Source organism: Mesorhizobium sp. WSM3864 (assembly GCF_002294955.1).
Lineage (GTDB): Bacteria > Pseudomonadota > Alphaproteobacteria > Rhizobiales > Rhizobiaceae > Mesorhizobium.
In genome coordinates, this window is sequence record NZ_NSGD01000026.1 from 1 (window position 1) to 52,681 (window position 52,681).

The following is a 52,681-nucleotide window of genomic DNA, read 5'->3' on the forward strand; positions in this document are numbered from 1 at the left end:
TCGCTTCACCCGCCCAGCAGGGCACAACCCAGGCCGGAAACGAACTCAAAACTGGATAGAAACTGGGGGCAACGTCAGTTGCCTCTGGAAGAAGAAGACGACCGCCGAGCGGGGCGGGGGACCAGGGTGTGTTCGACGGTCGTCGGAGGACGGGGGCCATAGAGTCAGCAAACTGCGTTGCCATCGGCCCTAGCTTACTATGCCATTGATTCCACCCGGATAAAATAGCAAATGTTGTGGTCGAATCACGGCGGTCGACGACGCCTTCTCGCGAGGCGCCGGTTTCTCAAGAGCCGGCGTTGAATTGAGCGCCGCCCCTCTCACACGGCTCCACCAGACATAACTTCAACCCTGAGGCGCTTCATTCCCTACCGACCTTAGAGGGGATCTTCTCGCACCTTTTCTCGCGAGTGACTGCAATATCTAAGCGCCGCTATAAAGGCCGCGGCTGCCACGTCGCATTTGTGCTTGGAAGGACCATTGCTCTGAATCACAATTTCGGCCTGCCTGGTTGTCAGACCGTGCTTTGCCGCAAACTCGTCTACGTCGGCTCCCGTCCAGCGCGACCGCTTCAAAACTTGCATTTCGTCTCCTGGTTCGAAATCTGAGGAGCCAACGCGGGGCGGTTGATAAGGTTTCAGATGAACGGCTGAAGCCTCAACTCGGCTGGGCACCAAAGCCGTCTTTCTCGTCGCCGGCTTTTAGGGGCGTCGCCACGCTCTTGGTCTCTTTTCGTTCTGCACTCTCGAACGGCGGGCAACTTAAATAGCCAGGGCTATGGCCTCGGCTAGAACCCTGCCGCGCTCACGCCTGGAGGCTGTAGAACGGCCCGGCAGCCATCTTGCTTCGGGGGGAAGTGGTAACGCACCGCCGGGCCGAGGTGGTCCGGGAGTGGGTAGCCGAAAACCCCGGACGGCGTTAACCATAGCGTCACGACGGGCGAGGGCAATTGTTGTTTTGGGTCACGCCGCGAAGGCGTGACCGATCGCGAAACCGATGCCGATGGCAATGCCCGTAAAGAACTTGCCAGCAGCATCTAGGGCAATGACGCGGACCTTGGCCCAAACCGTCTACGCGGGGCTCTCGAGGGCAGTGGCGATATCATCGAAGATCGCGGCCATAGCAAAGATCCTAGATCGAAACGGATTCGCTGTGAATCCTCCCGTCCTCTGGTGCGAAGACAACAGTTCTTAGCGAATGCTGAAAGAAAGATCGCCGGGCGAGGAACCTCAAATCCTCAAGCCCGGCGCACTCATCCTGATCCCCATCAGGAGTCCGGTAGAGGAACCGGCAATTTCTTTGATGCAACGCGGATGCCAGGGTTTTGGTCCCGAAGTGAGACAGGCAAGTGCCACGCTACTAGGAGTCTGTTTCTAGCGGTTCGTGGCCCGGCTGTTCATGCCAGACCACTTGCCGCAGATCGCGCCAGTCGACGGCCTGTCCGCAGACCGGGCACTTGTTGAAATGGTCGCATTCGTTGACGTATTCCTTGCTGTGGCGGCGGCCGATGATTGGCGGCCCGAGGTCGGACAGCTTGGTCACGTCGCCTTGTCCACAAGCGGCGTCTTCCTTGTCGGCGGTTTGTAAGGGGTCACCACTCTGACCCTATCGGCATTCACCGTGACAGGCACGCCTAAGTTGATGGTCACTTTGCCTTCATCTACGCGGGTGACATCGCCTCGCAGCTCGATCTCCTGGCCCTGCTTAAACCTTGGAGATCCGATCAACGATGGAATGGGGCTGCCCGTAACACGGGATCGACACGCTCACCCGGTCCTCAGTGACCCCCCTGCGTACCTTGGCTGTGATCGCGACCTCGTCGCCAATATTGATGCTGCCCTTCGCCATGAGATTGAGTCTGGCGCGGCGACTGGCTTCGTCAAGCTTGAGCTAATATCTAACAAAGGACATGGAACAAAGATGACCCCCAGAAGTCATGTTTCTGCTTCTGGGTCCGAGATAGTCCGCCGCCAAGCCTCCCAGCGGCGGGCTTATTGGTGCAGCCGCGCGGTGGCAACTTAAAAAGCCCGTCGCTTACGCTCATATCCCCACGGGTGGGAACCAAACCGGTCAAGTCGCGTTGCGGACCACTGGGGACTTTTCCTATGGCCGAAATCGGGCAAGAGCTTAGCGACCGCGCGCGGGCACATAAGCAATTGATCGTGCAGTTCCTAACTCGGGAAACCGGCATCACCGAAACCCAAGCGCGCGAACTCGTAGACATGATCGGCTATGCCCCGGCTTCGCTCCTTCGAGAGGCGCGGTTGCTGAAAAGCTTTAGCGCGTTTAACCCAAATCAGCGGAGGAACACAGGGAAGCCTACCGGTGTCCCGGTTGAGTCTCGCGGCGTGTGTCTCCGGCACGAGGCTCACCGCCGGGCTGGGGCCCCCGGGAGCCTGTTCGACCCTCTCAGGCGAGCGGGCTCTTGTTTGCAAACGGATATAGGGCAATGAAGGACGGCGACGGCAAGCCGCTGGATCGCTCACCGGACAAAAACATCCACCTTTTGGCAGCGCGGTTGGCTAAAGAGACGAGTCTATCCGAGGAGGAGGCGCGCGGCCTGATCAAGTTGATCGGCACAGATTCGAATTCGCTGTTGCGGGAAGCTAAATTCCTCAAGAACCGCCATTGAGCACGCGCGGCACGAACTTCCTGCATCAATGGCTCGCCAACAACCAGGCGGGCATGATCAGCGCGGACGTCCTGTCGATCGCCGAGTTCATCCAGGAGCTGTTTGCCGACGCGAAGTCGCTTGAGATCAGCAGCACTGAACTCGAGGAAGACGCCGGCAGCATCTATCAGGCGATCCCGGACGCCATCGTTCATCACGAAGGCGGGGCACCGGAATGGCCAGGCAGGGAACGGCGGGCATCTAGCTCTTTTCTCCTGCCGACGCGGCTTACGGTTTGGCTATCCATTCGTGGCAATCAACAGGCTGGCCAGCCATTCCCTTTCGGCGGCGTCCGCATTTGCCGGTAATAGCTTCTCGAGTACCCTTTCAAGCATCGTTATGTCCTCGGGTTCGAGAACACTCTTTGGCAGAGAATGCATCGGGCACCCCCCCAATAGGAACCTCTGCGGCCCGGCCCGCTTAATCTAGGTGACACAGGATATCGCGGGTCGGGCCACCCCACCGCTTGAAGGTGGGGAGCTTTAATTCTGCATCCATATTAGCGGACTCGCAACTTTCGCTATTTGCGACTGAAGTCCGATGTTCCCGTGCATAAGTCGGGTCAGCCGCCCGACTGGAACATCGTGGCGGGCAAGCGGTTATAGATTGGACGGCACGGTTGGTGTCCCAGTTCTATCCGAGCCGTCCCATAGGCAAGCAAGGGAGCCCACTCGACCCTCCCTCACGAGTGGGCTCCAGCCGTTCTGGCGATCTGGATCATCTCTGCCTACATCGCCGCCATGAGTGCCGGCTGGACCATTCAAGAACTGATCGACGCGGGTATGTCCGTCGCGGGCGGCTGCCTCGACTGCCATCGTCATCAGAAGCTCGATCTGTCGGCGCTCCGCGATCGCTTCGGCCCAGATGCTCCGGCTATGGAGTGGGACTTGAGGCCGAGGATGAAATTCGCGGCCTGCGGCGGCAAGCGGATCACCTTGACATATTCGCCAGACACCGGCCCGAAAGACCTCTTAAGCGACAAGCGGGGCGGAACTAACTCCCCGGAACCTATTGCCCTTATCGCAGTTCCGTGGCTAGGCGGCGCTGTAAAGCGACGCGTCGGGCTGGCGTTTCGGCCCCCATTCGGGAGAATTGGAGTGGGCTGATCCCAGAGGAGGCCCGACAAAAGAGCCCGTTCCGCACTGGGCGGGCTCTTTCAATGTGTTGACGGCGCTTAATGAAGAGCATTTCAAATGAACATCTATACCGTTGAAACCATGTCGGGGATGGACGTGGTCTCTGTTGCCTACGCGAAAACGACCTCACCGAAAGCAGCCGCTGAATGGGTGACCGGCCGGAACGTACGGGACAGGCGAGACGAGTCTGACTGGGTTCGCGTCACCGACGAGACCAATCGAGCGGTCTACAAATTTTCCTTCATATAGGAAAAGGACCGCCGCCGATACCGAGCCTGACAGCAGGTTGGGCGCTCTGTGGTCCCGAGCCATAATTTTCGGGTCGACGGAGCGCTGGAAGGCCGTTCACGTTATAAGTCTACGGAAACCCCACCTCCAGACGCTCCCGTCGAGAACATCGCCCGCGCGTGCTGAAGGGCGGGACGATCATCACGGGTTTCCAAAACTCGGAAATCAGCTGCTCTCTACGCAATCAGCACTCCCAAGGAGCCGAACTGAGGTTGGCCGCAGACATTCAGATTCCAGCACGCTTTCTGCTCTACGTTCCCGTCGGCGGGATCGCTTACAGGGCTGTTGTTCGTTGGCGAAAGAATGACCGCGTCGGCGTCGAATTTGAGGGTACCGAGCCAAAGCCGAAGTTCCATTACGGTTGAATGCCGAAGGCAGCACCTAATGGATAGAGACTAGAGCGGGCAACCAACGGAGAGGAGTGAACGTCCGAAGTGATGGTTGGACGGCGGAGCAGGCGTTACCTTCGACCGCGCTCTCGTCGTCCAGCGCGTAGGGCACCGGCAGGTAGGCGTTGGCCATCAGCCATTCACCGACGATCGTTCTGACCAGCTCCGGCGTGGACAGCCCCATTTCCGCGGCCAGGCCTGCCAACGCTTCCTCGACCTTCGGATCGAGCACGAGCCCCGTCCCATTCCTCAGCATCAAGGCGGCCCTGCGGAGCATCACCTGAAGGTCGGCTCTCGAGATCTCTGCAATCTGGTCGGCTGCTCCTTCGAGGTCCTTTGCTATGATCTCACGTATCATGATGTGCCCTCCGCTACAGGTAGCGCTCTCCCTCCCCGCGGTGCTGAAAGCAGAACCAGTGTGATGGCTGCCGGGGGGAGCAAAGCCCCAGCCCGCATCTTTCCCGCACCCCTCGTGCTCGCAGGCGTGACCGAGGGATCCGCGCTCGCGCGTTTGCAAAGGCTCGCCAGGTCGTGCCGGTTCGTCGCTCATGCCAAAAAGATTCCATAGGCCGGCTTGACGTTCAAGAGTTTTGTTCTTTCTTTGTTCTCATGGCGCACGAGATGATCGACACGCTGGGCAAAGCGACCCGGCACAACATGCTTTTGAAGGTGGAGTGCGCCTGCGGGAACGTGCGCTACTGCCGGCCGGCTGACCTCATGATGGTTTACGGGGGGCGCCAATCCCTTCCGCCTGAGGTTCGACCGCAGCCCGTGCAAGCCGGAGATCAAGGTGACGCTCGTCGAGGTTCACCCCGAGCATCTACTTCCCCCTCTTCGCTTTACCCCGACACTGCACAGGCGGCACACCGCCAGGGCCGTCAAAGATCGATTGAAACATTGCCTTGCGCCCGGCTGCAACAGGCCAGCACATAACCCGCAGACTTCTCTTCGGAAGTGAGCCCGCCAAGATCACACATCGACACTTCGCCGGAGAGCTTGGCTATTCGGCAAGTGCCGCAAACTCCTTGCTGGCACGCGGTGGGGACATAGACGCCACATTTGCGCGCTGCATCCAGCAGGGTCTCTCCGGGCGCGCAGCAATGCTCTATTCCAGACTTGGTGAAGTGGACAAAAAACGAAATGGCAGAGGCTTCATCCGGAGCAGCACCGCCAGCGTAGCCTCCGAAGCTCTCCTCGTAATAGGCCAGCGGTTCAATACCAACTTCATCAAAACTGGCTCGTATTGCCTTCATGTAGAGTTCGGGACCGCAAGTGTAGACTGTACGATTGGCAAGATCGGGAACAAGGCGCAGGAGCAGGGGGCCATTTAACCGGCCACTCGGTCCTGCCCACGAGGAATCTCCCTTGGAACAAAGCAATGTCACCTCGACGTTGGGAAATCGGGCAGCGAGTGCATCGAGTTCCGATTTAAAGATGATATCGCGTGCCGAGCGCACGCTGAAGATGAGCCGAAGGTCCAGATCGGATGCTCGATCCGTCAACATTCGCAGCATCGACATAAGAGGCGTGATCCCGCTGCCGCCCGCAAGAAAGAGAGGCTTTTCGCTGGCAGCGCCCTCGAGTTTGAACGAACCAACGGGGCCTTCAATCTTGATTTCGTCACCGGACCGCAGATTGTCATGGAGCCAATTGGAAACGAACCCGCCAGGTGTCCGCTTTACCGTGATGTGCAAGTCAAGTGGACGAGTCGGTGGAGAGGAGACGGAGTAGGCTCGCGTCACTTTGAGCCCATCAATGCTGAGGTGAAGAAGCACATATTGCCCCGCATTGAAGCAGAACATGCGGTCTGACGCAGCCGAAAAGACAAACGTTTTCACGTCGTGCGTCTCTTCGATCACCCGACGGCAGACCATTGCCTGCGGCGATGAGTCGGCCCATTGCCGCTGCCGCATCGCAGCAACAAATTCGGAAGCCGGAAACGAGGTGTGTGCGTTCATTTGGGCTCTCAGTGACGCGCCAACATGCCAGCCGAAGCCTTCGCGGAACAGCGAGTTGAGCCTTACTTTTTGATCGGGTATTTCGATCTATGTTTCGAGCGACATCACCGCGAGCTGGAGCGCACGAAGGCCCTTGCGGATGATCGGCTCATGCTTGCGCCGGGCGAGCATGGCCGTATGGACGGGCTGGTAAAGCGTCGGGGCGCCCTCGACCAGGAACGATGGGACCTCGGCCGTGAACCTGCGGGCATCGTCGTTGCGCATGTAACAACTCCCCCCGGTTCGTCGCAGCATTGCCTCGGCCAAGCTTTCGGATCCCATGGATAGCCTGGAAATTGCCAGGGCAGGCATCAGCTCCGAATGGGTTTTCTCGAGTACGACGGTGTACCCCGGGCGAATGTAGCTGTCAGGATTCACCTCCGATAGCGTCCTCGCAACGGTGGAGACCATCACATATTCCTCGACCATGAGGTGCTCATAAGTAATTTCGGGAAGATAGCGGGGTGCATAGAGCACGGCTATGTCGAGATTTCCCATGCTGAGATCGGTCACCATCTGATTGGAATAGTCGGACTCTACATGAATCGAGGCCTTTGGAAGAACCTGGCAGAGCGCCTCCACCCACCCAGGCAGCACCGAGCGTGTCATGCCAACCTGTGCGGCCACACGTAGCGTCCCTTCGAACCGGTTGAATGCGCGCACGTCATGGCGCGCTTGCGACCAGGTCGAAAGCATCGCTCGCGCGTAGGCTTCGAAACGTCGCCCCGCCGCGGTCGGCTCAGCGCCAGCACGACCACGATGGAAAAGCTCTGACCCCACCGCACTTTCCAGACCCTTGATCCGAGAACTCACCGTAGACTGAGTAATGTTCAGCCGGTCCGCAGTCCGGTTGAAGTTGCGCGATTCGATAATGTCGAGGAAGGTCTCGATGTGGTCCAACTGCATGCATCATACCTTAATCGAAAAAGCCGATCATTAGCCAGAGATCATTGGCTTGATCCGGCAATTGTCAAGGCGGAAGGTGGAGGCAGTAAACGGCTAGGCGCGGCTAAGCCAGACAGGGAGCGAAAGCTAAAGTGTTTATCGTCGACTGCGATTGTCACAACTACTGGTCAAGCGCCACGGTTTTGGAGCCGTATCTTTCGGGCATCTGGAAGGACATGTTCATCGAGGGCGAGAAGACTGGCCCCAAAGGATCTTTCCCACACGGCCATCGCCCCTGGTTTCATCCGCAGGATTTCTCCCGAAAAGATGTGCGGCCCGAGACCGAGGCGGACAACTACCGGATCATGAAGGAAAAACATCTCGACAAGTATAATGTCGGGGTGGCAGTCCTGACCGGCGACGAGCCCATTGAAGCCTCGACCTTGGCAAACCCGTATTACGCTAGTGCCCTGGTCAGTGCCTACAATGACTATCAGATCGCGGAGTGGTTGCCGAAGGACAATCGCTTCATGGGTTCAATCGTCATTGCGCCCCAGGATCCAAAGCTGGCGGCCGCTGAAATCCGTCGGCTGGGCAATCATCCTCGCATGGTCCAGGTTCTAGCCTCCCAAGGCTCAGTGAAGCCGTATGGTGATCCCTTCTACCACCCGATCTATGAAGCCTGCGCGGAAATGGGATTGCCGTTCGCGATTCACCTCGGCGGGCACGGAGGCGTCAACTGGAACGCTGTCGCGCCTGCCCCCACTACTTTCTTCTGGGAAACGCACGCCATCCTGCACATGTCGGCGATCAGCCATGTCGCCAGCATGATCGCTCACGGCGTCTTTGAGAAATGGCCAGAACTCTATTTCGTCGTGATCGAATGCGGCGTCGCATGGGTGCCGACGGTGCTGTGGCGCCTCGATGCTGACTACAAGGCGCTGCGTAAAGAAACGCCATGGCTCAAGATGCTGCCATCGGAATATTGCCGCCGTAATATCCGCTTCTCAACACAGCCGCTGGAGCAGCCAGCCAACGTGCAGCATCTGTGGTCCATTCTGGAAGCGATGGATGGCGAGAACACGCTGATGTTTGCGTCAGACTATCCGCACTGGGACTATGACGACGCCAATACGCTCCACATTCCGCCTTCCTGGAAAGCGAAGGTGATGGGGCAGAATGCGCTCGAGGTCTACAAGCGCATTCCTGCCATTCTGACCGCGAACGCTGCCTGACGGAGCAGAATATGGGCGAGAAAACCTTCGTCTGCCGCGTTGACGAGATCGAAGCCGGGACACCTGTCATTGCCAAAGTCCGGAGCCTTTCGGTGGGTGTGTTCCGCATCGGAGAGAGCTTCCATGCGCTGCTCAACATCTGTCCGCATCGCGGTGCGCCCCTCTGTGAAGGGCCGCAATGCGGGACGACCGCGCCGGTCGAGGATGCGCGGTTCATCTATCATCGAGAAAACGAGATCGTGCGCTGCGCCTGGCACGGCTGGGAGTTCGACATCAAGACGGGTTCCGCACTCGTCGACCCAACTGTGCGTGCGCGAACATTCCCGGTCACAGTTGAGGACGGCAACATTTATGTGACGGCGTGAGGGTCAAAAGGATCAGCAGCCCGGTGCAGGGAGACGGAACCAACGGAAAAAGGCCTGACCGGCTGACTTGAATGGGTTCAAAAAAATAGCGGAAAATCCGCAAATGGGAGAACGGAAATGTCTGAATCTGAGTACAAATTTCGCGTCGCGCAAAGTCTGATCGGGCGCGGCAAGGTTTCCCGCCGCGACTTCATCCATTTGGGACTAGCGGCGGGCCTAACCGTCGCTGCCTCGGATCAGATCTTCGTCACCGTAGCACGGGCACAACCGCAGCAAGGCGGCTTCGCCAAACTTGGCATGGCGCATGGCGCGACAACAGATTCCATCGATCCGGCCGGCTATCCGGACACTTTCACGCAGACGGCCTTTTCAGGCGCTATGTCCAACGGCCTCACGGAGGTCGACGCCAAGGGTGGCATACAGCCGGACTTGGCCGAGAGCTTCGAATCTTCCAACGGGGCGAAGACTTGGGTTTTCAAGCTGCGCAAGGGCGTGACCTTCCACAACGGCAAGAAAGTGACGGCCGAAGATGTCGTGACCTCGATGCGGTATCACATGGGTGCCGATACCAAATCGGCGGCGAAGTCTCTGCTTGAATCCGTTTCCGACATCAAGGCGGATGGCCCGGAAACGGTGGTCTTCACCCTCAACAGCGGCAACGCCGATTTCCCTTATATAATGAGCGACTATCATTTCGTCATCATGCCGAGCGTGGACGGGAAGGCGGATTGGGCATCAGGAACACGAACCGGCGCATTCGTGCTCGAGAATTTCCAGCCTGGGGTTTCGGCCAAGCTCAAGCGCAATCCGAACTATTTCAAGAACGGCAAGCCTTACTTGGATGAGGTGGAGTTCATCGCCATTACTGATTTGGCGGCACGCATGGCTGCCCTCTCCACCGGGGAAGTGGATTACATTGGCCGCGCCGATCTGAAGACACTCGGCATGCTGAAACGCAATCCAAAAATCGAGATCATCGAAGTCACCGGCTACGGCCACTATACCTTGCCGATGAACGTCACTATCGCACCCTTCGACAATCCGGACGTCCGCATGGCAATGAAGTGGGCGATCGACCGTCAAGAGATCGCTGACAAAATCTTCCTCGGACATGCCACCGTTGCCAATGACAGTCCGATCGCGCCGGCGATCAAGTTTTACAAGAACCCGGAGCCGCAACACCGTTTCGATCCTGAAAAAGCCCGCCATTATTTGAAGAAGGCGGGAATGGAAAAGCTAAAGGTTGATCTCTCGGTTGCCGATGCCGCTTTCGCAGGTGCGGTGGACGCGGGGGCGCTCATTCGCGAGACTGCCGCACAGTGCGGCATCGACGTCAATGTGGTGCGCGAGGCGGAGGACGCCTATTGGGACAATGTCTGGCTCAAGAAACCGTGGTGCGCTTCCTATTGGAGCGGTCGCGCGACAGCCGACTGGATGTTCACACAAGCCTTCGCAGCGGAATCCAGCTGGAACGAGTCATTCTGGAAAAATCCTCGTTTCAACGAATTGCTTGTCCAAGCACGAGCCGAGACGGATGAAGCCAAGCGCGCCGCTATGTATGGCGAGATGCAACAGCTGACCCACGACGATAGCGGTAGCATCGTGCTGGTGTTTAACAACTTCGTCAGCGCCCAATCCAAGAAACTAGGCCATGGCGATGTGGCGCCGAATTGGGAAAATGACGGACTGAAGATGGCAGAGCGCTGGTGGATGGCGGAGGCGTAGGGGGTGTTTGCCAGCTGCGTCGCTCGCCCTGCGGACGGCGCAATCCTGGGAATGCGCGCATGCGTTTGAATCCGGTCGCAAAGACGGTTCTACAACGGTTAGGCCTCGGCCTAATTACCCTGTTCGTCGTCTCGATCATCATTTTTTCGGCGATTGCAATGCTCCCCGGCGACTTCGCCAAGGCGACACTCGGTCAATCTGCCACCCCGGAAACGGTCGCGGCCCTTCAACACGAGATCGGCCTCGATCGCCCCCCAGTTGAGCGTTACTTCAGCTGGATCGGTAAGATGGCAAAGGGTGACTTTGGATCCTCTTTTGCCAGTCGAACCGGCTACCGGCGGACGGTCGCCGAGATCATCGCACCTCGCCTTTACAACACCATGTTCCTGGCGGTCATGACCGCTCTCATCGCGGTGCCGCTGGCGCTGGGGCTGGGCATTGTCGCGGCCCTGTATCGCAACAGCTGGTTCGATCGGGTTGTAAACACGGTAACACTTACGACCATTTCGTTCCCGGAATTCTTCGTAGCCTACATGCTCGCCTTCCTGATTATCTCGCGCGATACCTTTGCGGGCACCGAATTCGCACAGTCTTTACCCGTCTGGCTGGCGATTTCGATAAACTGGACCCTGAACGTCGTGCCGAAGTTCCCGACGCTGGCCAATATCAACGACCAGACCCCTTTTTGGGACCATGTCTGGCGCGCCGCTCTGCCGTCGATCACGCTCACGCTTGTCATCGTTGCTCACATGATGCGGATGACGCGCGCAGCGATTCTCAACATGCTTTCGAGCCCCTATATCGACATGGCCCGGTTGAAGGGAATGAGGCCAATGGTGGTCGTGCTTCGGCACGCGTTGCCAAACGCCTGGGCCCCGATTGTGACGGTTGTGGCCTTCAATCTCGCTTATCTCATCGTAGGCGTCGTGGTTGTCGAGGTGGTGTTCGTCTACCCCGGCGTCGGCCAACTGATGGTCGATGCCGTGAGATCGAGAGACGTACCGGTTGTTCAAGCCTGCGCGCTGGTGTTCGCCGCTACCTACATCCTGCTCAACCTGATCGCCGACATCATTTCGATCGCAACCAACCCGAGACTTTTGCACCCACGATGACAAGTGCAGAGCCCGTGATCCAGACCACCAGGGCGCCAAGGGTAAGGCGGACGCGCCGATCTCGCATCAGAATAGCCCTGAAGAAGGCCCCGCTCAGCGCCTGGTTCGGTATGGGCGTGATGCTCTGCTACGCTGTTGTCGCCTTGTTTGCGCCTCTGATCGCTCCATATCGAGAAACACAGGTCTTTAGCGAGGCATTCGCGCCCTGGAGCCACGAGTTTGCGTTCGGGACTGACCAACTCGGTCGCGACATGCTTACACGACTGATCTACGGCGCCCGCAACACGATCGGCATTGCCTTCATCACAACTATCTTGTCCTTTGCAGCGGGTGTGACGCTCGGCCTTCTCGCTGCAACGTACCGGGGCTGGCTAGACCAACTATTGTCACGCGCCGTGGACGTATTGATGTCGATCCCGAGCCTGATTTTCGCGCTGATGTTGCTTTCGATATTCGGCTCTTCAATAACCAGCCTGATCTTGGTCATAGCGCTGCTCGATTCGACGCGCGTGTTCCGTCTGGCCCGAGCAGTTGGCCTGAACGTGGTGGTGATGGAATATGTCGAGGTCGCACAGCTGCGGGGCGAAGGCCCCGCATGGATTCTCCGCAAGGAAATCTTGCCCAACATTCTGCCGCCGCTCATCGCAGAGTTTGGTCTGCGATTCTGTTTTGTTTTTTTGACCATTGCAGCATTGTCGTTCCTGGGCGTCGGCATACAGCCGCCATCCGCCGATTGGGGATCGATGGTGAGGGAAAACGCGACGCTGATTACCTATGGCGATGTCACGCCGCTTCTGCCGGCGGGCGCCATTGCCCTCCTCACAGTAGCGGTGAACTTCGTCGTGGACTGGTTTCTGCATTCAACGAGCGGGCTGCGTGATGAAAAGTAGCAGTGTCATCGCGCGCGAAAGGGGGACAGATCTTCTCACGGTCCGCGACCTTCACGTTGAAGGATTCTCCGACGAGCGCTGGCACCCGATCGTGCGCGGTGTGGATTTCTCGCTCAAGCGGGGAGAAGTGTTGGGACTGATTGGCGAATCCGGAGCCGGGAAGTCCACTATCGGCCTTGCTGCAATGGGATATGCCAAGCCGGGATGCCGAATTACCCAAGGCTCGGTGCTGTTCGATGGGGTCGATCTTTTGTCGATGAGCGAAGCACGCCGTCGGCGGCTCCGAGGCTCCCGCATTGCCTATGTGGCGCAAAGCGCGGCTGCCTGGTTCAACCCGGCTCACCGGCTCCTTGATCAGACCGTGGAAACGGCGGTTGCGCACGGGATCGCCAGCCGAGGTGAGGCCAATCGTGATGCTGTGGAGCTTTATAGACGCCTCCACCTTCCAGAGCCTGAGACCATAGGCTTCCGGTATCCGCATCAGGTATCCGGCGGTCAGTTGCAGCGAGCTATGACCGCTATGGCCATGGCTTGCCGGCCCGACCTGATTGTGTTCGATGAGCCGACAACTGCGCTCGATGTGACAACGCAAGTCGAGGTCTTGGCGTCGATCCGCAGGGTCGTTGAAGATTTTAACACTGCAGCGATATACGTGACACACGATCTGGCGGTAGTGGCGCAGATGGCGGACCGGATCATGGTTCTACGCCACGGACAAACTGTCGAGGAAGCGGGTACACGGCAGATGCTCACAGCCCCTGCTCAGGAATACACTCGGACGCTCTGGGCTGTGCGCAAACTTGCCAAGCCGGAGATTGAGGCCCGGGACCACATACTTACCATCGACAATGTCACCGCCGCATATGCCGGAAGGGTCAAGGTGCTGTCGGACGTGTCCATCAGGGTTCCGCGTGGCCGAACAGTCGCGTTGGTGGGTGAATCAGGGTCCGGGAAATCGACACTTGCCCGTGTCGTGACCGGTTTGCTGCCTGCTATGTCCGGTTCGATCTCATTTGACGCCCAGCCGCTTCCCCTGTCTTTAAAGCAACGCTCGAAAGACCTGCTGCGGCGTATCCAAATGATCTATCAATCGCCGGACAGCGCGCTTAACCCTCGCCAGACTGTCGAGGAGGTAATCGCGCGTCCGCTCGAGTTCTATTTAGGCTTAAAAGGGGAGCAGCGCGACCGCCGGATCGGCGAACTCATGCATATGATCGAGATGGACGAAAGTTTCCTCGACAGGCTGCCCGGTGAATTGTCCGGAGGCCAGAAACAGCGGATCTGCATTGCGCGCGCGCTCGCCGCGAATCCCGAGCTCATCATCTGTGACGAGGTCACTTCGGCTCTGGATCAAATTGTGCAAGAAGAAATCTTGAAGCTTCTGATACGCCTACAGCGCGAACTCGGCGTCAGCTACATCTTTATCACCCATGATATCGCGACAGTAAGAGCAATCGCGGACGAGGTCGTCGTCATGCACCGAGGGAAAGTTGTGGAGCAGGGTTCAAAAACCGAGATACTGACGTCACCCCACGCTGCCTACACCGAACTGCTACTCTCCTCCGTCCCGGCAATGGATCCGGATTGGCTGACGGGACTTCTAGCAAAACGGAAGAACCAAGGCATTCTGGGCGCGGCTGGCTGAACGAGCCCTGCGCATCGGATCAGCACTTCTCGAATTCTTATTCCCCAGGATTGATGGGGCTTCCAACTCGGAAATGCCCCGACGGCAGCTCTGCGCCACCATCCGGCCATTGGAGCTAGCTTGCCCGCCGTCCGTAAGCAGACTTCGCTGCTCAAAAGGCGAGAACGATGCACAGAGACGAAGTTAAGGGCGCGATGTCGCTGCAGACAGGTCAAAGGATGTCGCTAGGTCAAACCCCTCACGGGCATTCTACACAAGTTCGAACGACGACCGCTGGCTGGTCGTCAAGGTCGGCGAGCGGGACGAGATTTTCGTGAGGCATGAGCCGAACCGGGCCTCGGGCGGTCTCATTGGGACGTATCGGGACATTGCGCGATAGCGCCCCATTGATCTGTTGACTTTTTCTTCGTCTAGGAGGGGCTGGTAGAGGAACATGAACCGGGAACTGGAGCGAAAGCGGTCAGTGGTCAATTCTGATCGGCTCGAGGGATGTATCGCGCTTCGCCGGATGGAACCTTAGCACCAAACTGAAGCGTGAACAGCAGTCGACTATCGTCATCTGTCACATGCATGTTCCAAGGGGTCATGTGTTCCCAGAACGATTGCTGCGAATCGTCTATCATTTGGCCGGCCGCTCGAACGGCCTCTCGCCGCGCGGCGTTTAAGTCGGGCAAATCGATTCCTGCCTGGTCTGGAATGAACTCACCGTTATCGACATGGAAAAAGTAACGCGGCATGCGGTAGTCTCCCAGCAACCTACTTCTTAACGACAACAGTCCGAATTTGTTTCCGAAAGCGGCTGAGCAGCTCCGCAAGAGCCGCTGAGTCGACCCGTTAGCCCGCGTGTCCCCCCGGACGTGCGGGCTTTATCGGACGAGCCGGAAGAGGCTGGTTCCCTGACAGATCGTTCCGCACACCCGGTCCCACATACAATCCGCACTAAATGCCCGGAACGGATCGACGCGTGATTCGCAGCATCAGAGCTGGTCGGCTTCGGTCGGCGGGTTTTTTGTGTCATCAAGCAATGCGGCGAGGAGCTCGGGCCGAGCTTCGACGCCGACGAAGCTGCGAACAAGGTCATAGGCATGCCTTTCCCACTCTTGTCGCGGAAGACAATCGTCTAGTACGGAACGCCGGAAGGCTTCTCGGATGTTATTTGGGGGTCATGAGCACACATCGGCCCAAGTTCCTCGCCGGGGGGCCGGCCAACCCCAGTCGGATCTGATCAGCAGCGATGTATGTCCATTCGCGAAGCAATCCAGGAGCTATTCCGGCGCCAAGGCCCTCGGCATCAGCAGCATCCAGATCGACGAAGAGCGGCAGCCGCTATCGGGCGACATGCTGGATGTGATCCTTCATGAGGAGCGCATAGCAGATTAGGTCAGCTCCGGGTTTGGCGGCAGAAAACCAAAGTCGGGAATGTCCAGAATGAGATAAGAGGCTTGCGTTGGCGGTAAATCAAGCCTATATATCTGCAATCGATGTTTGCTGTTGAACTTGTTTCTGCGCTCCGGCGCCCGACGATCTTCCTCTCAAATCTCGACTAATATGACGTTTGGCGTGTCGCCAGACGCGAATTTCTATGCCGATTTGAAAGGAAATCGCTATGAACACTGGAACCGTAAAGTTCTTCAATTCGACCAAGGGCTTCGGCTTTATTGCTCCTGAAACGGGCGGCGCGGACGTGTTTGTCCATATCACGGCTGTTGAGCGTGCCGGTATGGGCACAATCGTAGAAGGTCAGAAGCTGAGCTTCGATGTGGTGCAGGACCGCCGCAATGGCAAGAGCGCGGCCGAGAATCTTCGGGCCGCCTAAAGGATACCGCTTCTGGCCCTTGACCACGGATGTACTGGCACTGGCCGTCGAGGCGTTTTGGAAAGGTCGGGCCCGCCCGGCCTTTTTTCGTTTAAGGAACTTATGATGCGCAATGCAATTGCGGAAGCCGTGTTCAAGCCGAAGCCGACAGCTAGGGAGAGCAAGGGCGACGCGACCACACAAGCCGCACGAGAGATCATGGACAAAGAAACCGCAGATCGCGAGTCAAAGACGCAGCGGCTCAGACTGGCTCGGCTGGCCAAAGAAGCTGCCGCCCCCGCCGGTTTGCCAAAGGCTAAACGTGCATCGGCAAAGCGGCGCGTTGCAGCCTGACCGCAGGGAAGCACGCGGCTGGCAAGAAGGCTCTCTGGCCGAGCATAGTGGAACATCCGACGGGGACGGCGACGAACCCAATCCTCAATCACGACCGGCGGTGACCGATGGTGGAAAAATATTCAAACGCGCGAGGGCATTTCTTCGCAGCCGTAAGGGCACTGGCCGCGTCGTCGGATGGCATTCAAACGCGGCTGATCGAAGCGAACGAGAGCATCCTCAACGTGACCCTCGACGAGTTCGCGGGCGACCTGGAGCTGAAGCTCAAGTTTGCACGCATTTTGGACCTCCTGGCCGTTGATCAGGACGACTTGGTCACGGCCGCGGTTGAGACAGCGGCACACATGACCGATTTTGAAGCGGTAAAAGTTGCGGACCTGATCTGCGATTTCTGTTTTGAGCTCACTTGGCCGACTGCGACCAACTCTTGATGGATCGCGACCGCCGTAATAGCGAAATCAGCCCACTTTCCGAATGGCGCCTGCGCTCATTGCCTCTGCAGCGCATCAGCTCCCATCAGCTCTCCAGCAGGTGCCGCTCGCGCCGGTTTGCCGGGGTCGGGTGCGCCCGCCAGCACGTTGCCACCGACCGCTCCGGCTTGTCATAGGCGCTAGCCACCGCCCGCGCCCCCTGACCAGTTCACCCCGAAAGTTCATATCGAGATCGAACCTGATGCGTTCGGTCTCAAGCAGCACAAGCGCTCCCTAACGGTCGGGCAGGGGCACAATCACCCTGCCAGCCGCGACCGTTGCGATCAGCGCGCTATGCGCATCGCTTTGGCGCCCGTCGTCAGGCACGTGAAGCCTGTCGGGCATCACTGCAAGAAGCTCTCCGACCTGGCCCAGAGGCCCCACGCCTGACCAGCCACCCAGCGCCTCATGCGGACGTCGCGACAGACGCTGGCACACCCGAGACACAAAACCTCATAGCTCGCCGCCTGCTGCCCCGCGGGTTCTTGCATGAGAGGCTTTCGTAGGCCTGACGGCAGCCGAAACCCTTCAGCATGTCGGTCATACAAGGCTCTGATCTCGCCCAAAGCAGGCGAAGGCTGACTTCACGAGGAACCTCGCGAACTCGGCCAGGCAGCAACTCGTTGTTCTGATCGCATACGCGGAGCGCTCCTAACTCATCCGCGTCTCTTTGCTTGCCAAGGTGCGAGATCGGAGCAATTCGCAGGCTCATGCGTTGGATTTCAACCCCGCTCGAGAGGATCTCATCATTGGACCCCACCACCGAGCTAGCCAAGTTGCGCCGACATGTCCGCATTCTCGTGGACCTTGGCCGCGTAGCGGGCGAGCAAACTCCGCTCGGCCGCTTCCTCGATCAGGCCTGTGTGCAGGTAGCCCGGGCTGTTGAGATAAACCACGCAAAGATCCTTCGCTACCGCCCGCGCACCGCGGACCTGTTCATGGAGGCCGGCTTCGGGTGGAAGGAAGGGACTGTGCGGAACGCTGTTTTTTCGGCGGATCTGCGATCGCCGCCCGGCCGAACTTATCAGACAGCCGAGCCTTTAGTGATTGTCGATGGCGCGGCCGCTGAGCAGCGTGGAGAATACGTCTTTTCCGATGTGCTGAAAGAGCATGGCATCACATCGCTGGCGAATGTGCCGATCCTCATCAAGGGTGCGGCCTGGGGCGTGCTGGAGGTGGATTCCTCGGTGACACGCGACTTCAGCGAAGATACCGTCGACTTCATGACGGCTGCTGCTGCCCTCATTGCTTCAGCAATGCGGCGGCCAGAGGTGGACCGAAGCAACCTGGAGTCCACCACGGCTCTAGTCCAGGCGCAACAACGCGAGGTGCTGCTGCGGGAGATGCAGCACCGCGTAAAGAACAACTTTCAGCTGATCCTGGCCTCGATAGCCATCCAGAAGCGCCGCCTTGAAAGGCCGGAAGTGCACCGGGCCCTGGAACACGTCGCTAACCGAGTTAATGCCATTTCGCTTGCTCATGACCAACTGGCACCGGGGCAGGACCTCCGAACGGTGGATGTCGCCGGTTACCTGCGGGCGCTCTGCGCTTCGCTGCAGACGCAGGTGGAAATTGCAACGATCGAGATCGCGGCCGACGAGGTCGAGCTCTCGATTGAACGCGCGGTGCCGCTCGGTCTTATCTTGAATGAAGCCGCGATGAACTCAGTCAAGCATGCGTTCGGGGCGGGGGGCGGGCGTATCGTTGTCAAGCTTGAGTCCGGGGTAGGCTACGGCGAGGCACGCCTGACCGTTGCCGACAACGGTCGTGGCATTCAGAATCCCCGGCCTGGCGGGTCGGGACAGAAATTGATCCAGGCGCTCGCCCGGCAGGTGGGCGGTAACCTCCAGCAAGAGAGCTCCGCCGCGGGCACCACAATAACCGTGATCTTCCCTGTCATTGCATAACGCTCGCTCCTGTCGCGTACATTGGCTTCGCAGGCGCACACACCGATCTAGGCAGCAGCCAATGCACTCTCTCCAGATCCCGCCAAGGCTAGGGACCCGGGGCGCCTCGCCTGTCAGTGTTCCAGCAATTTCGCCAACACGATTAAGAGACGCGCCTCTGCGGTTGGCTTTCCGACATTAGGCGCATCCCCCAGAACTGCCCCGCCGACAAGCTCTGGCCTGTCGTAGGCGCTCGCCAGCGCGAACGGGACATTGAGGCTGCTCAACTCTTCAGCCAGCGGGTGACCAGATCGCTGCCCAGATTTACGTCGAGCAGTGCAACGGACGGCAATTCAACTTCCAAGAGGCTGGATGCTTCTGCGACGGTGGCAACCGGGCCAATAACGCGCCACCCACGACGCTCAAGCATAAATTTGAGGTCCATCGCGATCGGGTATTCATCTTCCACGATCAGGACCGTCTTTTCCACCGGCCTTCAATCTTTGTTGCCTTGTCCCCGTGAGCGGAATGGCCATCTCCACCTTGAAACCCGTCCTCGCATAGGTTGGTTCCACCTTGCCTCCCAGATCGTATGCGACAGCGAACTGGATGAGTTGACTTCCGTAGCCCGTGGAGACGGGCGGGCTCACGCCGGGGCCACCGCTTTCCGACCAGGTGAGCCGCAGCAGCCGGCCACCCGCTTCCTCGACGACAGCGCACGTGGACCTGTCCGCTCGCCTTCGACAGGGCCCCATATTTGAGAGCGTTTGTCGCCAGCTCATGCAAGGCAAGCCCAAGGGACATCAGTTGCTTGGGGTCCAAATGAACTGGCGGTCCGGGATCGACCATTATGGCGTCGGGGCTTGCTGCAAACGGTTCCAGCGTTCGCACCACCAGCTTCTCAAGGTTGCCATCACCACCGCCTATGAACCCCTGCTCATTGGCGTCGATAATGGCGGTCAACCTGCCTAGAAAGGCATCGCGATACTCCTTCCCCGAGACGCCTTCAGCCTTGGTCTGGTTAGCGAGCGCCCGTACCAGACCAAGCAAATTCTTCATTCGGTGCCGAAGCTCGCCGAAGCGAACTTCAAACTCGGCCTCTCTGTGAGTGCTCTCCGTGGCGTCGACGAACGACAGCAACATAGTGGTGCTGACATCGTCGGGGCTGAACACGGTGTGGGCGGTGACCAGCATAGTCCGCGACCCGACGCCGGGGAAATCGTGCTCCACCTTGTAATCAACAATCGCCCTGGTTTTCGGGATCACGTCGGTGAGCAGGAGACGCAGTTCGGGAATATCCCACTGACCATCTCCCAGATCGTAGATGTGCTTGCCTATGGTTTCATAGCGCTCGACTTTGAAGGTTCGGAAGAAGGCACGGTTGGCGCTCTGGATGCAAAGCGCGCTGTCCAGGACCAGCAGAGGAACAGGGACAGTATCCACAATCCCCTGCGCTTGCACGTGCCCGGTCCTCAAGATCCGGTAGAGGTCTTCCAAGTTCAGCATAGCGTGGTCCCACGAAAGTGATCTTGTTGCCTGCAATCTCAGGCCAACCATGTCGTGGGTCAAGAGCAGGGGCGGCTGGCGGCCGCGTTGCTGTTGTCCGCGGGCAGAAGCTTGTGCAGATCGGCTGTGGATATGCCGCCTGATACACGATCGCTGACCGTGCCCGAACAGGTTACGGTCTCTCCTGCCTCACCGTATCTACCCCAAGCGACCCCGTTGGAAGCGACCGCAGCAGCTCACCTTCCGGCTTTGTTAGGTTGAGCCAGGCGAGCCAGTTCTCTGGCTCAAGGACCACGACCTGACGGTTGTGATAGGGCGCACTCCGGACTAGGATCAGTCGTCAGCATCGTAAAGCTCGGCAGTTTGTTGCCGGCCGCTTCGCGCCAAAGCCCCGCGATCGCCATGAACGGGGCCTCCTTGAGCGTAAAGCGGTGCTTCGCCTTCGGGTACTTCGTTCCGGTGAACTCGAAGAAGGCCGATGCCGGCACAAGACAGCGCCTGCTGTTTGCGAACTGTCGCCCCTCAGACCGAAAATTGAACACCGGCCCGCCTTTGGGACCGGACGGCGGGAAGCCGAAGGTCATCGAGGCTAGCTCGATTGCATCGTCGGCAGCGCGCATGATGGGAGCCGGGTCATTGATGCGGATGTCGTCAGCTTGCGGCAGATCGAGCTCGGTCTGATGGGTCGGGATATTTAAAGCCAGCGCCTCCATCATTCGGCAGTACTCAGCCCAAGCGATATGCTGCTCGTAGTCGTTGCACATGGGTATGACCTTAGTTGTTGTCTGCCTCTCGACAGACGACGCGCCTCTCGAGGCCCTCTGGTAGCAGAATAATTCATAGGTGCACTTTTAGGTTGAACATTGACTGACGAAGATGTTCAAATGACTTGGCGGCTAGGATGAACAGGGGGGCTGATGAACAATAAACCGTGGGAGCGGTGGGCGTTCGAACGGCGACCGCTGCCCGACTTCCGGCGCGAAAGCATGATAATCGCTTCCAAGCATCCGTGCGCCTCCCTCGCTTGATACGGAAAGATTGTTAAGGTTGGACGCCGGCTATGGCTTCTTTAGGAGGCGGGCCTCGCGAATGAGCGAATTAGGCTCATTGCCGATCATGTCGATGAGGTCGCGGGCTTGGGCTTCGGTGATGCCCGTTTCTCGCGTGAGAAAGTGCACCCTGAATTCCTTCTGTGCGCGCGCGCGCTCGCCAAGCTCTTGCATGTTTTCGGCCAAAAGGAAAAGTCCCCGGTAGCTAGCAACGCGATGGTCGGAGTTTGGTTCCAACGGAAGAAATCCCGTCGCAGCTAATGAGGCTATGCAGGCTTTTTGGTTGCCACTAAGGCGCTCTCGGAACGACCGCCTCTCGCAGAACTCACGAACGCGTGATCTAGTTCCAATTTTAGCAATTGCAGGATTGCTGAAGCGCGCGGATTCTCGTTTCGACTCGGAGCTTTTCAGCCCGGTTCAGTGCGTCGGTGATGTGGTCGCCGGTCGGTTTCATAGGAATCAACGGCATGCAGCGTTAGGCTAAGCGCTTTTTGTAAGGACCCGCGCTTGCCAGCTTCGGCGCGACGGCGCCCACTCGGTGGGCAATTCTAGTTTTCCGCATGACTAAAGACGACGGCACCGTTATCCTTGCGGACTTCAACGGATATGACCCCGTCATCACCCTTTCGGGTCTGGAACATTGAAATTGCATGATCCCTGGCCGTCTTTTCGGCGTCGAAGGTCACCTTGTCGATGATGCCTTTTCGCCCATACCAGATAACAGTGTAGGCCATTGGGGCTCTCCCACGCTTTACGCTAAGCATAGAGGAGTTCGATGCGTGGCGCGACGGTCTGTCGGGGGCGGATAGCAGCCGCTCAAATTTCAATGACACACTACCTGCAAGCGAGCTCTCTCGTCGGGATCAGCAGTTCGACAGGCCCGGCTAGACCGTCTCTGCAGGAGAGGGGAACTGCGCTAAGCCCAGTGCAGCCGGCCGGGAATGTTCCAGCCGACAATGTCGTTGCTTGATAAAGCGAGCTTCACGCAGCAATGGCGCCCAGTTAAGGCCGACCAGCCTGATCAGGCTCCGGGCTTGTTCCTCCGTTACGCTCTTGGTCTCTTTTCGTTCTGCACTCTCGAATGGCGGGCAACTTAGATAGCCAGGGCTATGGCTCGGCTAAACCCTGCCGGCTTCACGCTCCTGGAGGCTGTAGAACGGCCCGGCAGCGATATTGCTTCGGGGGAAGGTGGTGACGCGCCGCCGGGCCTAGGTGGTCCGGGACTGGTAGCCAAAACGGCGTTAACCATAGCGTCGCGGCGGGCGATGGCAATTGTTGTTTTGGGTCAGCCCGCGAAGGCGTGACCGATCGCGAAACCGATGCCGATGAAAAATGCCCGACAAAGAACTTGCCGGCAGCATGCAGGGCAACGCCGACCTTGGCCCAAAACGTCTACGCGGGGCTCTCTGGGGGGCAGTGGCGATATCATCGAAGATCGTGTCCATAGGCCGGCGTTTTCGCCCAGTGTTTAGCGACTGCTGAAAGAGATCGCCGGGCGAGGAACCCCAAATCCTCAAGCCCGGCGCACTCATCCTGATCCCCATCAGGAGTCCGGTAGAGGAACCGGCCATTTCTTTGATGCAAGGCCGGTGCCAGCATTCTTGTGCGGAAATGAGACAGGCGAGCACGACGCTTCTATGCGTCTGTCTCTAGCGGTTCGTGGCCCGGCTGTTCATGCCACTTGTCGCAGATCGCGCCAGTCGACCGCCTGTCCGCAGACCGGGCACTTGTGGAAATGCTCGCGTTCGTTGACGTATTCCTTGCTGTGGCGGCGGCCCATGATTGGCGGCCCGAGATCGGACAGCTTCGTCACGTCGGCTTGTCCACCAGCGGCGTCTTCCTTGTCGGTGTTTTGTAAGGGGTCACCACTCTGACCGTATCGGCATTCACCGTGACAGGAACGCCTAAGTTGATGGTCACTTTGCCTTCGTCTACGCGGGTGACATCGCCTCGGAGCTCGATCTCCTGGCCCTGCTTAACCTTCAAGATCCGATCAACGATCGAATGAGGCTGGCCGTAGGATGGGATTGACACGCTGACCCGGTCCTCCGTTACGCGACGGCGCACTTTCGCCGTGATCGCGACCTCGTCGCCGATGTTGATGCCCTTTGCCATGTCGATACAACTCCGACGCGGCCAGTAGGTTCGTCAAGCAGATGCTAACGTTCGACAGGGCACAAAGACTGCCCTAGTCAAGACGATGCCCGTCATCCCAGGCAACGGGATGGCGGGCATTGATCTAGCTGCTGCCGACGAGGAAGGTGACGCATTTCCTCACCGGCTCCATGCAATGCTGTAGCAAGCATTTGGTTTCGCCGCACGGACCAAAGCGTCAGACCATCCGACTTCGGTCGCATCGGGCGGAAGGGAACATTCCTACAGTGTCCCGGTTAAGTGTCGCGGCGTGTGCCTCCGGCACGAGGCTCACCGCCGCGCTGGGGCGCTCCCCCTGGGAGCCCGTTTCGACCCTCAGGCGAGCGGGAGGCGCGGGGCCTGATCAAGTTGATCGGCACAGATTGGAATTCGCTGGTACGCGAAGCGAAATTCCTCAAGCTGCGCCATTTGAGACGCGCCCGGCAGGGAGACGCAGGTTACGGTTTGGCTTTCCTATCCATCGTGGCGACCAGCGCCGCCTCGTCTGTCGTCCCGTTCTGGAAGGCCGCGATCAACAGGCTACCCAGCCATTCCCTTTCGGCGGTGTTTGCACTTTCTGGGAGGAGCTTCTGGAGCACTCTTTCGAGCATCGCCATGTCGTCGGGTCCGAGAACACTGTTAGGCTGAGAACGCATCGGCCACCCCCAGGAACCTCTGCGGCCCGGCCCGCTTAATGTAGGTGACACAGGATGTCGCGGGTCGGGCCACCCACCGCTTGAAGGTGGGGTGCATTGATCCTGCATCCATATGAGCGGACTCGCAACTAACAGTTTTGCGACTGAAGTCCAACGTTCGGCCGGCATTAGAACCATTGATGGTGCAGTGGCTTCAAGAAACCACGGCCGTTTAGGATCGCGCTATCATGCTAACGCATCAAACCCGCCGCTCGTAGGGCATCTTCGATGACTGCCTGTATGCCATGCGGGTCCGACTCGGGTCGAGGCGCGGATATGTTGCGGGCTGACGGAATGGGAAATTTTGCCAGCGCCTGTTCCGCGGTCGGCGACGACGAGCGGGAGGACGGCCTTTCGGCCTCCATATTAAGATTCGATCGCATCGAACCATTCGTCTGCGTCGCATCGATATCCCAGAAACGCGCGATCTCGCGCGTGGACGAGATGCCGACATCGAGCATGAAAGGGCCTGGACTGCCCAGGCCATCGCGGATCGGCGTACCGTGTCCCATTCCGGCAATCATGTTGATCTCAATCATTGCCTCACCCCCGACATTCCGCCAGACCCGCTTCGCAAGCCTGCCGGCCGTTTCAGAATGCGTCGGCATCTTCTTGTCGAATCCATGAACGCCCAGCCATTGTGCCGCGACGGCGTCCGCGTTGGATGGCGCGACTGTTTGGTCGGCCGTGCCCTGCCAGATCGAAATCCTCGGCCACGGTACCCTATGGTCAGAAGCATGACGAAGGATCCGTTGCAGTTCCTTTCCCGACGGACCGCCACGGCCGCGCATGCGCTCGAACGCCTGCGGGATCGTCGTCGCGCTGCCGTAGGGTATGCCGGCAATGATGGCGCCACCTGCAAACACTTCCGGGTAGGTCGCCAGCATGGCCGCCGCCATCGCGCCGCCGGCCGAGAGGCCGGTGACGAAGATGCGCTTTCGATCGATCCCCTTGGCGAGGACCATCGCCTCGATCATCTGGCGTATCGAAAGCGCCTCGCCCGTACCGCGCTGGGTGTCGGCAGGCTCGAACCAGTTGAAGCAAAGGTTCGGATTGTTGGCACGTTGCTGCTCGGGAAAAAGCAGGGCAAAGCCGGCCTCGTCGGCAAGCTCTGACCATCCGGAATGATGGTCGTATGTGGCGGGATCCTGAGTGCAGCCGTGGAGGACGACAACGAGTGGCGCATTCGTCGGCAAGTCGAGCGGAAGGTGGAATCTGCCTTTCAACGCTCCCGGATTGGAACCGAAGTCGGTCAAAGCCTGGAGACGGTCTTGTCCTCTAGGGCCTGGGACATGAGTGGGGCGTTGCGCGCGCAACGCGCTCAGGCGCGCGATTGTATCGGAGATTTTTCGCAATATGGCTGTCCCTGTTTGGCGCCCGGAATTGCACGGGATCGTAGGCAACGCACTTGCAGCAATATCGTTGCTGCACTGCACAATAATAGAGACGGCTTGGACTGCCAAATGAAAGATCGGCACGTGGCCCGGTCGTTTCCGTGCGCTACGCGACGCCCGGTAAGGTAGAGCGCTGCACGCCGTCCAAGGCGGTCGCAGCGCTGGGCAGGAAGGGTTCCGCTCTTTCACGCTACATAACCGCTCGTCCGAGAATACCTGTCACCCGGTCGGTCCCGGCACTTCATAAGTCCAGACCGAACCCCTTCAGGACATGCGGACCGAACGAATTGATCAACGGGATGTCTGCCGCGTCGCGGCTACGCGCAACAACGATCCTGCCAATCCGCCGCGTGTTGTTGCGCGGATCGAAGGTATGCCACTGGCCATCGAGGAAGACCTCGATCCAGGCGCTGAAATCCATCGGATCGACGACCGGGACGCCGATGTCGCCTAGATGGCCGTTCACGTAGCGGGCGGGGATATTGAGACAGCGGCAGAACGTGACGGCAAGGTGCGCGAAATCGCGACAGACGCCGACACGCTCGTGAGGCCTCGAAGGCCGTTCGCGTCGAGCGGGCCTGCATATAGTCGAATCGGATGTGATTGTGGACGAAGTCGCAGATCGCCTGCACGCGGCCCCATCCCGGAGCAACGGCGCCGAAAATATCCCAAGCAATTTGGCTGAGGCGGTCGTCTCGCAATAGCGGCTGCCCAGGAGGTAAACGAGGCTGTCGTCCGGCAGGTCCGGCACCGGCACGATTGACGGAGCCGTCGAGCCGGTAACCGAAGAGAGGGAACTGGTTGCGCCTTCGCGAGAAGCGGACTTCGACCCGTCTGATGGCGGTGGTATGGCTGACGAAAGCAGGATCACTCCACATCGCTGCCGAATGAGGCAAAGCCGAAGCCGGTTTGACGGCAACGGCACCTCCTCGATCCGATCGACTAAATTTTTCGGCCGCGCTGATGAGCGCTGCCGAGACCTCGAAAGCACGATACCTGCAATATCGAGGCACGCCCACTTTGACTTGTCGCCGTTGACGAAAGACTGGACTGATTACGTGAGGCTATCGCCGACAGCCCTTTGTCTTGCAGGAACGTCAGCCGTTGTTCACAGTATCCTTGAGGGCCTTGGCGGGCTGAAACACCAGCTTTTTCGATGCGGCGATCTTGATTGTGGCCCCGGTCGACGGGTTGCGTCCCTCGCGCGCCGGCTTGTTCTGCACCTTGAATTTGCCGAAGCCGTTCAGAGACACTTCCTCGTCCTTGGCGGCAGCTTCGGTAATTCCTTTCAGCACATCCTCAACTACAGTCTTAGCCTGCGCCTTCGACAGGCCGTGCCCCGTAGCAAGACGCTCCGCCAGGTCATTGGTGTTTACTGCCATGTATGCCATCCCCTCTTGCGTTGATTGGAACGCTCGCCTTATTGCACAGCTTTAGGGGAATCAGGAATACCGCTCTCGCGCGTTATTTTTGACTTCGGCACTCGGAGATCGTGCCTTGAATCCAGAGACGGCGCAAACCGTGGTTCTCACCCACGTCGCTTGAGCCCATGGTTCCCGGCGACTGCGGCCCCCGACCTTCCGCCAAGCCCCTGAAGCACTGTCGCCGAGGGGGCTGCCGAGGGCGACAATGACAAGGGTCCGTACTACCGCATCCTCGCCAGCGCCACCGAGTTCGGTGCGGCATGCAAGAAGACGTCGCGCGAAGGCCGCGACTACCACTCCGTCAAGCTCGATGATCCAAGCCTCCCCGCTCCGATCTACGCGAGGCCTGGTAGACCGAAGCTGAGGGCGAGTTTTCGCTCATCCGGTCTCGCCCGCGCAGCCGAGTGAGGTCGGCCCAATACAGAGAAGCCCCGTCCGCCGGAAGGGGGCCTCTCTCTGCTCACGTCCGCCCCAGCGCTGAACAGTAAACTGCGGGACCCTTCTAGGCCTTGGCGGCAACTTTGCGCGTTTTCTTAACCGGAGATGTTGCCGTCGCTGCAGCCGTTGCAGCCGCGGCGGCGCGGGGCGCCCGCGTTGGTTTCGCCGCCAGAGCCGGCTGCTTTGCGCGCGGACGCCCAAGTCCAGACGCCTTCGCCAAGGCAGAGCGGGTGGCGGCATAGTTCGGCGCGACCATCGGATAATCGGCTGGCAGGTTCCACTTCTGCCGATATTCTTCTGGGCTCAGATTATAATGTGTTCTGAGATGCCGCTTCAACGATTTGAACTTCTTGCCGTCTTCCAGGCAGATGATGAAGTCGGGCGTCACAGATCTCCTGATCGAGACAGCCGGCTCCTGTTTGGCCAAAGGTTCTGCTGCAGCCATGCCAAGCCCACGAAGGGCCGCATGGGTGTCGCCGATCAGCTTTGGCAGTTCTGCCACCGGCACCGAATTGTTCGACACATAGGCGGAAACGATATCAGCTGCGAGTGACACAAGATCGGCATTATCGTGAGGCTCATCGGACATGGTGTTGGTGTTTTCCCTCTTGATTGATTGGTGGATGGACCTGCTATTTGTGCAGATTGACCGATAGATCAAGCGAATAATGGATTGTTTGCTTTCCCGCACGAATATTTGAGCGATTAGCTTCCTTCTCCGACTCTAATTGCCATTCTCCTTTTTGAGCCGAATGCGACAGGCTCCTCAGGACGCGAACGGCAGCTTTGCGCCTCATCTCGGCCGCAACGATGTTGACTGCAGTTGCCTATAAGCCGACATCTGATTGGAGGTCGCGCTAGACAATCCACGGTGGCGCCACGACGTGCAAGTGATCCTGATACCATACTCGGTAGGCCTGCGACTTGGACGATATCTGCCGCAGCCCGATTAAGGCAGGCGCTCGCCATTTCGCGACGCGGCGAAGCTTCTGGTCCGCGATACCCTCCGATCCAGCTATTCGTACCGACCGTTTTCGCCGGAACAACGTTGTTCGAAACATATGCGGAAATCACGTCTGCCATGAGTTCCAAAATTGCATCTTTCGAGGCGTCGTCGGTCATTTCTCTCTCCTCTGATTGACCGTGCATCTTGTTCACTGCGCCACGGCTCTTGACGCGAAGCGTGGCCCAGTCGTGACATCGATGATCTCTGGTATCGTGCTGTCGACGCCGCCGTCCCAGCCGCCGCCGAGCGCCTTGTTCAATGCTATATAGTCGGTGGCGATCGACACTCGGCTTTGGAGCAGAGTGTCATCGGCTGAGTAGGCCGATCGCTCGGCATCCAGCACATCGAGAAGGCTCGTCTCGCCCGCCTTGTAGAGCGTCCTTTCCAGCCGCGCGGCTTCGCCATAGGATTTCGCGGAAGAGGCGAGCCTGCCGTTTCTGATGCGCTCCTGCGATAGTGAAACCGTTGAGTTCTCCACGTCTTCCAGCGCGGTCAGCACGGCGGCCTTGTATGCGATGAAGTACTGGTCGCGCTGGGCTTTGGCGACGTCGACGGCCGCCCGCAACTGGCCGCCGTTAAACAGCGGCACGCTGAGCGCCGGACCGAACGACCAGCCGATGGTGGAGTTCTTGCCGAGATCGCCGAGCTTGAGGGATGTGGTGCTGATGTCGCCGGTCAGGCTGACGCTCGGATAGCGCGCCGCCTCGGCCTGGCCGATCTTGGCGGTGGACTGCGCATACTGCCGCTCAGCCATGCGCACGTCCGGACGGGTGAGCAGGATGTCGGCCGGGATGCCGGTCGGGATCGGCAGGCGGGGCGCTGGGATCGGCTTGGTGCGCTTCAGCCGCTCGGTAAGGGCCGCCGGCGGCCGGCCAGTCAGCACCGAAAGCCGGTGCACGGCTTCGGCGTAGCTTGCTTCCAGCGTCGGAATCTCCGCTTCCGTGCTGCTTGCCTGTCCCATGGCCTTGGCGACATCTGCCGCCGTCGCGGTGCCGGCCAGGGCCATCGTGCGGGTAAGCTCGGCGGTCTGCCTTTGTGACGCAGCCGAGCGCCGGGCCAGCGCGATGCGGGTCTGATAGCCGCGCGCCTGGATATAGTTGGAGGCGACATCGCCGATCAAGGTCAGTAGGGTCGAGCGCAGGCTTTCCTCGGAAGCGTCCAAGCCGTAGCTGGCGGCCTCGACGCTGCGGCGGTTGGCGCCGAAGAGGTCGAGTTCCCAGCTGGCATCGAAGCCTGCCTGGTACTGGTCATAGGTTGTGCTGGTCGCCGTGGCCGAGCTGGTTGCTGCGGTCCTATTGCGGGTGGCCGAGGCCGAACCCTCGGCGGATGGTAGCAACTTGCCCCCCGACTGGCGGTAGCTTGCCCGCGCCTCGCGGATTTTGGCCTTGGCGGTCGCGACATCGAGATTGCCGGCGACCGCTTCCTCCACGAGCGCGTTCAATTCGGGATCGCGCAGGCGCTGCCACCATTGCGACAGCTGCACCGGCTTAGCCGGCTTCACCGCCTTCTGCCCGCTCCAACTCGCTGGCATTGCCAGAAGAGACTTCTGGTAATCCGGACCGACAACGCATCCCGAGAGCAGGGCAGCGGCAAACGCGGGCAAAAGAAGCCCCTTCGCGGTCGCGAGACCGCGTTCAAAACCTGGCATGGAAAGAAACCTCTATTCTTGAGTGGCTGTGGCTGGGGTCCCGTCCGTATCCTGCTTGGTCGCCTTGCCCTTGAAGATGCGGCGCACCCTGACGAAGAGAAGCGGCACCAGGAAGACGCCGATCACGGTCGCCGCGATCATGCCGCCCATCACGCCGATGCCGACCGAGTTCTGCGCGCCCGAGCCCGCGCCGCTGGCGATCGCCAGAGGTGTGACGCCGAGGATGAAGGCCAGCGACGTCATCAGGATGGGCCTCAGGCGCTGTCGCGCCGCTTCGAGCGTTGCTTCGACCAGGCCCATGCCTGCCGCCTGCCGATCAATGGCGAACTCGACGATGAGGATGGCGTTCTTCGAGGCAAGGCCGATCGTGGTGAGCAGGCCGACCTTGAAATAGACGTCGTTGGTCTGGCCAAAGAGGGTGGCCGCCGCCAGCGCACCGAAGATGCCGATCGGCACTGACAGCATCACCGCGAAGGGGATCGACCAGCTTTCGTAAAGCGCGGCAAGGCACAGGAACACGACCAGCGCCGAAATCGCGTAGAGCGACATCGCCTGGTTGCCGGAAAGCTTCTCCTGATGCGACAGGCCGGTCCATTCATGCGAATATCCGGCGGGCAGTTGCGCGACCAGCCTGTCGATCTCGTCCATCGCCGCGCCTGAGCTTTGGCCGGCGCCCGCGGCGCCCTGGATCTCGACCGCCGCCGAGCCGTTGTAGCGTTCGAGGCGGGGCGATCCGTAGGTCCAGTGGCTGGAGGCGAAGGCCGAGAACGGCACCATGGCGCCGCTGGAGTTGCGGACCTGCCATTTGTCGAGATCTTCCGGTTGCATACGGAAATCCGCGTCCGACTGCAGATAGACCGGCTTGACCCGTCCCCGATCGATAAAGTCGTTGACGTAGTCGCTGCCCCAGGCGCTCGACAGCGTGTTGTTGATGTCGGCGAGGCTGATGCCCAGCGCGCTGGCTTTTTCCTGGTCGATATCGACCGAAAATTGCGGCTGGTCCTCCTGGCCGTTGGGGCGTGTGTTGGCGAGCAGCGTGCTCTTCCCGGCCAAGCCGAGCAGCTGGTTGCGCGTCTGGATCAACGCCTCATGGCCGGCGCCATTGACATCCTGGAGGTAGAAATCGAAGCCGTTGGTGTTGCCGAAACCCTGGATTGCCGGTGGGGCGAGGGCGAAGACTTGGGCATCCCTGATCTTGGAGAAGGCGGCCATGGCGCGGCCGGCGACCGCAGACACGGAAAGAGCCTTGGTCTTGCGCTGGTCGAAATCCTTCATCCGCACGAAGGCGATGCCGACATTCTGCCCGGAGCCGCCGAAGCCGAAGCCGGAAGCCGTGAACACGCCTTCGACCGCGTCCTTCTCCTCGTTGAGATAGTGGTCGGTCACCTGAGCCAGCACGCGCTGGGTGCGGTCCTGCGTCGCGCCGGCCGGCAGTGAAGCGCTGGTGATCAGGATGCCCTGATCCTCATCCGGCAGGAACGAGCTCGGCAGACGGGCGAACATCCAGCCCATGGCAACGACGATGGCGAGGAACACGGCAAGGAAGCGCCAGGAACGGTTGATGATGCCGTGCGAGCCGTCGCGGTAGGCGATGGTGCTGCGATCGAACATGCGGTTGAACCAGCCGAACGGACCCCTTTGCGTCGCATGGTCCTTGGCCGGGCGCAGGATGGTGGCGCAGAGCGCCGGCGTCAGCACCAGTGCCACCAGCACCGAGAGCACCATCGCCGAGACGATGGTGACCGAGAACTGCCGGTAGATGATGCCGGTGGATCCGCCGAAGAAGGCCATCGGCACGAACACGGCCGACAGCACGGTGGCGATGCCGATCAGCGCGCCGGTGATCTCGTTCATCGATTTGCGCGTAGCCTCCTTCGGCGGCAGGCCTTCCTCGTGCATGACGCGCTCGACATTCTCGACCACGACGATGGCGTCGTCGACGAGCAGGCCGATGGCCAAAACCATGGCGAACATGGTGAGCGTGTTGATCGAATAGCCGAAGAAGGAGAGCACGCCGAATGTGCCGAGCAGCACCACCGGCACGGCGATCGTCGGAATGATGGTGGCGCGCAGGTTCTGCAGGAAAAGCAACATCACCAGGAACACCAGCACGATCGCTTCGGCGAGCGTCTTCACCACTTCCTCGATCGAAAGCCGCACGAAGGGTGAAGTGTCATACGGGTAGACGACCTCGACGCCTTGCGGGAAGGTCGAGCTCAGGCGATTGATCGTCGTGCGTACAGCTTCCGCCGTGCTGATCGCGTTCGCGCCGGTCGCCAGGCTGATGGCGACGCCGGCGGCCGGCTTGCCGTTGTAATGGGCTTGGGTGGTGTAGCTTTCGGCGCCGATCTCGACCTTGGCAACATCGTTCAGCCGCACCAGCGAGCCGTCGGTATTGCTCTTCAGGATGATGTTGCGGAACTGCTCGGCGGTCTGCAGCCGGCTCTTCGCCGTCACCGTGGCGTTGAGCTGTTGGCCCTTGCGCGCCGGGAGCCCGCCGAGCTGGCCGGCCGAGACCTGCGTGTTCTGCGCCTCGACGGCCGTGGCGACATCGCTCGGCATCAGCGCGTATTGCGCTAGTTTGTCCGGGTTGAGCCAGATGCGCATGGCATAGCCGGAGCCGAAAAGCTGCGTCGAGCCGACGCCTTCGACACGCTTCAGCGTGTCGTTGACGGTTGAGTCGACATAGTCCGCGAGGTCGGTCGAGTTCATCTTGCCGTCGCTGGAGACGAAGCCGATGACCATCAGGAAGCCGGTCGAGGATTTGGAGACGGTGATGCCGTTGTTCTGGACGACCTGAGGCAGCTGCGACTGCACCAGCTGCAGCTTGTTCTGCGTCTGCACCTGGGCGGTGTCCGCGTTGGCGCCGCTGGTGAAGGTCAGCGTGATCGAGGCCTGTCCGGTCGAGGTCGACGTCGCCGTCATATAGTCGAGATTGTCGATACCGGTCATGCCCTGTTCGATGACCTTGGTCACCGAGTTCTCGACGGTCTGGGCGTCGGCGCCGGGGTAGGTGGCGCTGATGTTGACGGTGGTGGGAGCGATCTGCGGGTATTGCGAGATCGGCAGCGACTGCAGCGCCAAGAGGCCGCCCAGCATGATCACGATGGCGATCACCCAGGCGAAGATCGGCCGGTTGATGAAGAATCCCGACATCGCTTCAGTTCCCGGTTGCGCCAGAGGCCGGCTGCTTGGCGGCACCGGCGGCATTGCCGCCGGCGGTCGCCGAGGCGGAGCTCTGCTTGCGGTCCTTGATCTCGCCGGTCGTTTCGTCGATCGTCACTTCGACCGCTGTCGCGTCGCCTCCGGCGCGCACCAGCTGCAGGCCCTCGACGATGACGCGGTCGCCGTCGCCGACGCCCGAATCCACCAGCCAGTTGTTGCCGACGCCGTTGCGCACGCTGAGCACGCGCTGCTCGACCTTGCCCTGGGCATTGACGACCATGGCCGCCGCCTGGCCCTTGGGGTCGCGGGTGACGCCCCGCTGCGGCACCAGGAAGCTGTTTTGGGCGACGCCTTCCTCAACGATGGCGCGCACATACATGCCAGGCAGCAGCAGGCGGTCGGGATTGGGGAACTGGGCTCTGAGCGCGAAGGTGCCGGTCGACTGGTCGACATTGGCGCCGGCGAACTCCAGCTTGCCGTTCTGCGCGTAGATGGTGCCGTTGTCGAGCTTCAGCTTGACGCTGACATTGGTCCCGCTGAATTTCAGCCGGCCTTCGTTGATCGCCTGGCGCAGATTGAGCAGGTTGGTGCTGGACTGCGTGACATCGACATTGATCGGATCGAGCGAGCGAATGGTGGTCAGCACCGTTTCCTGGTTGGCGGTGACCAGCGCGCCCGGCGTCAGCGAGGATTTGTCGATGCGCCCGGCGATCGGCGCGGTGATCGAGGTGCGATCGAGGCTGATCTTGGCGGTTTCGACGCTGGCTTTGGCGGCTGCGACGTCGGCCTGCGCCTGCGCCAGCGTCGCGGCGGCATCATCGTAATCCTGCTTCGAGACGACGTTCTGCTTCAGCAGCCCGGCATAGCGGTCGAACTTGGCCTGGGCGGTGGGCACCGCGGCTTCAGCCTTCTGCTGCGTCGCGACGGCGCTGTCATAGGCGGCCTGATAGCTCGCCGGGTCGATGACGTAGAGCGGCTGCCCCGCCACCACCTCGGCGCCTTCCTGGAACAGCCGCTGCCGGATGATGCCGTCGACCTGCGGGCGTACCTCGGCCACGAGCGAGGCAGCGGTCCGGCCCGGCAGCTCGGCGGTGATCGCGACCGATTGCGGATGCAGGGTGACGACGCCGACCTCAGGCCTGCCGGCGCCTCCCATGCCGGCGGGCACCTGGCTCTTCTCCTGCGAGCAGGCTGCAAGCAACAGCGCGGCACAAAGCGTTCCTGCCCAGGCAGACAGGCGGCGCGGCCGCGCCAGCGAAAGAGAACGATTAGGCTGGATATGCATTGACAGTTTCTTTCACTGGGGTTGCGGCCCTTGCCTGATCGGTAGCGCCGGGCGCTTCGACCAACAGCTTGCGGAGGTGACGGGCAAGGAACCGCTGGATGTCGTCCATGAAGGTATAGACGACCGGCACATAGACGAGGCTGAGCACGGTCGAGGAGAGGAGCCCGCCGATGACGGCGATTGCCATCGGCGCACGCGTCTCGGCGTCGGCGCCGATGCCGAGCGCGATCGGCAGCATGCCGGCGCCCATGGCGATCGATGTCATGACGATGGGCCGGGCTCGCTTGCGGGCAGCGTCGAGCAGCGCCTCGAAGCGGCTCATGCCGTGCTCCTTCTCGGCGACGAGAGCATACTCGACGAGCAGGATCGAGTTCTTGGCCGCGATGCCCATCAGCATCAGTATGCCGATCAACGGTGAGATGCCGAGCGCCTTGCCGGTGATGAGCAGGAAACCAAGCGCGCCGCCGACCGACAGCGGCAACGCGACCAGGATGGTCACCGGCTGCACGAAGCTGCGGAAGAGCAGCACCAGCGTCAGGTACATCAGGATGATGCCGGCGGCGATTGCGGTGGCGAAGCCGGAAAACAGTTCCTGCATACGTTGGGCATCGCCGCGCGCAAGCTCATCCACGCCCTGCGGCAGGCTTTTCATCGCGGACAGGGCGCGGATGGCTTCGGCCGCCTGGCCGAGCGTCAGGCCGGAAAGATCCGCCTCGACCGTGGCGCTGCGGCTTCTGTCGACACGCGTGATGCTGTTGGGGCCGGCGTTGAAGCCGATATCGGCGACGGCGCCGAGCGGCACCGTGCCCCTGCTGCCGGTCAGCGGCAGCATGGCGAGCTTCGCCGGATCATCGATGGCGCCGTCGGGCACGGTGACGACGATCGACACCTGACGGTCGCCGAGATTGAATTTCGCCAGGCTGGTGTCGGTGTCGCCGATGGTGGCGATCTTCACCGTCGCGGCGATCTCGGTCGGCGTGACGCCAAGCTCGGCCGCCTTGGCGCTGTCGGGCCGCACGATCAGCTCAGGCTTGGTGGCGGCCGCGGTCGAGGTCGGATTGATTAGCCCGCGAACCGATTTCATGCCGTCGATCAGCGCGTTGCTCGCCCTCTCCAGGGCCGCGCCATCATCGCCGACCAGCGTGATCGACACCTTGGCGCCGGCGAAGCCGTCGGCGCCGAACTGAATGCGGGCGCCGGGGATGTCGTTGAGCCGAGGCGAGGCCTCGGCCTCGAACTGCTGCTGGCTTATCCTCCGCTCACCGCGCGGTCTGAGGTTGACCGTGACGGTCGCGGTGCGCACTTCGCCCGAGCTCGAGCTTTGGTTAGGACCGCCGCCCGAAGAAGCAGCCGTGCCGATGGTGGCAAATATGCTGTCGACGGCCGGCTCCTTCTTGAGCCGTTTGGTGATGTCCTGCACCACCGCCGTGGTCTGCTCGATGGTCGAACCGGGCTGCAGCTCGACCGAGATCATCGAGCGGCCGCGGTCGGCCGCCGCCATGAACTCGGTCGGCAGCCGGGTCGCCAGCAGCATCGAACCGGCGAAGAAGGCAATACCGGCCAGCAATGTGATCCAGCGGTAATCGAGCGCGTTGCGCAGCAGCCACAGATACGTCGGCACCCAGGCAGGCGTATCGTCCTCGTCATGGCCGCCGGCGCGCACCAGATAGGCGCCCATCAGTGGGGTGAGCATGCGCGCCACCAAGAGCGAAAACAGCACCGAAACGCAGACGGCGACGGCGAAGGAGAAGAAGAACTTGCCGGGAATGCCGGGCATGAAGGCAACGGGCAGGAACACGGCGACGATGGTCGCGGTGGTCGCCACAACGGCGAGGCCGATCTCGTCGGCCGCTTCGATTGCCGCCTGGTAGGCGCTGATGCCAGTCTGGCGCATATGGCGCACAATGTTCTCGATCTCGACGATGGCATCGTCGACAAGGATGCCGACGACCAGCGAAAGCGCCAGCAGCGTGATGTTGTTGAGCGAGATGTCGAAGGCCGCCATCACCGCGAAGGTCGGGATCAGCGACAGAGGCATCGCCACCGCCGAGACCAGCGTTGCCCTGATGTCGCGCAGGAACAGCCAGACCACGCCGATAGCGAGCAGCGCGCCCAGCCATAGAGCTTCGAAGGCGGCGTCGTAGCTTTCCTGGACGAAGCCGGACGAGGAGGTGATCTCGGTGAATTTTGCCTGCGTGGTCTTGGCGCCCATTTCGGCGATCGCGGCGCGGGCGGCCTTGACCACGTCGATCTCGCTCGAGCCGACCGATCTGTAGACATTGAAGGCGACGACCTGCCTGCCGTCGAGATAGGCGGCCTGGCGCGGCTTTTCCCAGCTGTCGACGACAGTGCCGAGGTCGGAGAGCTTGACATCGCCGGCGCCGCTCAGCGCGATGCGTGTGTCGGCCAGCGCCTCCACGGTCGTTGCGCTGGCGAGCGTGCGCACCGACTGCTCCTGGCCGCCGATATTGGCGCGGCCGCCCGGCTGGTTGACGTTGTTGGAGGCGAGCGTCTGGCTGACATCGCCGGCGCTGATGCCGAGAGCGGCAAGCCGGTCGGGATCGAGCTCGACGCGGATGACGCGATCGACGCCGCCGGAACGGGTGATCTTGGAGACGCCGTCGACGCCGAGCAGGACCTTGGCGACGTCATTGTCGATGTACCAGCTCAGCGCGTCGGGCGACATGGTCGGCGCCTCGACGACGAAGGTGAGCACCGAATTGCCGGTTGCGTTGACCTTCGCCACGACCGGCGTCTGGGCCGCGGCCGGCAGGCTGGACTGCACGCCGGAGACGGCGTTGCGGACATCGTTGGTCGCGGTCTCGGGGTCGGTGCCGAGTGTGAATTCGATGGTGGTGACGGAAGAGCCCTCGCTGATCGAGGTCGAGACATCGTCGACTGCTTCGAGAGTCGCGACCGCGTTCTCGATGACGCGCGCGACCTGGACTTCCATTTCGCTCGGCGCTGCGCCCGGCTGCGCCACCGTGACGGTGACGGTCGGCAGGTCGATGTCGGGCATATTGTTGGTGCGCAGCTGCATGAAGCCGTAAACGCCGGCAACGCTGAGCGACAGGAACAGCACGATGGTCGGAACCGGATTGCGGATCGACCAGGAGGAGATGGCGTTCATTGCGCGGGCTCCGCCGTGCTCGCAGCATCGGCCGCTTTCGTCTCGTCGGCGGCGACACGCACCAGATTGCCGTCGTTGAGGAAGCCGGCGCCGGCGACAACGACGGAAACGCCTTCCGACAAGCCGCTTTCGATGGCGACGCGGCCGTTCTGGCGCGTGCCGGTTGCAACGGGATGCGCGCTGACCTTGCCTTGATCGTCGACGACGAACACGGCCGGCTTGCCGGCATGCCAGACCAAGGCCGTTTCGGCGACGGTCAGCTGCCGGGACGCAGCCGTCTCGATCGTGACGCGGGCGAACATGCCGGGCCTAAGGCCCGAGCCTTCGCCGACGGCGACATAGACGGTGGCGAGCCGGGTGGTCGCGTTGACCGTCTCGGCTACCTGGGAAACGCTGCCGGAAAAGGCGCGGCCGGATGCATCGACGATGTTCGCCGGCTGACCGGCCGAGATTGCCGTCAGGACCTTTTCAGGGACAAGCACGCCGACCTCCAGCCTGCCGTCGCGGACGATCTTCATCAGCTCGGTGCCGGCCTGGACGATGGAGCCTGTCACAGCCGGCTTGCTGGAGACGATGCCGTCGAACGGGGCGCGGATCGTCGTCCTATCGAGTTGGGCCTGCAGCCGTTCGGTGGCGGCTGCCGCCTGATCGACCCCGGCCTTGCCGGTCTTGACGGCGGTCGCCTTGTCCTCGGCGGTTTCAGCGCTGACGGCGTTGCTGGCGAGCAGCTTGTTGGCGCGGGCCGCGGCCGACAGCGCGGAATCGAGGGTTGCCTGGGCTTGCGCGACGGCTGCCTTCTGCTCGGCGAGCTGGGCTTTAAGCAGCGAGTCATCCAACCTTGCGACGACATCGCCGGCCTTCACATGATCGCCCTCGGCCACCAGGACTTCGGTCAGGCGCAGGCCGCTTTCTTCGGCGCCGATCGTCGCTTCCTGCCATGCAGCCACCGTGCCGGTTGCGCTGACCGACGATGTCACCGTCTGGGGGACCACCTTCTCCACCGAAACGGTGAGCGTCGCTGCCGGCGCAGGCGTCTGCGCCGCCGGCTCGGGCGTGGCGCGGCCATAAGCCTTGAGCGCTGCGACGGCGGCCAGCGCGGCCAGCAAGGCCGCCAGAAGAAGATGTCTTTTACGCAATTTTGCGGTCATGATTTTCAGTGCTTGAAGACGAGATCGGAAGCGGCAGGCGGTAGGCGGCGAAGCTCAACCGGATCGCCCCTTTCAGCGCCTGCTTCGACAGGATCTGTTGCCTGGCACCGGCGCCGGAGCGGATCGGCAAGGGCGAGCCCCGCGAGGTAAGCAGCCGCAGCATCACCAGGGTTTCCCACATCATCATGCGCTCCATGCTTGACGGCGGTCGCGCGGACGCGTCCGCCAATTCGCAAGAGAACCGGCCGGCCCGTGAACGGGTGGATCAGCGGACCGGCCGGCGCAGACGGTCAGAGTTGCTCGCCATTCCGGGGTAGGGGTGGCTGAAGCTGTCCGTGCGGACCTCCGGGGCCGGCTGCGTCGTCCGGCGGATTGCCCCATGGACCGGGGGGCGGGCCGTGCGGCCGATCCGCCGAAGCGAGGATTTCGAGCTGTTCAGGCGTCAGCTTGGTGCGCAGCACGGCGATCGCATCCTTCAGCTTGGCGGCCGAAGCCGCGCGTTTGGTGACCTCGTCGGCCAGGCGTTCCTGGAAGGCGAAGGGATCGCGTTGCGCCTGGCCGGGGCCGCCGGGGGAATCCGGCCCGCCCGCCTCGGGACCGCCGGGAGCGCCGGGGCCACGGTCGAACCGCGGAGGCGCCAGCACCGCCTGCAGCGCGCTTGTATAGTCGCGCCAGGCATCGAGCTGCCCGGACCGGATGCCGATGCGGGTCTCGAGGGCGGAGAGCCGGGCGGCAAGCATTTCCGGCGGCGGCGGTCCCATGCGGCGGAAGCCGAAGCCTTCCGGCGCTTGCGGCCCGTGCCGCATCGGCCCAGGCGGGCGAGGCCAGGGCATCGGCCCCGGGCCCGTGTCGTCCTTCTGATTGATGGCCGGCGGCTCGTCGCCCGGTGCGGCGCCGGGATCGGGCTGAGCGGCCAGCACGGGATGGATGGCCGCGACCGAAAACAGGCCGAGAGCCAAGAGTTTGCTTCGCATGACGTGATCCTTTGCTGCATGCTTCCGATGGCTGGAGGATAGGAGGCGTCTTTTGCCGCTTCGCGTCGCGGCATTGCCGAAGGTTTCCGGAAAAAGGAGATTTGTTTCCGAATGTTTCCAACGGCTTTGCGGAAACGTTCCGTTGCAATTTTCCGTGCCGCTTGGCGGCGTCGCTCCCTATAATCAGGGACGAAAAGGCAAGCGGGCGAAGAATGCAGACACAATCCCACATCCTCGTCGTCGACGACGACCGCGAGATCAGGACGCTGCTCGGGCGCTATCTCGACGGACAGGGATTTCGTGTCTCAGTGGCGGCGGACCGGCGCGAATGCGAGCACAAGCTTGGCTCCGGCCAGTTCGACCTCATCGTGCTTGACGTCATGCTGCCTGACGGCTCCGGTCTCGACATCTGCCGGAGCCTGCGGGACCGCAAGCCGCATATCCCGGTCATCCTGGTGACCGCGCTGAAGGAGGATGTCGACCGCATCATCGGGCTGGAGCTCGGCGCCGACGACTACCTCGGCAAGCCGTTCAATCCGCGCGAGCTTACGGCTCGCATCCGGGCGGTGCTCAGGCGCTCGGCGCCGGACGAAGTCGCCCCGCCCAAGGTTCGCGTCTATCATTTCGCCGGTTACCGGCTGGAGCCGGACACGCGCAGTGTGATGAACGCCGACGGAGCCCTGATCGATCTGACCGGCGCCGAGTTCGACCTGCTGCAGGTCTTTCTTGACCGGCCGGGGCGGCTTTTGTCGCGCGACCAACTGCTCGATCTGACGCAAGGGCGCGAGCGCGAGCCGCTCGACCGATCCGTCGACGTGCTGATGAGCCGGCTGCGCCGGAAGTTCGCCGAGGCGGGCGAGGAGAACCTGTTCAAGACCGTGCGCAATGGTGGCTATCAACTGACCGCGCGCGTCGAGACGGCGGAGACCGGGGCATGACCTCGCTGCGCCGGCGGCTGATCATCCTTCTGGTCGTTTCGATCCTAGGCGTGGTCGGGCTTGCCACTTTCGTCGCCGTCAAGGTGCTCGGTGGGCCGTCGCCGGAGCTGACCATGGGGCCGCTGGCGCACCAGATACAGTACATGGTGCAGCTGGTTCCCGGCCATGTGCCGGGCGGCGGCGATGCGCCGGTGACGATCAGCGATCGTCCGGCGCCGGGTTTCGAGGACCGCAAGCACACGCGAGTGCTGAACGACATGCTGCGCCAGAACGGCCTCGATGTTTCGGCCGTCGTCAGCCGCAATGCCGGGCACCCTGGGATGGTCGCCTCTGTCGCGCTGCCCGATCATCGCTTTATGATCGTCAATGTCCCCGACTTGGGCCCGCCGCGCGATGTCTGGTATGTTTTCGCCGGCTGGATGGCGCTGATCGTGCTCGGCGCGACGCCGGTGTCGATCTATTTCACCGGCGTGCTGGTGCGGCCGCTCGAAATGCTCGAAGCCGCCGTCAGCAAGATCGGCTCGGACGGGGTGCTGGCGACCTTGCCGGAAAAAGGCCCGGTTGAGGTGAGGGCCACCGCCCATGCGCTCAACGAACTGTCGGCAAGATTGAGAACGGCGATGGAAAGCCGCATGCGGCTGGTGGCCGCCGCCGGCCACGATCTCAGGACCCCAATGACTAGGATGCGGCTCCGCGCCGAGTTCCTCGAAGAGGACCGCGAGAAGTGGCTGAGCGACCTCGACGAGCTTGACCGGATCGCCGACAGCGCCATCCGCTTGGTGCGCGAGGAGGTCAACCAGGACGCGGTTGAGCCGGTGGCCCTGGACACGCTGGTTCGCGATATCGAAGTCGAGATGGTCTCGCTCGGTCATGCGGTGACGATCGACCATCTCGACCATGTGTCGGTCAAAGCCGGCGCGCTTGGCTTGCGCCGGGCGCTGCGCAACCTGATCGTCAACGCCGCCACGCATGGCAAGAACTGCACGGTCTCGCTATCCGGGCAAGGCAACCGAGCGGTTCTCACCATCGCCGACCGCGGCCCCGGCATTCCGCCGGACCTCTTGAACAAAGCCTTCGAGCCGTTCTTCCGGGTCGACCCGGCGCGCATGCAGTTCATTCCCGGCGCAGGACTTGGGCTTGCGATCGCCAAGGAGATCATCGAGCGTTATGGCGGATCGATAAGGCTTGAGAACAGGCAGGGGGGCGGGCTGGTGCAGACGATCATCTTTTCCCGGGAGTAGAACACGAGCCAACGGTACCATCGGCTCCCTCGATAAACCTATGATGTCACACAATCAACTCTGAGGAATCAGGGCATCCCGGAGCCTGGCATTTAGGGTAACGATGATCTTTCGCATGACTGCGGCGATGGCCACCATTGGCTTTTTGCCGTTGGCGCGAAGGCGCTTATAGAAGGCGGCAAACTCCCCCTTTCCGGCGGCGGCGCGCAGAGCCGGCATGAACAGCGTGCTTCTGACTTCGGGGCGGCCGCCGCGGATCTTGCGGTAGCCCTTCTTGAGACCGCTGTCGTTGGGATGGGGCGCGACGCCGGCAAGCGCCGCCGCCTGGCGGCGGGTCATGGAGCCGAGTTCGGGCAGGCCGGCCAGCAGCTTGGCGGCCACGATCGGACCGAGGCTGTCCATGGCCGTGCATATGGCGGCCCGCTGCTTGAGGGTATTGCTGTTGGCGATCAGCTCGCGGATCTCGGCATTGATAACTTGGATCTGCCGCTCGACGACTTTGATCACGGCCTTGAAGGAGGCGGCGAGATCGCGGCTGCCAGGCGCCTTGGCGCGGTTCTTCTCGGCGACCTTGGTGGCGATGAGCTCCTGGCGGCGTCTGACCAAGGCGCGCAAGCGCACCTCGTCGACGTCCGGAGCCTGCCAAAGAGGCAGTTTTACCCAGCGCTCACGGCCATAGGCGCAAAGCATGCCGGCATCGATGGCATCGCTCTTGCCCTGTGTGCCGAAGGAGCGGATGAAGCTCTTGACCCTGAGCGTGTCGGCGCGATGGCAGGCGATGCCGGCGCGCAGGCACTCTTCGAGTAGCAGCCCTTCATAACCGCCTGTCGGCTCGCAGACGACAAGGTCTATCTGTTTGTAGCTCTTCAGCAAGGCGCGGATCGCCCTGCGCTGATTGGCGATGGTGCGGGTGGTGGCGCCGTCGCAGACAGTGATGGTGTGCTTGGCGATATCAAAGCCGAGACACAGCTGCGGTTGGTGGTGCAAGAAGGCCATGCTGGTGGTATCCTTATAGGGCTTCGGATTGTTTGCGGGCGTGGCGCGAGCCAGCGGCCAATCAACTCTCCAAGCGATGGCGGACAAGACGGCAGGGACCATGATGACGTCGGGCGTTACCCGATCCTAGGGACGGTCGCCTGCCGCCGGGACTGCTGGCTGTGATGGGCCGCAGTCCCGGCCGCCAAACTACCCGATCCTTCTCAAACAATCCCAGGGCTCGATCTGTCGACAGGGAAAAGGCGCGACTTACGCGCCACGTTCCAGCCCGGTCTCGCGCGCGCCGGCGGTGGCAGAGCTGGCGCGCCTATCTGTGCAAGAACGTGGGCTCTGCTCGTCTCGGAAGTGAACTCTTCGCTGAAGCCGCAATTTGCCCGCAGTATTTCTCCGCCCATGCGCCCTTTCCAGACATTTTGTGTAGCAGTCGTATCGCGAGAAGAAGGCGAAGGTCTTTGAAACGCTCTCCTATTTGGACTGCGTCAACTTCGCCCGGCAGTGCAAGGCAACGGCGCTGTTTTCGGTGGCCTGATGGACGAAGTCTGCCCGCCCTCTACCGTTTATGGCGCGTTCAATGCCTACGATGGCGAAAAGACCATCGTACAGTACGAATTCAACAACCATGAAGGCGGGCAGGGCTATCAGGAGCGCGAACAGATGGCGTGGCTGAGCGGGCTGTTCGGTGTCGGCTGACGCGAGCGGCCCAGCACTAAGCGTTTCGCCTCGCAGCGCGCCTCTGCTTGGCCGCGCAATCTAAGCTCCAACGGCTATCAGCCGCCCCTGTTGCTCTACGCGCTTCCATTCTGCAGCAGCACCCGGGCATACGCTTCGAGGGCCTACCCAACCTAGCAGCTCAACGATGCTGAAGCAGCTTTAACAGCCGCCCTGGCCGAGCCCGCGTGGGTTTGGATGGCATCGGCTCCCCTGCTCGGTGTCAGCTTACTCAGTGCTCTGCCCGAGGACCGGACAGGCAGCAAGCGGTCCCCCCAATCCCATCCGAGTCAGTATCTAGCGTTGCTCCCGTGGCCAATCATGGCCGAAGGAGAAACTAAATGGGACATTCTCACTATGACCTCACCGCTCCCGATCGCCGCGCCTGGAACGCGGGCAAGAAGGTCGGAACGAAACGGCCGTTGAAACCTCGACAGATATGGGCGATCCGGTTCTTTCTCGACCGAGAGCGGCGATTGCGCGATCGAGCCCTCTTCGATCTGGCAATCGACAGCAAGTTGCGCGGCTGCGACCTGGTGAAGATCAAGATCGGCACCTTGGTTCTCGGGTCGGAAATTCGTACCCGCGCGATGGTCGTGCAAAAGAAGACAGGCCGACCGGTTCAGTTCGAGTTGATGAGCGATGCACGCTCCAGTCTTCTCGGATGGTTAGAACGGCGCGGCGGCACGGTCGACGATTATGCGTTCCCGAGCAGGATCGACCCAAAGCGTCACATGAGCACGAGGCAGTATGCCCGCCTCGTGGACGAATGGGTTGTGGCGATCGGACTTCGACCTCAGGTATACGGAACGCATTCGCTGCGGCGTACCAAAGCGTCGATCATTTACAAGACGACAGGTAACCTCCGCGCTGTTCAGATTCTGCTGGGCCACACCAAAATCGAGAACACAGTCCGGTATCTCGGCGTCGATGTAGAAGATGCCCTCGAACTCGCCGAGGCCACGGAAGTCTAACCAGAAGCGGCTCCATTTCCGAGTGGAGCCGCGGATGCTAAGCGCCTCATTTCGGCCGTTGAGGTCAGTGCCGCTGGTCACCAAAAGCGGACCTGCACGGCCGGCGTGTACTAGGAACCAATTTTGCGTCCCGGCGACCATTGGGACTGCGCCGCGCGGGGGCGCGGCTGTCAGCCGGCTTATCAGGTTCGCCGGCGCATGAGGAGCAGCGCCTGTGCGCCCCGAGTCGCCGGATCGCTCAAGCACCGTGACCGTCATCGCCGCCCACACCACGGTTGTCGTCAAGGCCATCTCCATTTGGAACCGCTGTGTCTCCTCATCGTTGAACCGGAGGCTCCTTAACTTCAAAACGATCGTGGCACGTGATTAACAGCTCGACATTTATAAACGTGCGGCTTGAGATGTTTGGACCAACTTTCGAACCGATAGGAATCGGGCCAGTACTGGCTGCAATAAGTGCCGTGGCTGCCGCTCTTTGCATTGGGCGGCCCAAGCAATGACCGATGTCAGCTCTGAAGTTGAGCGAGAGCAAAGCAACACGGTTGCCAAAGGGCCATTTCAGCGTTTCCTCCGCGTTATCGGCCCCGGCTTCATCACCGGCGCCTCCGATGACGACCCCTCAGGGATAGGCACGTATAGCCAGGCCGGAGCTCAACTCGGGTTCAACATCGGCTGGACCATGCTCTTCACTTTTCCTCTTATGGCGGCGATCCAGGAGATTGCGGCTCGGATAGGTCGCACCACGGGCAAAGGCCTCTCGGGAAACCTTTCTCGCTTTTACCCTGCCCTTCTGCTTTATCTTGTGGTCGTCCTGCTATTTTCCGCCAATGTGATCAACATAGGTGCCGACTTAAGCGCGATGGCTGATGCGCTCAACCTTCTGGTCGGAGGGCCCAGCTCGGTCTATGTCCTGGGATTTGCGCTCGTCAGCGTGGCGGCAATCGTGTTTGTCAAATACAGCCGCTACGTCAAAATTCTCAAATGGACCACGCTTAGCCTGTTCGCCTATGTCGTGGCGATGTTCGCTGCAAAGATTCCATGGGGCGAAGCGGCAAAGGGGGCGTTGATTCCGCACGTCGAATGGAACGGGACGTTCTTCACCACGCTGCTTGCCATCTTGGGCACAACCATCTCCCCGTATCTGTTCTTCTGGCAGGCCTCGCAGGAGGTCGAGGAGGAAAAGCTCGATCCTTCCGCCAAGCCCCTGAAGTGGGCACCGTGGCAGGCTCGAAAGGCGTTCGAGCGGATTCGCGCTGACACACTGGTTGGGATGGCCCTGTCCAACCTTATTGCCGTCGCAATCATCTTCACAACGGCGGCGACGCTTCACAAGACAGGCGTGACCGATATTTCCTCTTCCACGGACGCGGCAAGGGCACTGGAACCGGTGGCCGGCAAATTCGCTTTCGTCATCTTTGCGGCGGGAATCATCGGTACCGGGTTACTGGCGGTCCCGGTGCTCGCGGGCTCGGCCGCCTTCGCGGTCGGCGAGGCCCTACACTGGAAGGTTGGCCTGGCCCGGGAACCGAAGAAGGCGGTTGCCTTCTATGGAACGCTTGCCACGGCCGCGGCTCTTGGCACCGGCATCATGTTCACGCCAATCGACCCGATCAAGGCGCTTTATTGGAGCGCGGTAATCAACGGCATCTGCGCGGTGCCGGTGATGATCGTAATGATGCTGATGGCTGGCCGAGCCGACATAATGGGAGACTTCCCCATAGGAGGGTTGGCTCCGCTCCCTGGGTGGCTCTCGACCGTGGCCATGATGCTATGCGTCGTTGGTTTGGCGGCGCAATGGCTACTGTGACCGCTTTCGAATTCCGGCAGCGATAGATGACCAAGCCGATCGAGAAATGGCCTGACACCTATGACCCTGAGGTCTTTGCCAAAAAGTATGGCCTCACGCTCAAGCAAGCCAAGACGTCATCAGTTCAACCGGTCCTTCCAAGCAAGGTTGCGACGCTTGCCATGATCGTAGGAGACGACCGTGTCGTGACGGTGGTGAAGGCGCCGCCCCTCCCTCCCAAGCCCATATTGCCTGTCTTGTTCCGGACGAGCCCAGCGAGCCTAAACTTCAAAGGAGCGTTAGCGTCCAGTATCGGACCACAATATTAGCGCGGCCGCGGATATCGTTCTAGGCAGCCACTCGTCCGAGGCCGCCCCCGTTACGCGGCTCTAGGGTTCCTCAAAGGCGAGCGACGGTCGCCGCCGGTCTTGCAATCGCGCTTGCGCTTTGAAAGGTGCGCAAGCAGGGCCGCCAAACCCATCGCGTTGAGGACCCGCGTCCTAGGCACGCCCCCCTTGCGCGCCATCTCGACACCCCAATGCATGTGGTCGAGTTCTCGGATCGAATGAGCGTCCGGATTGATGCTGAAGATGCAGCCGTAGTCGAGTGCCTTCTGATGCCACCGCCAGTCGAGATCGAGCCGCCACGGATGCGCGTTGATTTCGACAGCGACGCCATATCTCGCGCACGTTCTGAGGACCTTGTCGACGTCGAGATCATAGCCGGGGCGACGCAACAGCTGGCGACCGGTCATGTGTCCGATGATTGTCGTGAAGGGGTTCGCGATTGCCTCAATGATACGGTCCGTCTGCTCTTTCTTCGGCAACTTGAAGCGGCTGTGCACGCTCGCGACAACGAAATCAAACTGCTCCAAAACGTGGTCCGGATAGTCAAGCGAGCCATCAGCCAGGATGTCTGCCTCGATGCCCTTGAGGATTCGGAATTCTCCTCCATACTTTTTGTTCAGCCGATCCGCTTCGCGGTGCTGCTCAGCAATCTCCCGCAGTGTGAGGCCGCCCGCATAGTGCGCAGACTGCGAATGGTCGGCGACACCATAGTACTCGAACCCGCGCTCACGGGTTGCTTCAGCCATGGCCTCAAGCGTCTCAGTGCCATCGGATGCGGTCGTGTGAGAATGAAGGATGCCATTGAGATCTTCATCCCGCACAAGGGTAGGGAGCTGCCGCCTCGCTGCCCGCTCAATCTCGCCCCTGCCTTCGCGCAGTTCAGGTTCGATCAACTGCAGGTCCAATGCTGCGTAGATTTCCTCCTCTGTCACTGATGCGATCAGCTTTCTCCCGCGGTAGAGCCCATCGGGTTTGAGGGCGAACCCTCTCTCGGCCGCAAACATCCTCAATTGCTCTAGATGGGCCGCGGACCCGGATGCTTCGAGGAAGCTTGCGCCAAAGTGCTTCTTGTCCGTTACGACAATCCTGAGGCTGGACTGCTCGATTTCGGTCCGTTTCTTCCCCTGCGCGACCAGCGCGAGGTCGGCAACAAGTTCGCAACCACGTCGGAAATCACCGGCGATTTCCACGCGCGAAAACTCGGGGTGCTCCTGCTTCACCGACATGACCGCATGCTCAAGAAGAGCGGCGGCCTTGTGCAGGTGAAGCTGTGTTTCGCCGCTTCGCGCGATAGCCAGGTTCTGCAGGATTTTAGTCTGAAGCGAAGCACCGAGGCCTTTGACTGGCCGGATGCGATCTGCCCGTGCTGCCGCTTCGAGCTCGGCCAACGAGTTCGCGCCGAGCGCCCGATGAAGCTTCAGTATCTTGTCGGGCCGAAGCCCGGGTATGGCAAACAGCTCCATTACACCCGCCGGCACCTCCTCGCGAAGCTTCTCAAGGCGTGGATGCGTGCCCGATTCGTAGAGCTTGCGGATAATGTCTGCGATCGCGTCACCGATCCCCGGGATCCTGGTGAGGGCGCCGGCGGCGATGATCCGGTCAAGCGGCTGCGACAGTGCAGTCAGACTATCCGCCGCTCGCAGGTAAGCCTTGATGCGATAGGGATTGCCCCCGCGCAGCGACGAGCGATGTGCGTATTCCCTTAGGAGACTGGCGACGGTCCTTGAATCGGGTTTTGCCATTGTCGAGGCAAACGGGGCCAGTCTCCGCAGGTTCCAATCAGGCAAGGGCAAGCGAAGAACTCCATGCTGCTGCCGTTTTCCCGGAGTGGGGCGCTACAGATTCGGCAACGATTGGTCGGCGCGACCCCATCCCGCCAGAGCTTTATAGGCTGCACGTTTCTTCAATTCAGGAGCGTCGCCGACGCGGAAATGCGAGGGCGTATCAATCGTCTTCATCTCCGCCCAGGTGATCGGCGCCGCGACGGGCGCGCCAGGTCGGGACCTTGCGCTATAGGGCATGATCGCGGTCGCCCCGCGCTGGTTGCGCAAATAGTCCACAAAGATGCGACCTTTCCGGCGCGCCTTTGACAGTGCGGCCGTGAAGTGGGCCGGATCGCTCTGAGCGACAGCTTGAGCGAGGCGAGACGCGAAGTTTTTTACTTGCGGCCATTCGGCTTGAGGGGTGAGGGGCGCGATTACATGCACCCCTTTGCCTCCCGTCAACATCGGGAAGGTCGCGAGTCCCAGCGATTTCAGAATATCACGAAACTGGAAGGCAGCCGCGCGGACAGCTTCGAAATCGAGACCCTCATCGGGGTCGAGGTCGAAGACGAGGCGGTCGGGCTTTTCGACATCCTCGATCCGAGCTCCCCACCCATGCAGCTCGATCGTTCCCATCTGGACGCAGGTCATCAGCCCAGCGGCATCGTCGACATAAAGGTATGGCTCCTCGTGGCCGTCCTTTTCGGTGATACCCACTTGGTGGACTTTGTCGCCAAAGCTCCCGGCATCATGCTTCTGGAAAAAGCACTTCTTGGCCCGGCCCTGGGGGCACCGGACCAGACTGATCGGCCGACTGCCGACCCAGGGAAGCATGATCTCCGCGATGGCCGCGTAGTGGTCCGCGAGCTGGCCCTTGGTGATATTGGACTCCGGATAGAGACTGGGTTCTTCGCGGGCAAAATTGCCTCGAGCTTCTCCTTGCGTTCAAGGAGAGGACGCCTGGTGAGATCTTCACCGTCGAGTTGAAGGAGGTCAAAGACATAAAAGTCGATGGTGGCTGGCGCACCCTTTAATGCGTTCTGAAGCGCCTGGAAGTTTGATCTTCCGTCGGCATCGACAACGACGGCCTCGCCATCGATCAGGGCGGAGCGGACCTGGAGCTTGCGGGCTTCCGAAAGAATGGAAGGAAAACGGTGAGACCAGTCCAGGCCAGATCGCGTATAGGCCCGCGCTTCGCCGCCGCCGACGGCAACAAGAATGCGATAGCCGTCATATTTCATTTCGTGGATCCAGCGGTCGCCGGCAGGGACGGTATCTACGAGCGTTGCGAGCTGGACGGGCCGAAAAGTGGGCAGCGCTAAATTGGTTCGGTCACGAATAGGCGACTTCGCTTGAGCAGCGCTCGACCCAGGGATTGCCTTACGCGACGTTGGCTTGACCACTCTCACGCACCCCAAACCCGAGACGAAATGGCTTAATCGCGTCCAACGCGCGATTGCTTCTTTGGTTTCGTTCCGGGGGGTTGAGCTTGTCTCCATTATTGCTGAGTCCGTGTGCCTGCCTGCAAGCCCGCAGCGGTATCGTTGCCCGAGACGGCAAGTATGCGGACCGCCCATCCCGCTTCGGAAGCAGCTCCGCGATCGCCTGCATCAGCTCGTGCAGAACACCAGAGTGGCGCCTCCCGCCGATGCCCCCGGCCATCATCGACCCGACGGTTGAATGGGTGAGGCCAGGTAGCATCACGGCCACCGTCCGGCATCTTAGGAACGAGCCCAAGCTCCGGCATGGTAACGTGCAGAGCATCAGCGAAGAAGGAACCTAAAGCCGCCTTCCGGCTTCTCTGGCCATGACCACTCGCGGGATCAATTTCTTAGACCGGTGGATGGCGGATCACCTGCCGAATGCGATCACGGACGATTCAATGGCCATCGTTTACCTCGTCGAAGAGGCCCTGAAAGCTGCTGAGCGAGAAGGCATTAGCCCCGACGAGATCAGCGAGGAGGTTGGCACAGTCTTCGAAGTGATCCTCGATGCGATGCAGAACCGAGAAGGCGGCTTGGCGGCCTGAGGCTCCTGTGGAGCTATGCGTTGCATTAGGAAATGTTAATGTCGGCCGCTGCAAAGGCGGCGCATAATGCCGACCTGCCCCGGCTCGCAACACGGGGTAAGAGGCCCGGCCTGTCCCGCTCCAGTCGTCCCCCGACTTCCCCGCTCGCAGGCCGGGTCGCCTCAGCTTCAACTGATGGGTAAACTGCAATCGGAGCGGCTCGCCAGGGTCGACACCCGGTTACATTCCATAGGTCACTTGAACGCGTACCTGTTAACAACCCCGTCTGCCTCATGCGTGACCCGGATCCAGCGCTGTTAGTCACCGCGTACGTTCGTGACCTCACTGCCCGTGGCCGTTTCGGCTGCCACCCATGGCGTATTTGCACTGACGGTACGACTACTCACAACGCTGTCCCCATCCATCTCTTCCACGCGATAAGCCTTCATGTGTGACCTCTGCTCTATTCATCCCGTATCTGAACAGAGATCCAGGAAGCTTAGTTCCTGGACGAAGCGGCGACCCGAAGAGCGCGGGTCAAAAGACGATGCCCGTCACCCCAGGCAACGGGATGGCGGGCATCGATCTAGCGGCTGCCGACGAGGAAGGTGACGCATTTCCTCGCCGGCTCCATCCAATGCTATGGCGAGGATTTAGTTTCAGCGTTGGGACCAAAGCGACAGTTGCTCCGACTTCGGTCGCATCGGGGAACCTTTCGCACGCCGGCAGGTTTGGTTTCGCGGCGCGATTCGTCCCGAGGCGCGCCGCTGGGTTGCGCGAGACCCCGGAGCCCCGCTCGTCCTCACGAGCGGGCCCTTCCATGTGATGCTGCCGTACAAGGAACCTAAGATCGCGGCCGGCTTTTCCACCGCATGAGCGCGCGCGCTTTGAAATTTCTGGGCCGATGGATGGCAGACCATCTGCCAAACGTGAGCACCGACGACCCAGGGGCCATTGCCGATGGCACTCGGCCATGTCGGCGGGGTGGCACGATGCAGCCTAGAAATGAGGTGCCCGGCCTGCCGAGCAGTTCCGGGCTCTTACCCCGTGCCAACCACGGCGGGGCAGAGATGCATTAGGCGCTACCGTTCAGTGGTAGGCATCCACGTTTTTAGCTAATGAAAAGCCCGCCGCAGCTAATGAGCGTAAGCGACGGGCTTTTTAGGTTGCCACTGAGAGGGCTACATTCCTGAAGGAACCGACCGCTCCTTCGCTTAACCACTGAGGCCTGAATCCGTTCCACAAAGGACCGTTGTATGAGATAATGGCTGATCCCTCGCCGAGGGCGACGATCATGTCATTGTCGCGTTGCAGTGGCGTCTACGGGCCCGCTGATCTGGACTTGCTCCAGCGGGTGTTTAACCGGTTGTGCGACGAGCGACGCCTAGCCAAGAGGGATCGCGAACAGCGGGAATATTTGGCTAGGGAAATCCTCCAAGCTTTTGATGACGGCATCACCGACGAAGCTGACCTGCTACGAGCGCTTTCTAAGCGACGGAGAGCGTAGCGCGCCTGCGGCCTCGGATCATTCGCGTTGGAAAAAGTTGGCTATGGCTGAACGCTTGTCTAGGTCGGCGGCTTTATCGGCTAAGCCTCAGGTCGGCCCCAATTGGAACGGCTACACGCCTCAGAGAAGGTCCGACAAAAAGAGTGCTCACACCGGCAGGCTCTTTCAATGTGGGTCGCAGCGCTTTATGAAGAGCTTTCCAATGAACAGACACCGTTGAAACGATGTCGGGACTGCGAGCCTCTTCCAGGTCACCGCACGTGCACTAATGCCTTCGGCCACGGTCACCTCGGGCTCACGCTCGCACCGATCACTGCCCGGCTAGTCGGCATGGTCCTTTCACGGAAAGCATCGCACGCCTTTGGCTCGTCCCGGTTCTAAACCCGACTGGGTAGTCGAACCAGGGAACCGCCTGTTCGGTCGCGACAGGCGGTTTCTCTTGCGCACGCGTTCTTGAGGCTCCATGCAAAGGCTACCTGGTTTTGCGAGCTGCGGCGCCTGCCCGCGCCGGCGCCTCCTGGATGTTGGCGGCGCCGCCCATGTCACCATTCTTGGTGCGGCCGGCCCCCGGCCCT

At 60.9% G+C, this 52,681-nt stretch carries 45 protein-coding genes and 4 pseudogenes; 22 read left to right on the top strand and 27 right to left on the bottom strand.

Features of this window, described 5'->3' with window-relative positions:
- Window positions 1-1,359: 1,359 nt before the first annotated feature.
- Complete coding sequence (locus CK215_RS27805) at window positions 1,360-1,542, bottom strand: hypothetical protein (RefSeq protein WP_095832838.1); 183 nt, start codon at window positions 1,540-1,542, stop codon at window positions 1,360-1,362.
- A gap of 907 nt (window positions 1,543-2,449) precedes the next feature.
- Here CK215_RS27805 and CK215_RS27820 point away from each other — a divergent pair.
- From CK215_RS27820 to CK215_RS27840, 4 genes and pseudogenes are all read left to right on the top strand, one after another.
- Entirely contained in the window at window positions 2,450-2,632 is a 183-nt protein-coding gene (locus CK215_RS27820; protein ID WP_095832840.1) for a hypothetical protein, read from the top strand.
- Window positions 2,629-2,979: a DUF768 domain-containing protein gene (locus tag CK215_RS32435; RefSeq protein ID WP_095832841.1), complete on the top strand. Its 351-nt coding sequence runs from the start codon at window positions 2,629-2,631 to the stop codon at window positions 2,977-2,979. Before CK215_RS27820 ends, CK215_RS32435 begins: the two co-directional genes overlap by 4 nt.
- Window positions 2,980-3,864: 885 nt before the next feature.
- On the top strand, window positions 3,865-4,056 hold the full coding sequence (locus CK215_RS27835) for a hypothetical protein (protein WP_095832842.1): 192 nt from the start codon (window positions 3,865-3,867) through the stop codon (window positions 4,054-4,056).
- 137 nt (window positions 4,057-4,193) lie between these two features.
- Window positions 4,194-4,460: pseudogene (locus CK215_RS27840) on the top strand (PilZ domain-containing protein); the annotation flags it as partial.
- 16 nt (window positions 4,461-4,476) lie between these two features.
- Here the strand turns inward: CK215_RS27840 and CK215_RS27845 are convergent.
- The 3 genes from CK215_RS27845 to CK215_RS27860 all read right to left on the bottom strand — a co-directional run bounded on the left by CK215_RS27845 (window position 4,477) and on the right by CK215_RS27860 (window position 7,387).
- Window positions 4,477-4,842 carry a hypothetical protein gene (locus CK215_RS27845; protein ID WP_348628617.1) on the bottom strand — a complete coding sequence of 122 codons (366 nt, stop codon included), beginning with the start codon at window positions 4,840-4,842 and terminating at the stop codon, window positions 4,477-4,479.
- 520 nt (window positions 4,843-5,362) lie between these two features.
- The gene (locus CK215_RS27855; protein ID WP_095832844.1) at window positions 5,363-6,442 is read right to left on the bottom strand and encodes a hybrid-cluster NAD(P)-dependent oxidoreductase; all 1,080 of its coding nucleotides are present in this window, start codon (window positions 6,440-6,442) and stop codon (window positions 5,363-5,365) included.
- 87 nt (window positions 6,443-6,529) lie between these two features.
- A complete protein-coding gene (locus tag CK215_RS27860) occupies window positions 6,530-7,387 on the bottom strand; it encodes a LysR family transcriptional regulator (RefSeq protein ID WP_095832845.1) in 858 nt (285 codons plus the stop codon).
- Window positions 7,388-7,518: 131 nt separating this feature from the next.
- On the opposite strand from CK215_RS27860, the gene CK215_RS27865 reads away from it, so the two are divergent.
- The 6 genes from CK215_RS27865 (at window position 7,519) to CK215_RS27890 (ending at window position 14,338) form a co-directional block, all read left to right on the top strand.
- Complete coding sequence (locus tag CK215_RS27865) at window positions 7,519-8,601, top strand: amidohydrolase family protein (protein WP_095781417.1); 1,083 nt, start codon at window positions 7,519-7,521, stop codon at window positions 8,599-8,601.
- A gap of 11 nt (window positions 8,602-8,612) precedes the next feature.
- Window positions 8,613-8,966 (top strand): Rieske (2Fe-2S) protein, encoded by a 354-nt coding sequence (locus tag CK215_RS27870; RefSeq protein ID WP_095779651.1) that lies wholly within the window; start codon window positions 8,613-8,615, stop codon window positions 8,964-8,966.
- A gap of 117 nt (window positions 8,967-9,083) precedes the next feature.
- Window positions 9,084-10,691, top strand: a complete 1,608-nt coding sequence (locus tag CK215_RS27875) for an ABC transporter substrate-binding protein (protein WP_095832846.1) — start codon at window positions 9,084-9,086, stop codon at window positions 10,689-10,691.
- A 65-nt stretch (window positions 10,692-10,756) separates the two neighbouring features.
- Window positions 10,757-11,803 (top strand): ABC transporter permease, encoded by a 1,047-nt coding sequence (locus CK215_RS27880; RefSeq protein ID WP_095832867.1) that lies wholly within the window; start codon window positions 10,757-10,759, stop codon window positions 11,801-11,803.
- Window positions 11,800-12,693 carry an ABC transporter permease gene (locus CK215_RS27885; protein ID WP_095832847.1) on the top strand — a complete coding sequence of 298 codons (894 nt, stop codon included), beginning with the start codon at window positions 11,800-11,802 and terminating at the stop codon, window positions 12,691-12,693. The genes CK215_RS27880 and CK215_RS27885 overlap by 4 nt, the downstream gene beginning before the upstream one ends.
- Entirely contained in the window at window positions 12,683-14,338 is a 1,656-nt protein-coding gene (locus CK215_RS27890) for an ABC transporter ATP-binding protein (protein ID WP_095832848.1), read from the top strand. Before CK215_RS27885 ends, CK215_RS27890 begins: the two co-directional genes overlap by 11 nt.
- Before the next feature lie 467 nt (window positions 14,339-14,805).
- On the opposite strand, the gene CK215_RS27895 is transcribed toward CK215_RS27890, so the two are convergent.
- Window positions 14,806-15,075 carry a hypothetical protein gene (locus CK215_RS27895; protein ID WP_141245558.1) on the bottom strand — a complete coding sequence of 90 codons (270 nt, stop codon included), beginning with the start codon at window positions 15,073-15,075 and terminating at the stop codon, window positions 14,806-14,808.
- 869 nt (window positions 15,076-15,944) lie between these two features.
- Here CK215_RS27895 and CK215_RS27905 point away from each other — a divergent pair.
- The 4 genes from CK215_RS27905 to CK215_RS27920 all read left to right on the top strand — a co-directional run bounded on the left by CK215_RS27905 (window position 15,945) and on the right by CK215_RS27920 (window position 18,864).
- Window positions 15,945-16,154 carry a cold-shock protein gene (locus CK215_RS27905; protein WP_095832851.1) on the top strand — a complete coding sequence of 70 codons (210 nt, stop codon included), beginning with the start codon at window positions 15,945-15,947 and terminating at the stop codon, window positions 16,152-16,154.
- Window positions 16,155-16,256: 102 nt separating this feature from the next.
- The gene (locus CK215_RS27910; protein ID WP_245418850.1) at window positions 16,257-16,487 is read left to right on the top strand and encodes a hypothetical protein; all 231 of its coding nucleotides are present in this window, start codon (window positions 16,257-16,259) and stop codon (window positions 16,485-16,487) included.
- Between the two features lie 107 nt (window positions 16,488-16,594).
- Complete coding sequence (locus CK215_RS27915) at window positions 16,595-16,918, top strand: hypothetical protein (RefSeq protein ID WP_095832852.1); 324 nt, start codon at window positions 16,595-16,597, stop codon at window positions 16,916-16,918.
- A 788-nt stretch (window positions 16,919-17,706) separates the two neighbouring features.
- Window positions 17,707-18,864 carry a histidine kinase dimerization/phosphoacceptor domain -containing protein gene (locus CK215_RS27920; protein ID WP_245418851.1) on the top strand — a complete coding sequence of 386 codons (1,158 nt, stop codon included), beginning with the start codon at window positions 17,707-17,709 and terminating at the stop codon, window positions 18,862-18,864.
- Window positions 18,865-19,126: 262 nt separating this feature from the next.
- Here the strand turns inward: CK215_RS27920 and CK215_RS32440 are convergent, their stop codons facing one another.
- The 11 genes and pseudogenes from CK215_RS32440 to CK215_RS27970 form a co-directional block, all read right to left on the bottom strand.
- A complete protein-coding gene (locus tag CK215_RS32440) occupies window positions 19,127-19,333 on the bottom strand; it encodes a hypothetical protein (protein ID WP_348628618.1) in 207 nt (68 codons plus the stop codon).
- Window positions 19,315-20,349, bottom strand: coding sequence for an HWE histidine kinase domain-containing protein (locus CK215_RS27930; protein WP_245418852.1), 1,035 nt, complete (start codon window positions 20,347-20,349; stop codon window positions 19,315-19,317). The genes CK215_RS32440 and CK215_RS27930 overlap by 19 nt, the downstream gene beginning before the upstream one ends.
- Before the next feature lie 172 nt (window positions 20,350-20,521).
- Window positions 20,522-21,113, bottom strand: a pseudogene (locus CK215_RS27935) (SOS response-associated peptidase family protein).
- A gap of 294 nt (window positions 21,114-21,407) precedes the next feature.
- Window positions 21,408-21,584, bottom strand: a complete 177-nt coding sequence (locus tag CK215_RS31485) for a hypothetical protein (RefSeq protein ID WP_170950421.1) — start codon at window positions 21,582-21,584, stop codon at window positions 21,408-21,410.
- 362 nt (window positions 21,585-21,946) lie between these two features.
- Window positions 21,947-22,132 carry a hypothetical protein gene (locus tag CK215_RS27940; RefSeq protein ID WP_095800355.1) on the bottom strand — a complete coding sequence of 62 codons (186 nt, stop codon included), beginning with the start codon at window positions 22,130-22,132 and terminating at the stop codon, window positions 21,947-21,949.
- Between the two features lie 938 nt (window positions 22,133-23,070).
- A complete protein-coding gene (locus CK215_RS31490; RefSeq protein WP_170950422.1) occupies window positions 23,071-23,211 on the bottom strand; it encodes a hypothetical protein in 141 nt (46 codons plus the stop codon).
- Complete coding sequence (locus CK215_RS27950; RefSeq protein WP_095832854.1) at window positions 23,208-23,513, bottom strand: hypothetical protein; 306 nt, start codon at window positions 23,511-23,513, stop codon at window positions 23,208-23,210. The genes CK215_RS31490 and CK215_RS27950 overlap by 4 nt, the downstream gene beginning before the upstream one ends.
- A gap of 476 nt (window positions 23,514-23,989) precedes the next feature.
- Window positions 23,990-24,148: a hypothetical protein gene (locus tag CK215_RS31495; protein ID WP_170950423.1), complete on the bottom strand. Its 159-nt coding sequence runs from the start codon at window positions 24,146-24,148 to the stop codon at window positions 23,990-23,992.
- Window positions 24,149-24,417: 269 nt separating this feature from the next.
- Window positions 24,418-25,581: a PHB depolymerase family esterase gene (locus tag CK215_RS27960; protein WP_095832855.1), complete on the bottom strand. Its 1,164-nt coding sequence runs from the start codon at window positions 25,579-25,581 to the stop codon at window positions 24,418-24,420.
- A 258-nt stretch (window positions 25,582-25,839) separates the two neighbouring features.
- A pseudogene (locus CK215_RS27965) lies at window positions 25,840-26,377 on the bottom strand (transglutaminase family protein); the annotation flags it as partial.
- A 340-nt stretch (window positions 26,378-26,717) separates the two neighbouring features.
- Window positions 26,718-27,002 carry an HU family DNA-binding protein gene (locus CK215_RS27970; protein WP_095832869.1) on the bottom strand — a complete coding sequence of 95 codons (285 nt, stop codon included), beginning with the start codon at window positions 27,000-27,002 and terminating at the stop codon, window positions 26,718-26,720.
- Between the two features lie 237 nt (window positions 27,003-27,239).
- Here CK215_RS27970 and CK215_RS32100 point away from each other — a divergent pair.
- Window positions 27,240-27,386 (top strand): annotated as a pseudogene (locus CK215_RS32100) (DUF736 family protein); the annotation flags it as partial.
- Window positions 27,387-27,546: 160 nt separating this feature from the next.
- On the opposite strand, the gene CK215_RS27980 reads toward CK215_RS32100, so the two are convergent.
- The 8 genes from CK215_RS27980 to CK215_RS28015 form a co-directional block, all read right to left on the bottom strand.
- Entirely contained in the window at window positions 27,547-28,071 is a 525-nt protein-coding gene (locus tag CK215_RS27980; RefSeq protein ID WP_095832856.1) for a MucR family transcriptional regulator, read from the bottom strand.
- A 565-nt stretch (window positions 28,072-28,636) separates the two neighbouring features.
- Window positions 28,637-30,136: an efflux transporter outer membrane subunit gene (locus CK215_RS27985; RefSeq protein ID WP_095832857.1), complete on the bottom strand. Its 1,500-nt coding sequence runs from the start codon at window positions 30,134-30,136 to the stop codon at window positions 28,637-28,639.
- Window positions 30,137-30,148: 12 nt separating this feature from the next.
- Entirely contained in the window at window positions 30,149-33,292 is a 3,144-nt protein-coding gene (locus tag CK215_RS27990) for an efflux RND transporter permease subunit (RefSeq protein WP_095832858.1), read from the bottom strand.
- A gap of 4 nt (window positions 33,293-33,296) precedes the next feature.
- Entirely contained in the window at window positions 33,297-34,586 is a 1,290-nt protein-coding gene (locus CK215_RS27995; protein ID WP_095832859.1) for an efflux RND transporter periplasmic adaptor subunit, read from the bottom strand.
- Window positions 34,570-37,716, bottom strand: coding sequence for an efflux RND transporter permease subunit (locus CK215_RS28000; RefSeq protein ID WP_210201699.1), 3,147 nt, complete (start codon window positions 37,714-37,716; stop codon window positions 34,570-34,572). Before CK215_RS28000 ends, CK215_RS27995 begins: the two co-directional genes overlap by 17 nt.
- The gene (locus tag CK215_RS28005) at window positions 37,713-38,864 is read right to left on the bottom strand and encodes an efflux RND transporter periplasmic adaptor subunit (RefSeq protein ID WP_095832860.1); all 1,152 of its coding nucleotides are present in this window, start codon (window positions 38,862-38,864) and stop codon (window positions 37,713-37,715) included. The genes CK215_RS28000 and CK215_RS28005 overlap by 4 nt, the downstream gene beginning before the upstream one ends.
- Window positions 38,845-39,051 carry a hypothetical protein gene (locus tag CK215_RS28010; protein WP_245418853.1) on the bottom strand — a complete coding sequence of 69 codons (207 nt, stop codon included), beginning with the start codon at window positions 39,049-39,051 and terminating at the stop codon, window positions 38,845-38,847. The genes CK215_RS28005 and CK215_RS28010 overlap by 20 nt, the downstream gene beginning before the upstream one ends.
- A gap of 103 nt (window positions 39,052-39,154) precedes the next feature.
- The gene (locus CK215_RS28015) at window positions 39,155-39,838 is read right to left on the bottom strand and encodes a hypothetical protein (RefSeq protein WP_095832861.1); all 684 of its coding nucleotides are present in this window, start codon (window positions 39,836-39,838) and stop codon (window positions 39,155-39,157) included.
- 212 nt (window positions 39,839-40,050) lie between these two features.
- On the opposite strand from CK215_RS28015, the gene CK215_RS28020 reads away from it, so the two are divergent.
- Window positions 40,051-40,776 (top strand): response regulator, encoded by a 726-nt coding sequence (locus tag CK215_RS28020; RefSeq protein ID WP_095832862.1) that lies wholly within the window; start codon window positions 40,051-40,053, stop codon window positions 40,774-40,776.
- Window positions 40,773-42,017: an ATP-binding protein gene (locus CK215_RS28025; RefSeq protein ID WP_095832863.1), complete on the top strand. Its 1,245-nt coding sequence runs from the start codon at window positions 40,773-40,775 to the stop codon at window positions 42,015-42,017. Before CK215_RS28020 ends, CK215_RS28025 begins: the two co-directional genes overlap by 4 nt.
- Window positions 42,018-42,071: 54 nt before the next feature.
- Here CK215_RS28025 and CK215_RS28030 read toward each other — a convergent pair whose 3' ends face one another.
- Complete coding sequence (locus CK215_RS28030; protein WP_095832872.1) at window positions 42,072-43,013, bottom strand: IS110 family transposase; 942 nt, start codon at window positions 43,011-43,013, stop codon at window positions 42,072-42,074.
- Window positions 43,014-43,487: 474 nt separating this feature from the next.
- Here CK215_RS28030 and CK215_RS28035 point away from each other — a divergent pair, with 474 nt between their 5' ends.
- The 4 genes from CK215_RS28035 to CK215_RS28050 all read left to right on the top strand — a co-directional run bounded on the left by CK215_RS28035 (window position 43,488) and on the right by CK215_RS28050 (window position 46,810).
- Window positions 43,488-43,703 (top strand): acetylxylan esterase, encoded by a 216-nt coding sequence (locus tag CK215_RS28035; RefSeq protein WP_245418855.1) that lies wholly within the window; start codon window positions 43,488-43,490, stop codon window positions 43,701-43,703.
- A gap of 359 nt (window positions 43,704-44,062) precedes the next feature.
- The gene (locus tag CK215_RS28040; RefSeq protein WP_095832864.1) at window positions 44,063-44,695 is read left to right on the top strand and encodes a tyrosine-type recombinase/integrase; all 633 of its coding nucleotides are present in this window, start codon (window positions 44,063-44,065) and stop codon (window positions 44,693-44,695) included.
- Window positions 44,696-45,191: 496 nt separating this feature from the next.
- On the top strand, window positions 45,192-46,502 hold the full coding sequence (locus tag CK215_RS28045; RefSeq protein ID WP_095832865.1) for a divalent metal cation transporter: 1,311 nt from the start codon (window positions 45,192-45,194) through the stop codon (window positions 46,500-46,502).
- 26 nt (window positions 46,503-46,528) lie between these two features.
- Window positions 46,529-46,810 (top strand): hypothetical protein, encoded by a 282-nt coding sequence (locus tag CK215_RS28050; protein WP_095826461.1) that lies wholly within the window; start codon window positions 46,529-46,531, stop codon window positions 46,808-46,810.
- Window positions 46,811-46,860: 50 nt separating this feature from the next.
- Here CK215_RS28050 and CK215_RS28055 read toward each other — a convergent pair whose 3' ends face one another.
- Complete coding sequence (locus tag CK215_RS28055) at window positions 46,861-48,570, bottom strand: DNA polymerase/3'-5' exonuclease PolX (protein WP_095832866.1); 1,710 nt, start codon at window positions 48,568-48,570, stop codon at window positions 46,861-46,863.
- Between the two features lie 93 nt (window positions 48,571-48,663).
- A complete protein-coding gene (ligD, locus tag CK215_RS32105) occupies window positions 48,664-49,473 on the bottom strand; it encodes a non-homologous end-joining DNA ligase (protein ID WP_245418856.1) in 810 nt (269 codons plus the stop codon).
- Window positions 49,474-50,434: 961 nt separating this feature from the next.
- On the opposite strand from ligD, the gene CK215_RS28070 reads away from it, so the two are divergent.
- Window positions 50,435-50,620 carry a hypothetical protein gene (locus tag CK215_RS28070; protein WP_245418854.1) on the top strand — a complete coding sequence of 62 codons (186 nt, stop codon included), beginning with the start codon at window positions 50,435-50,437 and terminating at the stop codon, window positions 50,618-50,620.
- Window positions 50,621-52,681 lie beyond the last annotated feature (2,061 nt).

Coding starts and splice junctions, on each gene's coding strand:
- CK215_RS27835 (WP_095832842.1), top strand. CDS start 3,865: ATGAACATCTATACCGTTGAAACCATGTCGGGGATGGACGTGGTCTCT.
- CK215_RS27845 (WP_348628617.1), bottom strand. CDS start 4,842: ATGATACGTGAGATCATAGCAAAGGACCTCGAAGGAGCAGCCGACCAG.
- CK215_RS27985 (WP_095832857.1), bottom strand. CDS start 30,136: ATGCCAGGTTTTGAACGCGGTCTCGCGACCGCGAAGGGGCTTCTTTTG.
- CK215_RS27870 (WP_095779651.1), top strand. CDS start 8,613: ATGGGCGAGAAAACCTTCGTCTGCCGCGTTGACGAGATCGAAGCCGGG.
- CK215_RS27940 (WP_095800355.1), bottom strand. CDS start 22,132: ATGGCCTACACTGTTATCTGGTATGGGCGAAAAGGCATCATCGACAAG.
- CK215_RS27980 (WP_095832856.1), bottom strand. CDS start 28,071: ATGTCCGATGAGCCTCACGATAATGCCGATCTTGTGTCACTCGCAGCT.
- CK215_RS28045 (WP_095832865.1), top strand. CDS start 45,192: ATGACCGATGTCAGCTCTGAAGTTGAGCGAGAGCAAAGCAACACGGTT.
- CK215_RS27910 (WP_245418850.1), top strand. CDS start 16,257: ATGATGCGCAATGCAATTGCGGAAGCCGTGTTCAAGCCGAAGCCGACA.
- CK215_RS27905 (WP_095832851.1), top strand. CDS start 15,945: ATGAACACTGGAACCGTAAAGTTCTTCAATTCGACCAAGGGCTTCGGC.
- CK215_RS31495 (WP_170950423.1), bottom strand. CDS start 24,148: ATGGCGATGCTCGAAAGAGTGCTCCAGAAGCTCCTCCCAGAAAGTGCA.
- CK215_RS27855 (WP_095832844.1), bottom strand. CDS start 6,442: ATGAACGCACACACCTCGTTTCCGGCTTCCGAATTTGTTGCTGCGATG.
- CK215_RS28040 (WP_095832864.1), top strand. CDS start 44,063: ATGGGACATTCTCACTATGACCTCACCGCTCCCGATCGCCGCGCCTGG.
- CK215_RS28005 (WP_095832860.1), bottom strand. CDS start 38,864: ATGACCGCAAAATTGCGTAAAAGACATCTTCTTCTGGCGGCCTTGCTG.
- CK215_RS28070 (WP_245418854.1), top strand. CDS start 50,435: ATGGCGGATCACCTGCCGAATGCGATCACGGACGATTCAATGGCCATC.
- CK215_RS27990 (WP_095832858.1), bottom strand. CDS start 33,292: ATGTCGGGATTCTTCATCAACCGGCCGATCTTCGCCTGGGTGATCGCC.
- CK215_RS27915 (WP_095832852.1), top strand. CDS start 16,595: ATGGTGGAAAAATATTCAAACGCGCGAGGGCATTTCTTCGCAGCCGTA.
- CK215_RS27860 (WP_095832845.1), bottom strand. CDS start 7,387: ATGCAGTTGGACCACATCGAGACCTTCCTCGACATTATCGAATCGCGC.
- CK215_RS27970 (WP_095832869.1), bottom strand. CDS start 27,002: ATGGCAGTAAACACCAATGACCTGGCGGAGCGTCTTGCTACGGGGCAC.
- CK215_RS27875 (WP_095832846.1), top strand. CDS start 9,084: ATGTCTGAATCTGAGTACAAATTTCGCGTCGCGCAAAGTCTGATCGGG.
- CK215_RS27930 (WP_245418852.1), bottom strand. CDS start 20,349: ATGCTGAACTTGGAAGACCTCTACCGGATCTTGAGGACCGGGCACGTG.
- CK215_RS28055 (WP_095832866.1), bottom strand. CDS start 48,570: ATGGCAAAACCCGATTCAAGGACCGTCGCCAGTCTCCTAAGGGAATAC.
- CK215_RS27890 (WP_095832848.1), top strand. CDS start 12,683: ATGAAAAGTAGCAGTGTCATCGCGCGCGAAAGGGGGACAGATCTTCTC.
- CK215_RS27820 (WP_095832840.1), top strand. CDS start 2,450: ATGAAGGACGGCGACGGCAAGCCGCTGGATCGCTCACCGGACAAAAAC.
- CK215_RS28050 (WP_095826461.1), top strand. CDS start 46,529: ATGACCAAGCCGATCGAGAAATGGCCTGACACCTATGACCCTGAGGTC.
- CK215_RS28025 (WP_095832863.1), top strand. CDS start 40,773: ATGACCTCGCTGCGCCGGCGGCTGATCATCCTTCTGGTCGTTTCGATC.
- CK215_RS28000 (WP_210201699.1), bottom strand. CDS start 37,716: ATGAACGCCATCTCCTCCTGGTCGATCCGCAATCCGGTTCCGACCATC.
- CK215_RS28020 (WP_095832862.1), top strand. CDS start 40,051: ATGCAGACACAATCCCACATCCTCGTCGTCGACGACGACCGCGAGATC.
- CK215_RS27895 (WP_141245558.1), bottom strand. CDS start 15,075: ATGCCGCGTTACTTTTTCCATGTCGATAACGGTGAGTTCATTCCAGAC.
- CK215_RS28015 (WP_095832861.1), bottom strand. CDS start 39,838: ATGCGAAGCAAACTCTTGGCTCTCGGCCTGTTTTCGGTCGCGGCCATC.
- CK215_RS28030 (WP_095832872.1), bottom strand. CDS start 43,013: ATGGCCTTCTTGCACCACCAACCGCAGCTGTGTCTCGGCTTTGATATC.
- CK215_RS27950 (WP_095832854.1), bottom strand. CDS start 23,513: ATGGCAAAGGGCATCAACATCGGCGACGAGGTCGCGATCACGGCGAAA.
- CK215_RS27995 (WP_095832859.1), bottom strand. CDS start 34,586: ATGCATATCCAGCCTAATCGTTCTCTTTCGCTGGCGCGGCCGCGCCGC.
- CK215_RS27885 (WP_095832847.1), top strand. CDS start 11,800: ATGACAAGTGCAGAGCCCGTGATCCAGACCACCAGGGCGCCAAGGGTA.
- CK215_RS28010 (WP_245418853.1), bottom strand. CDS start 39,051: ATGATGATGTGGGAAACCCTGGTGATGCTGCGGCTGCTTACCTCGCGG.